Origin of the sequence: Cupriavidus metallidurans CH34 (genome assembly GCF_000196015.1) — a bacterium.
GTDB lineage: Bacteria > Pseudomonadota > Gammaproteobacteria > Burkholderiales > Burkholderiaceae > Cupriavidus > Cupriavidus metallidurans.
Genome location: NC_007971.2, coordinates 53,918 through 111,272, shown reverse-complemented (window position 1 = coordinate 111,272; position 57,355 = coordinate 53,918). Strand labels below are relative to the sequence as shown.

Here is a 57,355-nt window from a genome sequence, read left to right as displayed (position 1 = left end):
GACCAGCTTCGCAGGGGCGCGCCGAGATGGGAGGCGGCTGGCTATTGCTTGATCTTGGGTGGTGCGTTGGGTAACGCTGCAGATCGCCTCTTGCGGGGAGCTGTGGTGGATTTCCTCGATTTCCACTGGCGAGGGACACATTGGCCTGCATTCAACCTGGCCGACGTGGCGATCACGGTCGGTGCGGTCTGCTTGATCGTGGCTACGCGGCGTCGCGGCGGGCAAATCCGAGCAAATTCCACGGCGTAGCCACTACTATTCCTTGCAATGGAGGATCGCGCCAATCGAGCGCCGCACCGTCGAGAAGCCCGTGTTGTTCGAACTCAGGTTGCGTCGAACTCGCGCTGTGCCAGATTCGCCGACTTGCCAATGTAGATAAGCCCGTTGGTCGGCACCTCAAAAGGGGCGATCGCATCTTGGCAATTGAGAAAGAATGCATACACGCCTGGACAGCTCGGCGCACTCAGTTGTTCGGGAGTGGACGCCCTACTCAGGAGGATGTCAACGATCTGGTCGTGGAGCATGGTCGCAACCGCATAAGAGACAGTAGCCGAACACCCATGATGCCAGTGTATTTGGCTGATTTGCAACGACGTCTGGCGCGAGGCGCCGCCCTACAACCCAAAACTTGCATGATTTCGTTGGCAGGCGACGCGCGACATCGGGGGCGAAAACGGCACGGAATGGCGGCTTTCATGCGAGGGAGCCAGGGGGGCTTCTGGCCGGGAAGCGACCTTCGTCACAGCGCAAGTCCCGGTCATGCTCTCGGTGTACGATGTGCGGGGAGAACCGTCCGAGCGGGACGAGACATTGTGGAATCTCAAAGTCCATGGGGGCAGCTATGGGGTTTTCTTGCCGAAAGTTTCTCATTGCCCGTGACGATACTCTCTGGCAGCTGCCAACCACCAAATTCCAGCGGATGTTGCGGGAGCCGGCCAACCACTGCTTGTCCACTTTTGCCGGGCAACGCGCACGCATGGCCGATGTGGTCGTCGAACTGGTGGCCAGAGAGCCAGTGCGCGTCGTTCGAACGACGTTTTCCATTCTCACGTTCGATGCCGAAGGTTGCCTCGATCCAGGGGCATTCGAAAAGCAGCAATTTGCGCTCGCGGAGTCGGTCGTTGCCCCCGTCTTCGCCGCATCCGTGGATGAGAGCAAGCAACCCGTCGTTGACGCGTCCGCGCGATTCATTGCGCAAGGGGGCCAATGGGTTCCGACACGAGCTTTGGCGCGCGCGATCGATGAGGCGGCGTTGGGGCAACGACGGTGCCTACGCCTGTAGGTAGTTGCGCAAGCGCGGCGCTTTGGTAGGTGCGCATGCCGGCGTCGGCGCGCCGCCAGCGCAAGCCGGTGGGGCAGAGCGCCTCACAAATGACAGGGACGATAAGCGCCTACTGTGGCGAAGCGGGCGCGGTGAATGGTTGACCCTGTTGCTCGCCCACGGTGTGCGCATGGCGTCGGTCGTCTTCGGCGTGCAGGTAGATGCCAGTCGTCTCAATCGACGCATGCCGCAGGTTCTTCTGGATAAAGCGGATATCGGTGCCGGCGTCGGCCTGGTGCGAAGCCGCGGAATGGCGCAGCCAGTGCGTCGAGGCACGCGCCAGCGTCGCCGCGCCGACCGGATCGCTCGTCTCTAACACGGCGGCCGCCCGCCGGAACACTTCCTTCGCGATCAGATAGACCGCTGTCGGCGTGAGGTGCCGCTGCGCGTCGCCGGCAACGCTCAGGATGGCCGGGCTCAGCTCACCGGGCGCCGGCATCGGCAGCAGGCCGTGGAACGCACGATAGCGAGCAAACTCGGCCATCAGGGGTGCCCTTGATATTGCTGCAGTTTGCCGGGATAGCGACCCAGAGTATTCATGCGGGTTTCCGGGCAATGGCCAACACGATAGTCATGTAAATCAATGGGTTACTGACTCAAGATTTTGAATGTCATACGTGGCGCACGAGGCACGTATCAGGCAGCTCATTGCGTCTCCGTGTCCTTGCCGTTAATCTCGGCGGTCCGTCTACCGCTTGGGAGAAAAGCGCGATGGATCACTGGCAACTGGCGTATCTCGGCATGCGACAGATGCCGCGCGAGCTCAGCGAGTTCGAGCTAGCCACTTTCTTCACTTTCTCTCCCAAGGAGCGCGCCCTGATCGACGCACGGCGCAGCCAGCTGTACCGGCTGGCCTGCGCCGTCCACATCGGCTTTGTGCGTATGACGGGCCGCACCCTTGACGCCTCCAAGCAGGTTCCGAAATTTCTCTGGGCATATGTTGGCGCCCAACTCGGCATCACGCCACCGGATATGGGCACGCTGAGCGCCCTCTATGACCGGCGCACCGACACGCTGGTGGACCATCAGATGCTCGCCTATCAGGCGCTCGGTTTCAGCCCGATGGCTGAGCATCAGCGACGCTACGTGACGCGTTGGCTCAAAGAGCGCTTAGCGGGACAACCTAGTCGCAGTGACATGCTGCACGAGCTCAAGCGGTGGCTGTACGAGCATCGTGTTCTGATCCCGCATGACCGTGCGCTGAAACGCCTCATTAGCCAGGCCGTGGAGGTTTCCGAGGCGGCATTGACTGACGCGTTGGTGCTCGCATATGGCGAGGCATCGCTTGACGCTTGGGGGGCATTGCTACCTCGTCCGGAAGGCAATCAAGCAAGTCTGCAGCAATGGCTGTGGGCGGTTCCATTGCGCAGCTCCACGCATCAAATGGGGGAGCTGTTTGACAAGATCGAGCGGCTGTACAAGTTGGGCGTCCAACATCGCTGGCCGGCCGTCTGCAATGAGGCGGTGGTACGGCACTACGCGAGACGTTGCGCCAATCGACCGGCCTCGGTCAGCAAACGCATGGTGCAGCAATCCCGCCGCTTGGAGTCTGCTTGCTTCTTGCGCTATGCCTTGTGTGCTGCCACGGACCAGATGTCGTCCATGCTGCGCCACTGGATCCGCAAATCCGTCAACGACGCAGGACGGCTCATTGACGCTGGCCGGCCGGATCCAGAAATCAAGCTGCGAGAATTTGCGGCAGCCGTCAAAGGGCTCATCGCTGATGACACGCTCACACGAGAAACGCTCTGCCAACAATTGGATGCTTTGGCCGACGCCGCAACGAGCCAGCATCGCCTGCGAAGCCGTGCCAGCATGATTCGAGAGCAACTGCTGTTGCGGCATCGGCTTGCGAGAGCCATGCTGGGCAGGCTGGTCCAGCTGCCATTCGCCACGCAGTCCGCCCATCCAGTGATAGAGGCAATGGAGATCTTGCACAATCTCTATGCGCGGAAGGCTAATTGGCTACCAAATCGGGTTGCCGTGCGCTTCGGGCGAGCCTGGCAGCCAGTACTGGAGGGGCAGGACCGTAAGCGAGCGCTGGCCGCCTTCGAATGGGGAACGCTGTTTGCCCTGCGGGTGGCGCTACGCAATGGCTCGGTATTCCTGGATCACAGCTTCGCCTTCCGCAGCCAAGCAACCATGCTGATTTCCGGCCAGGATTGGCAGGCGCGGCGCAACCACTTCTATGGCCATCTCAAACTGCCGCAGGACGCAAGAGCATTTTTGGAACCTGTGGTCGAGCACCTCGACGCGGGGCTCGCCCGGCTGCGCGATGCCGCCGTGCGGGGCGAGCTAAGGATCGATAGCGCCATCCATGTTGATCCATTAAAGGCGAAGCGGCCCGAAGCTTCGGTTGAGGCCCTGCGGCGTGCGCTATTTGACCGGCACCCAGACGGACAACTGCCTGAAATTCTTCTGGAAATCGACAGCCACACTCATTTCAGTTGGCTTCTGCTGGGGCGAGAACCGTATTCTCGCAGTGAGCTGCTCATGGTCTACGCCGCTGTGCTCGCGCACGGGACCTCGATGTCTGCGACGGACCTCGCTCGCATGGTGCCGGAACTTTCACCAAGCGCGATTCGTCAGATGATGCGATCGTATCGCGGACGAGCGGAAACTGCGTAAAGCCGCTGATTCAGTGCTTGCTTTCATGCATCAGCATCCCATCGCCCGGCATTGGGGGCGCGCCGAGTTGGCGTCTTCCGACATGATGTCGCTGGAGACGACGCGCTCGGTCTGGCAAGCGCGGGCTGACCCACGTCGGCGTACCGCTTCGATTGGGATGTACACCCATGTCCGCGACCGGTGGGGCATTTTCTACGACCAGCCAATCCTCCTGAATGAGAGACAAGCCGGCGCCGCCATCGAGGGCGTGATTCGCCAGAATGGCGGGGAAGACGTAACGCAGCTCGCCGTTGATACCCACGGCTACACCGACTTCGCCATGAGTCTGTCACGGCTGCTCGGCTTCGATCTCTGCCCGCGACTCTCTCATCTGCGTGATCGCCGGCTGCATGTACCCAAAGGCCATGCAGTGCCGCCAGAACTGGCCGCAGTAGCGGACGCCGATGTCCGTCTGGTATTGATCGAACTTGCCTGGGATGAACTGGTCAGGATTGCGGCATCGGTCCAGACCGGCCAATGCACGGCGGTGCAGGCGCTTACACGTTTTGGCGCGGCGGCAAGGGGGCAACACGTGTATGAGGCGGGTGTGCACCTGGGACGGCTATTCCGTACGATTTTCCTCGTCGACTATTTCACCAACACCGCGTTCCGCCAGGAGATGCAGCATGCCTTGAATCGCGGCGAGGCGGTGCACACCGTCCAGCGGGCCATCCACTATGGAAAAATCCCCTTGGAACTAGCTCGGCACGATGCGTCGCTGGCAGCGGTCTCGTCTTCGTTGACGCTGTTGACCAATGCCGTGATGGCTTGGAACACGCTGCACATGCAGGAGGCTCTAGAGGCGATAGAGGCCATCGGAGGAGAATCCATGCGTGCCGAAGACCTGCGCCAGATCGCTCCGACTCGTCTGGAAGGTATCAACTTGCGCGGTACTTTCGATTTTCCGATTGCACGCTACGCGCACCGCCTACCACCGAATGCGACAAGCGTGCAGACAGTACCGTCGACCTGGCGTACAGCATGACCTCATTTACAGGTCTTTGAGCCGATGGAACTTCCCATACGGAACGGCTTTCTCCTAAGCTGATAAGTGGAGGCCGGCCTGTCAGGTTGTTTCGTCTGACGTGCCGGCCATTCCGGCAGCCTTTATAGCTAAACCGTTTGACCGCCAACAGCGAGTCTATTTCCGCAGGTCCACAACGGTGGCCTTGCCGTCGACAGAATCGAACGTCGCCGAGACCTGGTCTCCTTCCTTCAGCCCCTTTAGCATGGCCGGGTCCTTGACCGGGAAAGCCATGGTCATGGCAGACATGCCCAGGTTGGCGATGGGACCATGCTTGAGTGTGATTTTTCCAGTTGCCGCGTCAATCTTCCGCACTTCCGCGGGCACAGGCTGAGGCGCCTTCTTTGCACCCGCCGACGGCGTCATGTCCATGCCTTCCATCGTTGCGGCGGTGCCGGGTAGCGCAGCACCTATAGGGGGCGGTCTCTAGAATGAAGTGCAACACCCTGATGTTAGGGTGTTGGGATGGGACAAAGCTACAGTCAACTGGGTATCGAAGAGCGTAACTGTAGTCATCGCCTGCTAAACGAGGGGTGCAGCCTGCGTCAGGTCGCGAGAGTGGCGGGGCGAAGTCCGTCGACTATTTCACGCGAGGTTGCCCGGGCCGGAGGTCATCGTTCCTACGATGCTGCGAGCGCGCAGGGTATGGCGCTGAGAAGGCGTCGACGTGGGCCGCGCAAGCTGGCAGCAGGCACGGCGCTGCTGAAGCTGGTGAGAGCATGGCTGCGCGTGGGCTATTCACCGCAACAGATTGCAGGCAGACTCCGGCGCATGTATGCCCACCAGCCGGAGTTCCATGTGTCCCACGAGACGATCTACTGCGTGATCTACGCCACGCCGCGCGGTGAGCTGCGCCGCGAGCTAATCGGCAGCCTGCGTAAGGCCCACAAGGAGCGTCGTTCACGGGGCGCGGGGAACGATCGCCGAGGCAAGCTGCAGGATATGCGCTCGATCCACGAGCGGCCCGAGGAGGTGTTCGAGCGGCTGGTGCCTGGGCATTGGGAAGGCGACCTGATCAAGGGCGCGGGCAATCGCAGCGCAGTGGCGACGCTGGTGGAACGCAAGACGCGCTTCGTGGTGTTGGCGAAGATGGACGGTTGCGGGGCGGAGGCAGCGCTGGAGGCGTTGACCAAGAAGTTCCGTCGGGTGCCGCTGGCGCTTCGCAAGAGCCTGACCTACGACCAGGGCAAAGAGATGGCGCATCACGCAGAGCTGACCAGGCGAGTCAGTACCGAAGTGTTCTTTGCCGACCCGCACAGTCCGTGGCAGAGGCCAAGCAACGAGAACATGAACGGACTGGTTCGGGAGTATCTACCGAAAGGCGACGATCTATCGGTCTTCTCGCAGGGGTACTTGAACGGAGTCCCGAAGGCGCTGAATTATCGCCCTCGGGCGGTTCTCGACTTCGCCACTCCCGCCGAAGCCATGGCCGAAGAGATCAACAAATTACGAACTGGTGTTGCATCTCAGACTTGAAACCGCTGTCACGGCCAGCGCTGCCATCTTCTCGCGTTCCGTACTCACGGCACCCTCCTTAATAAGAGATTCAGGTAGCGAATGCCTGGCCGAATTGCCGGGCCCGCTTGACGTCATCGGTATGCAAGTAGATGGACGTGGTCGAAATTGAGGCGTGGCGCAGGTTGTCGCGCACAGCGCTCAGTTCGACAGTAAGCGCCCGGTGAACCCGTCTCGACGGGGCTACGCAGGAAGGACGGAAGCAGTCCAGCGATGTGGCAGGAGCTCCGCGATGTCGGCGGTCTTCTGAGTCGGCAGTCGCGTAAGCACGTCTTTCAGGTAGGCGTACGGATCATGCCCATTGAGCTTCGCCGACTGGATCAGACTCATGACTGCGGCTGCGCGCTGGCCAGCGCGCAGTGAGCCCGCGAACAGCCAGTTCGATCATCCAAGAGCGATAGGCCGTATTTGCCCTTCGATATGATTGTTATCGATGGGCACGGCTGGATCCTCAACGTAGCGCACGAGCGCCGCCCAGCGTTTGAGGCTGTAGTCGATGGCACGCGCGATGGCCGCGCCGTCGGGCACCCTCCGCCTTTGTTCACTAAGCCAGAGATGCAGCGCATCCAGGATTGGTCTGGCCCGCTGCTGTCGCGCTTCCAGGCGTAGTTCTGGCTCGGCGTCCCGCACCTCTCGCTCGATCTCGTAGAGCCCAGCAATGAAGCGCAGCGCCTGGCCAGCCAATTCGCTCTTGTGCTTGTCGTGCAACTCAAAGTACTTACGACGCGCGTGAGCCATGCACCCAATCTCGACGATGCCGCCGCCGAAGCTGGCCTTGTAGCCCGAGAAGTCGTCACATACCAGCTTGCCCAGCCAGCCCCGCCGGAATGCGCGGGCATGTTCGCCGCTGCGGCTGGGGGCAAACTGATAGATCACCGCACGTAATGACGAGAGTTGGCTCGGTGCGTAGGCCCACAGGTAGGCGCGATGCGTCTTGCCGTCGCCTGGCGAGAGCATCTGCACTGGTGTCTCGTCGGCATGCAGTACGCTCTGGGTCAATACCTCCGCCTGCAGTGCATCCACCAGCGGTTGCAGACGCACGCCGCAGATGCCGACCCACGCGCCCAGCGTCGATTGCGGGATCGCCAGGCCGGCGCTTGCGTAGATGCGTTCTTGCCGGTACAGAGGGAGATGGTCGCCGAACTTGGACACCAGCGTATGCGCCAGCAGGCCGGCGGTGGGGATGCCCTTGTCGATGACGTGCGGAGGAACGGGTGCCTGGGTGAGAGTCTCACATTGACCGCATACCCACTTGCCCCGGATATGACGTTCGACCGTGAACACGCCAGGGGTGTAGTCCAGCTTCTCGCTGACGTCTTCGCCAATGCGCTTGAGCGCGCAGCCGCATGTGCAAGTCTCGGACTCCGGCTCGTGACGGATCTCAGTGCGAGGCAATTGGGGTGGAAGTGCTTGGCGCTTCGGCTTGTCCTTGGGCTCCGACCTGGATGAAGGAGTCAGTGCTTCGAGCTCGGCTTCGATTGCCTCAAGGTCTGCATCGAGGGCTTCCTCCAGCAAGCTTGCCTGGGCAGATGTCCCAGCACCAGCGCATCCAGTTGCTCTCGGCACAGCGGCGTCGCGATGGCCGTCATACCGTCGGTCCAGACGAAGCGGCCCTTATTGCGGGATTCATGTTCCGAATCTTGCCAGTTCCCCGTCACTCCAACTATTGGCACAGCCCCCAATGGACGCTCGGCCCTTGTACCAAGCCACGACTAAAGCACGGTGATCGCCTCATCGCGGCCCAGGCGTTGCCAAGGCAGGGTACACCAGCACCTTGATACGCGTCGCGCGCTTGTTCGTGAAGAGATAAGCATGATGCGGTCGGGCGGCTCCGAATACCTTCACCACCCGAGCCAAGACCGTATCTGTTCCCGCTCGCATGTCCAGCGGCTCGGTAGCTAGCCAGATTGCCTCGATGCGGATCAACGCAACCACCCCTGAAGCCATTCGCCACACTCTGCTGCGGCCGATCCTGGCCAACGAATACTGATCGTCGCAGCACCGCGTCGCACTTCGATCTGTATATCCGGTATCGCAGGCGTCGGCGTGGGATCGCCGATCTGCAACGGGATGAACTCGGCTTGGGGTACTGTCATCAATGCACGGGCTTCGCCCGCGCTATCCAACGCTTGGTGTTCAGCGACCCAGCGTCGCAGCAGATTCGCGTTCACGCGATGGTGCAGCGCTACCGCCGCAATCGAAACACCCCGATGCAGGCAGTCCTGGACGGCTTTAGCCTTGAACTCGGCGCTGTGCCGACGTCGGCGTCGCGCTGGTGCGCTCTCTTCGATAGTGTTCACGTGTCCACCAAGAATTTAGATGGACACGATGCTCCTTGCTCTCCTGCTTCCCTTCAAGACGGGTTCACCGGGCGCTTACGTTCGACACCCTTCGCCAGTGCGTGCGTCGCGTGGCTGTGGCGCATCCACTGTCGTATCGCCCGTCGGAGCTTCTCTGCCAACGCTGGATGATCGCCTTCAATCGTGTTCGCTGCGAGCCTGAAGAATCGGTGCATGACTTCCCACAGGCGCAGGGGCGTGATACCGGTTTCGCCACCATCCAGGCTACCGACTATGGGCTTAGGTGGGTTCCAGCGAGCGAGGCTGACAGGGAGCCCGCGCTCCAGCAGGTGGCGTTCCAGCGCCGTCCGCGCCAAGGGCGTCAATGTAACCCTAGCGGGCTTGCCACCTTTGCCGACCAGGTGCAGCCAGTGATCGCCCGCGGCGTCGACGTCGAGATGACGCAACGCGGCATTGGCCAATTCGCTGATCCGCAGTCCCGTCGCGTATCCGAAATCCAGCAGGAAGCGAAGCCGCTGTGCGGCCGCGGCTTGCCAGCCGTACGACCACTCGAGGCCGTTGGCGATGGTGCGCACCAGCAGCCATCTCCATCGGTGAAGGCGTGGGTGATTTCCACGGCCATGGCACGCTGGTTACTGCGCACCTTGATGCCCGCCAAGGGGTTGGCCAGTACATAGCGCTGTTCCACCAACCAGCGGAACAGCGCGCTGAGCACGGTCAGCGCATGGGCGACCGAGCGCGCCGAGAGGTTGTCGACAAACGGGCGCCAGTCCGGCGACGTGTGTGGCCGCGGGGGTCCAACCCAGCACTCGCGCGGCGTGGGTCTGTGCAAAAATGTCCGATAGTCGTTGCATCCTTGGTCGTCAAGGATGAAAGGGCCTTCCCTCGCGCGACGATGGCCCACAGGATCAGCCGTTCGGCTTCCTTGCGATAGGCGCGCTGCGTGGCCGGGGATTTGTGCAGGGCCAGCCAGGCCTGGATGTCCTCGTAATCGTTGTCCATGCCCAGGATGTAGGTCGACAGCGGAGCGCGGAAGGCGCCGGCGGAGCCGTCGACCTCGTGTGGCAGCCGCAGGTGTTCCCACGGTGTCACGATGGCCCGTCGGTCAGCGACGATCAAGGCGCGGGCACGCTCGGTAAGCGCGTGCTTTAGATCACCATCGATATATGGGAGCGCAGCATGCGCGCAGCGGGTAATCGGGCCGACTGATTGTGCATTTCAATTTGAGGCCATTTGCTATGCGGTGCCCCACTGCGACAACAGGTTCCGCATGCTCGTCGCACTCGGCAGCAGCCGATCCCACCACGAGGGCGATGTTGGCGGGTCCCCATACGAGCAAGTCTGGCGCGCGAATTGCTGTTGTTGGAATGGCGTATTTCCAATACGCCGATCAAACTATTCCGAAGGAGATTTGTCATGCCACATGAGGACCTCAGAGCGTGTATTGATGCCTGTCACGCGTGCGCAGTCGCCTGCAATCATTGTGCAGCTTCCTGCCTGCGAGAACGGAACGTCGATGAAATGCGGAAGTGTATAGAGCTCGATATAGACTGTGCACAAATTTGTGCGTTTGCTGCTGCTGCTATGTCTCGCGCAAGCGAACACTCAAAGGAGATTTGCCAGCTATGCGCTCGAATTTGCGAAGAATGCGGTGCTGAATGCGCCAAGCACGCAGCGCAACATTGTCTGGACTGTGCGAAGGCCTGCGAGCGATGCTCGCAAGCGTGCAACAGTATGCAATAACTGACGCCGCAAGGCACCGAGCACCTTTTGTCGGCGCGCCGCGGCAATGTACGGGGATTCTCGCGTCGCGTCCAATGTAACTCACACCAAAACATGTAGAACTTTCATGCTCGAGGCTGGCGGGAGAGCGGCAGGTCGCAGTCCGCTCTTTTGGTCCACTTCTCCGTTCATGTGGCATTTGCAGCTAGCCCGGCGCCAGCTTCTGCGCTCCCTGCACAAACGGACAAAATACTAGTGATCTCGTGGGCGTATCTGAATCCATATCGACTCGTCATCGCTGGAATCCATTACGGGATAATGACGTGGCGGCAATGTCCTGTCAGGCACGCGTCGTGCTTGGAGAATGGGCCAACGACGATCCGCTGCCGGAACTGCAACCGGACTTCGTTGATGCAGTAAGCGCCCAGTCCCCCAGCGCAATTGGCCCGAAGGCCGAGCGCGGGCAGGCCGGGATTTTCCTTGCTGTGCACCTCCCAGCCACGTATCGAACTAGAATTTACGCCGTAACTATTCTGACGCTGCCGAAACAGAGGTGAACGCGCAATGAAAACCTTCGGACTTTCGATCCTTGTCTCGCTGCTCCTTGTGGCAGTAATTGGACTCGGAATCGCGTTCTCGGGCACTTATAGCGTGGCCGCGGATGAACCTGATTGGCGGATCACAGAAAACGTTTTGGCGATGGTGCGTTCCCGCGCCATGGAGCGGCAATCCGACGAACTGCAGCCGCCAAATCTGAACGATGCGCAGCGTATTTTCAAAGGAGCGGGTCAGTATGCTTCTATGTGTGTGGCTTGCCATCGTGCACCAGGCTTACCAGACAATCAGTTAGCGCGTGGACTTTATCCCTCGCCGCCGCGTCTGGATCAGAGCAGGGTCGATCCCAAGCACGCCTTTGTAGTGATCAAACACGGCTTGAAGATGACCGGCATGCCAGCATGGGGCGATGATCACGACGAACGTCTCGTGCCGCATGACCGCGAGCTTGTGACCAGGGGTCTTCCATCGCTGCGCAAAGGCCTCTTCATTAGCAATCCACTTTCCAGGCTCGACCGAGAAGCCAAGATCTAGCTCGGATCTGGCGCCGACAATGGTAGGTAATCGCTCGGTGTAGAATGCTAGGCCTCGGTCAATTTGTCCCACGTCGAACAGTTCTGTGTCAACGCGGGACGCCGCCTTGGCTTCCAAGCCAAGTGGTTTGATGGAGAGGGATCCAAACGCCCGAGACGCCATCAAGCCAGCCTGAAGGCCGGCCAGCGTCGCCAGCGAAGCGACGGCAACCGCGCAGAGCCTGCGGCCGCGCAGGGCGATCCCAAAGGCCAGAAAGCCACCGATCGCGAGAATGCCTACGGTGATGGAGCCCCAGGTCTGCAACGTTGCCGGATCGCTGACGTCGCGCTTCAGTAGCGCATTTGACAAGGTCGGATGCCACAGCAGGAAGCCGATCGTCACCGCGAGCACTGGCATGGCAAGAAAGCTTGCAGCCAACGTGGGGCGGACTCCGGACATAGCACGGTGCGCAAGCAGCACCGCCATCGGTGGAAAGGCTGGCAGGATATACAGCGGCAGCTTGGAGCGGGAGATCGAGAAGAAGGTAAGGACAACAACAACCCAGAGTGACAAAAACAATCTCGAATCGAAGTGCTGCGTCGCCCGAGCGCTGCGAGACCAGAAAGAGAAAGCACGAGGGATCAAGCCAATGAACGGCAGCACACCCGCCGCGGCAACGGCAAGGAAAAACCAGACTGGCTTGTCTCGCTCGTGTATCGCGGAAGAAAACCTTGCGAAGTGTTCGTGGATAAAGAAGTAGTTCAGAAATTCGGGGTTGCGCAAGGACACCACAATGAACCAAGGCGCTGTGATTGCCACCGCAAGCGGACTCCAGCGCCAGAATTTCCCGCTGAAGAACGCGGATCGCTGTCGCGTGATCGCCACGTACAGCGCCAGCGTTATTGCTGGCAATACGAGAGCGATCAGGCCTTTGGCAAGAAATGCCAGACCGACCAACAGCCAGATAATCGGGTATAAGCGATAGTCCCGACGCTGGTAAGCCACAGCGAAAACGAGAGCCGCACTGCCGAGCAGTGAGCCGACGCCGATGTCCGTCGTTGTCAGATTCGAGCCGAGAATCCATAAGGGTGCGCCGATAAGTACCGACGCTGAAGCCAGGCCAACGTGCTTGTCATAGAGCTTTTGCGCAGCCCACCATGCGACAAGTACGCCCAGCAGTCCCACAAGAGCACTCCAGATCCTTGCTGTCCATTCGGACGGCCCGAAAAGCGTATAGGCGCCGGCGGTCGCCCAATACTGAAGGGGTGGCTTGTCGAAGAACTTGACGCCATTTAACCGCGGCGTGACCCAGTCGCCCGAGACGAACATTTCCCGCGGAACCTCTGCGTAACGCCCCTCATCGGGTTCATACAGCGGGCGAATGGCTAGTGTCGACATCCAAAGGACCATTGCCAGTGTCATCGTCAAGACAGGCAAAATCCGTCGTTTTGAGAGCAGGCCCATGTAGTTACGGTTAAATTTCTGCCGATCAGACGTACGCGTCGCCTGTGCCACTTCCGAAAGCTACTCGCAGGATCGTGGTGCTGGGGCTTTGCAACGGACACGCGCTTCTTTTCGATCCCGAGTCTGCAGACCGTATTCACGGAAAGGGCTTGGGCCGCGAGGTGGCCGTTGCAATGTCTCGAACGCGATATTTTTGCATCCGGATGACAGATTTTAGGGTCCTGACCTGTCGAAAGGATTACGGGAAGATGACGTGCGGAGCCATCGACCGGGAAGTTGGGGATAGGGCGTTGTGTCGAGCGACTAAGGAGGAGGGAGCCTGACAGTCGGTTTTGCGGTTGCGCCGCGATCGCTGGACCTGAGGGAAGGCCTCTTAAGACCTTACAAACAGCGGCCGATGATCAAATGATGGCCATGGACGTCAGTCCAACCAATCAAGCGCGTGCTCGTCACACCCGGCCACCTTCAATTGGGCTTTAGTGAGCCGCATAGCACTAGAATCCATTCACGGCTCCAGCGCTCGCCCATCCAAATAACGTGATCTTCGCCGGAAGCATGTTGCCATGCGAAATCATCCACGATCTAAAGTGTGCGCCGGGCTCGACCGACCGGGCCGCGAAAATGAGCTCGGCCAGTCAAGAAGCCGCTTCCCGAATGCATTACGCACGTGCACGTAGACTGCTGGAGCTACGCCGCCTTACGCTCAGAGGGAGTTGCGGCTACTCCAGAGATTCGGGTGCCCGCCGAGGGCAGCAGTTGCGCGCCCATCCGAGTACTGAGAGCTGCTCCATGATTTCTCCATCGACCTCCACTCGGTACGAGCTGTCGGCGAGCCGCAGCCACGACGTCACTAATCCAAGCTGCATCAGGCTCTGCAAGGTCGCTTCCATCTCCACCGCTTGCAACTCAGCGGCATCTGGATCGCCGCTGGGCGCCTCCAAGACTATTGCACCATTCTGGGCCATCGCCTGTATCCTCTCGCTTTAGGAAGTCGTGCCAAGACGCGATCTTATTTTATGCGCAGTTCATTTACGCATAATTAATCGATTTACTTGCTTTCGGGGGGGCTATCCGGATGGAGCGAGCCTGGAGCGGCCCCCTGAATTGCCGGACACAGTTCCCCCTTACAATGAACTTACAGGCGGGGGCATACGACTGTGTTTCGATTGAGCGCGAGAGCTGTGAGCCGGGCAAGACGGTGTTGATGGTGGCGTGCCAGCAAGGCGGAAATCCGAATCACCTCCTTCATTGGCGCAAGCTGTACCAGGACGGCAGTCTATCGGCGGTTAGGGCTGGTGAAGAAGTCGTGCCGCCATCGAGCCTGAGCGACGCGCTCAAGCAAGTCCGTGAGCTACAGCGCATGCTGGGGCAAGAAGACCATGGAGAACGAGATTCTCCGTGAGGCAGTGGAGGTGATGACCTCGCGAAAATAATTTGCGCGCTCAACCTCATTGGCGGGGGACGACCTGTGAAGCTGGTCTGCGAAGTTCTCGGTGTAGCGCGATCAAAAATGTAGAAGAGAAGCTTGCTCGGCCTGCAGACTGGCAAGACGGGCGCAGTGCCAGGCAAACCGACGATTGGGGTTACCCCGTTTTTTCGGACAGATCTGCATTGGAATCTTAGTTCGATGGGTTGTCTCCTTGTGATGGGGCGGTGAAGGCTGAGTGTTGCGTCAGATCCTTGTCATGGGCGGTCATCCTTTCAAACTCCTGCGGGCTTCGATAGCGCAACGCGCTGTGCAAGCGATGTGGGTTGTACCAGCCTTCGATCCAAGTGAACAAGGCGCGCCGCGCGTCATCATGCGTGGCAAAGTGCGAACGCATCAGCAGCTCGCATTCGAGCGTTGCAAAGAAGCTTTCACACATGGCGTTGTCATAAGCATCGCCCGCCGATCCCATCGAGGGCTGCACCCCGGCGTACTAAGGGTGATGAGGCCCGCTGACAACTGCGGGGCGTCAAGTTTACTATGCAGAACATTGCGGCGACATTGCCGAATGGTTACGCACCAACGCATCGAACCCGACGCCCGTTCTCCGAAGCACTTGGGTTACCATGAGCTAACGCTGACGCTTCGTCAGGCAACTTCTTCTGCCGCAAAGCACTCGACGGCGGACTGCGCCGTCATCATCTCGTAATCCCCCCGACAGGTGAGCGCCCTAGAATCCCGCTGTTCGCTCTCTGCTGGCCAAGTCGCCATCCTTCGGACTCCCGCGTGAATCGCATCCTCGGCTCGTGGGGCGTCAAGCGGCGCCGCGTGAACTGCTCCATGATCCAACATCACGACGGCGACGAACCACATCCGGCATCTATGTCGTTGCGCCCTGAGAGCATTTGACCAAGCGCGGTAGCAGTGGCCACCGCACACCTGGACGGGCAGTCTCTTGAAGCGACAGATTTTCATGGCTTTGACCATCGCACTCACGGTGGTCCTCTGGATGTCCACGCTATCCGTGCGTCCCCTCTATGAACCCGACGAGGGTCGTTACGCCGAGGTTCCGCGCGAGATGTTCGTCTCCGGCGATTGGGTCACGCCGCGGTTGAACGGCATCAAGTTCTTCGACAAGCCGCCCCTGCAGTATTGGGCGACCGCCAGCGCCTATACGCTCTTCGGGCCGTCCGAGTGGACAGCAAGGATCTGGAGTGCGCTTGTGGGACTGCTGGGCGCACTCGCCGCATGGTGGGCGGCGCGATCGCTCTATGACACGCGCATAGGCCTCGCCTCAGCGCTGGTGCTCATCGGCGCTCCCCTCTGGATTCTCGGCTCGAATCTGACAACAACAGACATTGGTGTCGGCGCACTGCTCGGCAGTGCCGCTCTCGTTTTCGCCGTGGCCTACCAGAATCGGGAACCTCGCTTATACCCCCTGATCTGGTTGTTGGTCGGTCTGGCATTTCTTGCCAAAGGCCTGATTGCCCTGGTACTGCCAGGAATCACGCTGCTGCTATACGGGGCGGTCACTCGACAATTTTCCGCATTTTTTAGCGCGAGATTCTGGCGCTGGAGCCTGCTTGCGGTGGCCATCACCATGCCTTGGTTTGTCGTGGTGTCCCAGCGCAACCCCGAATTTCTGAATTACTTCTTCATCCACGAACACTTCGCGAGATTCTCGTCCTCGGTTCACGAGCGGGACAAGCCATTCTGGTTCTTCCTGGCCGTTGGTGCGGCAGGCGTCCTGCCGTTCATGGGCTTGATTCCCCGTGCTATCGCACTCCGCTCTCGCAGCGCACAGGCAACGCCTGGCTTCGACGCACGACTGTTTCTGTCGCTGTGGGTAGTCGTTGTCATTGCCTTCTTTTCGATTTCGCGCTCGAAGCTGCCGCTCTATATCCTGCCCGCCTTACCACCGGTGGCCGTCTTGCTCGCGTACAGATCCATGACTGCAGCCCGCCCCACACTGGCGGCAAGCTTTCTTGCCATGCCTGTGCTCGGCGTTGCCATCGCCGTGCTGCTATGGCATCCGACAATGTCGAATGCGGTACTGAAGCTCAATATCAGCAATCCGGCCTCATTGCATACCTGGGGCGCCATCACGATGGGCATTCTGGTCATCGGTGGCTTCCTGGCCTTTGGGATCGCCCTGCGCGGCCACAGGCTCTGCGCGGTTGCCGTCGCTTCGCTGGCGACGCTGGCCAGCCTTCAGGCTGGCTTGATGGCGTCTCGGGCGTTTGGGTCCCTCTCCATCAAACCACTTGGCTTGGAAGCCAAGGCGGCGTCCCGCGACAACACACAACTGTTCAACGTGGGCCAGATTGACCGAGGTCTGGCGTTTTACGCCGAACGAGAACCGATCATTGTCGGGGCCAGATCCGAGCTGGATCTCGGCTTCTCGGTCGAGCCCGACAAGTGGATTGCTAATGAAGAAGCTTTTGCGCAGCGATGGCTGACCCCTGGTCACAAGCTCGCGGTCATGCGGCACGAGACGTTTCATCGACTGAGACCGCTGCTCGGCGGCAACACAACTGTGATCGGACGACATGGCGTCAACGTTCTGGTGCAAAAACCATGAACATCCCATCACGATTTGTACGGTTTCTGGGCGCGGGGGCGACGGCAACCGCTACACACTACGCAACACTGATCACGCTGGTCGGTTTCGGGGTTGCAGCGCTACCGGCGTCTGCCGCCGGCAGTGTTGCAGGCCTTCTGACGCACTACTGCATCAGCAGCCGATGGGTGTTCACACCAGTCCGACCACAACGCGCCACTTTCGGACGGTTCATTCTCGTTTCCGCGCTGGCGTTCTTTCTTAACTCACTTCTGATGTGGGCTGGACTAGCATTGGGGCTTCACTACCTGGTTGCTCAAATCCTCTCGACAATTTTCGTCATGTTGGTCAACTACGTACTCCATGCAAATTGGACGTTCATGAATGGAGCGATGCGATGAATGCCGCCAGCCTGCTGCCAGAGAAGATCTCGGTCGTCGTACCGCTCTTCAATGAAGAAGCTGTCCTGCCACAGTTTCACTTTCGGCTTCTCCGCGTGATGGATGGATTGGCATCGGACTACGAGATTATCTACGTGGACGATGGCAGCCGCGATCGATCACTGGCGGTTGCACACAATCTCAAGGCGGCCGAAGCGCGCGTCGGCATTGTCGAGCTGAGTCGCAACTTCGGCAAGGAAGCCGCGCTAACGGCGGGCCTCGACGTGGCAAGCGGCGACGCCGTTGTGATCATCGACGCCGATCTGCAGGATCCGCCCGAACTGATTCCGTCGTTGATCGAGAAATGGCGCGAGGGGTTCGACGTGGTGTACGCCACGCGCACTTCCCGGGATGGCGAATCGTTCCTCAAGAAGTTCACCGCGCACTGGTTTTACCGCCTGATGGGCAAGCTCAGCGATACGGAGATTCCGGCCGACACCGGCGACTTCCGCGTCATGAGCCGTCGTGCCGTTGCCGCACTCGGACAACTCCGGGAGCAGCACCGCTTCATGAAGGGGCTGTATGCCTGGATAGGATTCCGGCAGACGGCCGTCTTGTATCGGCGTGACGCGCGGGCATCCGGGACGACCAAGTTCAACTACCGCAAGCTGTTGCGTTTTGCCGTGGATGGCATCACTGCCTTTTCCACCGTGCCGCTCAAGTTTGCAACCTCGATCGGCCTGCTTGTTGCCGTTCCCGCCTTTGGCATGGCCGCCTTCATCGTTGGCAAGACGCTGCTCTACGGCGACCCCGTACACGGCTACCCATCCATGATGACCGCCCTGCTTCTGCTGGGCGGCCTGCAACTGGTTTTCCTAGGCGTGCTCGGGGAATATGTTGGGCGTCTGTTCAATGAAGTCAAGCGGCGGCCGGTGTATCTGGTGGCAAGCTATACGGCGCCGATCGGCCCCGGCACCCCCACCGCTGAGCCGGGGCAGGTGGCCGCAGCGACACGGGGTGGCACCCCGCCTGCAGCAATCTTTCACGCACCCGGATGCCCGGAAGGCAAAGCTCCTGGCCTCCCCGAGGCTCCTCAGCGGGATGCCATCCTCACGGAAACCCTTGCGCCAAGCCGATAGACAGCCCGCCTTCCATGCGCTCTCACGACATGGCCAGCAACTATCGGGATCATGACGTTTTCGAAAGAAAGAGCCTCGTATTCAACTTATTCCGTTCTTCGCATCCACCGACCATTGACCCTGTAGTCACTACAGACTATTTACTACAGGCATTGGCTGACGCGTAGCAGCGCAAGTCGTCGCAGCACCCGACACCACGGGGCCGCAGCGACGATCCATCCACTTAGGAGGAATGATGGGTTTCTTGGAAAGGCTCATGGGCCGTCACAGCGGCGGTCATCACGGCGGCGGAAGTGAGCACGGTCGTCGAGGAGGTCATCATGATGGTGGCGGCAGCTACGGCTATGGGAATCCTTTGCCACCACAAAGCCCCGCCGGCGTCCACTGCCCCAACTGCGGCACGGTGAGCGCCCAGGGCGCGCGCTTCTGCCAGCAATGCGGCAGTTCACTGGCTCCGGCGCCGTGCAGTCGATGCGGCACCTTACTCCCACGCGACGCAAAGTTCTGTGGAAGTTGCGGCAATGCCGCCAAATGAGTCGGCGGCCATAGCTGCCGCCGCATCTGGCATCGCCATCATTGCGGCCGGGGCCCGTCATGGGGATTTGTCGCGATAGGCTAGCAGTCGAAGCGCATTGAACACGACGATCAGCGTCGACCCCTCATGCATGGCCACGGCGGGCCCGATACCGAGGCCGAGGATCGTGGCTGGCAGAAGGAACGCCACGACGCCGAGGCTGATATACACGTTCTGAAGGATGATGGCCCGCGTATGTCGGCTTAAACCGACCACAAAAGGTAGGTGTTGGAGGTCGTCGGCCATCAGCGCAACATCCGCCGTTTCCAGTGCCACATCTGAACCTGCCGCACCCATTGCGATGCCCACCGTGGCGTTGGCCATTGCCGGCGCGTCGTTGACGCCGTCGCCGACCATGGCCACTTTGGCTTCCGCGCGCAACGTCTGGATGGCTTTGACCTTGTCCTCAGGCATCAGATCGCCCCAGGCTTCATCGATACCTACGTCCTTGGCGACGGCTTCGGCTGCGCGCTGGTGATCGCCGGAGATCATGATCATGCGTGTGATACCCAGCCTGCGCAGTGCCTCGAGGGCAGCGCGCGCCGAGGCGCGCGGCGTGTCCATCAGCCCAATGGCGCCGAGGTCCCGATCTCCCTGCCTGACGATCATTGTCGTGCGGCCAGTGCTGCGCAGCGTCTGCACTGCGCTCGCCATCGATTCGCTAAGCGGTGCAATCCCGTCGGCGCCGAACATGTCAGGCTTGCCAATCCAGACGGTCTTACCGCACAACGTCGCCGTGACCCCGCGTCCGGTCAAGCTTTGGAGATGAGACGCTTCCGGGATGGAACTGCCTTCCAGGCGCTTGCGGCCATCGCGGGCAATGGCCGCAGCCAACGGGTGGTCGCTGAGCGACTCCACGGCGACCGCTACGCTCAACAATTCCGCTTCAGCTACTCCTTCGGCGACCATCACATCGGTAATACGGGGGCGCCCCTCCGTCAGCGTCCCCGTCTTATCGAATGCAATGGCTTTCAGTGAACCCAGGTTTTCGAGCGGCGCCCCGCCCTTGATCAGTACACCCCCTCTAGCGGCGCGCGCTACCCCCGACAGCACCGCGCTCGGTGTCGCGATGGCGAGCGCGCATGGGCTGGCGGCAACCAGCACCGCCATGGCGCGGTAGAAGGTCGCACTGAACGGCTCATTGATCACTAGCCCTGCAAACAGCAGCAATACCGCCAGCACAAGCACTGCAGGAACAAAGATCCGTTCGAACTTCTCAGTGAACCGCTGGCTCGGTGACTTTTGCGCTTCGGCCTCGTTGACCATCTTGACGACTTTCGCCAGGGCGCTGTCCGTGGAAAGGCGCGTCACTTCCACTTCAATGGCGCCGGCGCCATTGATGGTTCCGGCGAACACGCGGGACACGGCCCCTACGGCATCGGGCTTCCTCCTGGCTGCGGCGGCGTCATCCACGGGCTGCTTGTCGACCGGGATGCTTTCGCCAGTAACCGGCGCTTGATTGACTGCGGAAGCCCCCTTTACCAGAAAACCATCGGCGGGGAGGCGTTCGTTCGGCCGAACCACCACCACATCCCCCACCTGCAATTCCTCGACGGGGACCTCTCGTACCTCGCCTTCACGCCGCACACTTGCTGTAGCCGGTGCGAGCGCCGCCAACGCTTCGATCGCCCGCTTGGCGCGCCCCATGGCGTAGTGTTCGAGCCCGTGGCCGAGACTGAACAAAAAGAGAAGTAGCGCGCCTTCCGCCCAAGCGCCTAACGCCGCCGCCCCTGCGGCGGCTACCAGCATCAGTGTGTCGATTTCGAACTTCTTTAGCCGGAGGTTCTCTATCGCTTCCCGAACGGTATAGAAACCACCAAAAAAATACGCGCCGACAAAGAAGGCAACCGGAATCCATGCTGGCAGGCTGCCGAACAGCTTACCAACGGCAAATCCGAGACCAAGCAAGGCCCCACAGATCAGGGAGAAGATTAGCTCAGTATTCGGGCCAAACACGCTGCCGTGTGCGTGGGCCTCATGCCCCTCGCCTTCCCCATGTGCATGATCCTTGACGCCTTCGCGGTGTTCATGGTCTGCATGACCGCTCTTCCGGGCACCGATCTCAACCGGCGCGAGCCCGCGTTTTGACAGGGCCTGCTCGATCCCTGCCGCGGAGATCCGATCGTTGTCGAATTCGACGCGCGCTATGCCGGAGGCGCTGACTTCGGCCTCGATGACGCCGGGCAAGGCCCGCAGTTGGCTAGCTACGGTTCGCGCTCGTCGTTCGTGCCAGACGCCCTTCAATTGCCAAAGCACATGACCAAACCGCGACGAAATCACCGCACCCGTGCTTGTCACCAGCTCCCGGATGCGGGCAAGGGAAATCGCTGCGGGATCGTAGTGGACACATATCTGTGAATCGCTATCAACATTTGCAGTTTTTATATGCGCCGCCTCGACGCCCTCTTTCCCTCTCAGTTCGGACAGCAACCGTTCTACACAGGGATCAGAGGAATCGGGAAGGCCAGGAAGCAAGACAGGAATGTCCAGGCGCAGCTTTTCGGTCATTGTCGCGGGCTCCAGTCAGTCTGAATCGGCATTCACGCCGTTGCACACTATTAGCAACTAGTGTGCCCCGCATTGCAACAACAAAGCTCAACGAGTCAGCGCCCCAATGCCCCGCCGTAATGCGTTGGTAATGTGCCCGCAATCTGAGCGTACTATCTTGCGGATGACAGGATCCTCATGTCATCCGTCCAGGAACCATACAGATGATTAGCGCCGTCGCATGCTCTGCCTTGCTGGCCTACGCTTTGCCGGCTCCTGCGACCGGTGATCGACTCAGCGAGAAGCCGACCCAGTGGCACACCCTCGCCATTGGACATTCAGACACGGGATACGCCTCCCGCGACCAACGGGTTGCCTGGGCGGCCAACCCGCGACATCGCACAGCCAAACATCCGTCGAAGCAGGAATCCGCAGCGAGCACACCGGAGCCGTCTTCCAGAGACGCGTCCAGCGCTGTCGCCGCACCCAAGCCGCCCTGCCAGTAGTCGCGGTTTCCCCGCTAGGGCCGCATGTCCTGGTAGAGCTTGAGCATGTCCTTGTACTCGTCGGCAGTCTTTTGAATGGAGAACCGCATCCGCAGCGCGTTCTCTGCAAACGCCACACGCTCGACGTCCATCTCCACGGTGTTGCCGTCCATACTCGACTGCAGGGGGACGCGATACATCAGATCCTCTTCCAGCGCGGGCTTGCTTGCCTCGATGTGTCGCGGCGAAGTCATGGTCATGCCCGCAAAATTCTGGCCACTGCCCATCACCCTATCCAACTCGGCGCTGAAGTCGATATCGCGCGCCTTGTAGTTCGGCGTATCCGCATTTGCAATATTTGCAGACAGCAGCTCGAACCTCCGTGTGCGAAGTCGCAGCGCTTGCTCATGAACGCTGTCTTCGCTACGCGCCCATTTTGCGACGTATGGCGTGTCCATCCTTACTCTCCAACTAGATCGGAACCCGCAGCGTATTGCAAAGGCAGTCGATCTTGCTTCGAGAGAAGCGACCTCTTTTCGTGAGTTTCCCATTACCGGCCCGCAATGTTCGCGCGCACACAGGTTGACGCGTCCGCGCGAAAGCCATGTCAATCCACATAACCCCGGTACGTTCCACCTTGTCGTCATCACGCGACGAAGTGACCCCACGTAATTACTTCGCTGAGCTTGCCCCCGCAAAACGAATCCCTTGCTGAGGTTAAACTGAAGCAAGGAGAGATGTGATGACAAGCAAGACAAAGCGGGCGCAGTACACGCTGGAATTCAAGCTGGAAGCGGTACGGCTGGTGAAGAGCGGGCAGAGCATGGCAGTGGTTAGCGCGACCCTGGGCATCAGAGCGCAGACGCTGCATAACTGGGTCAAGGCGGAGCGGGAAGGCAAGCTGACTGGTGCGGGTATGAAGCCGGTCAGCCCGGAGCAGATGGAGCTGGCCCGGCTTCGGGCGGAGGTGGCGCGCTTGAAGATGGAGCGCGATATTTTAAAAAAAGCCGCAGCATACTTTGCGAAGGAGTCGGTGTGAGGTATGCGTTCATCGAGCGAAACCGACGTTACTGGCCGGTCTCGGTCCTGTGTGAGCTGTTAGGGGTCAGCCCCAGCGGCTATCACCAGCGCAAGCAACGCACAGTAAGCACCGACAGGCCAGATAGAGGCCGACTCAGTGACGATGCCTTGTTGGCCCACATCAAGGCGATTCACGCCGGGGTCAAGGGGGAGTACGGCTGGCCGCGCATGTGGAAGGAACTGCTGGCGCGTGGGGTGCGGGTGGGCAAGGAGCGTGTTCGCAAGCTGATGGCGCTGCACGGCATCCGTGCCCGCCACAAGCGCAAGTACATCGCGACAACCAACTCGAACCACGATTTGCCGGTGGCCCCCAATCTGCTGCAACGCGACTTTAGCCCAGCAGCACCCAATCAAGTCTGGACGAGCGACATAACCTATGTGGCGACCGCCGAAGGCTGGCTCTACCTGGTGGTCATCATCGACCTGTTCAGCCGGCAGGTGGTTGGCTGGTCGATGCAACCACACATGAAGGCCGAATTGGTCACGGACGCGCTGCGCATGGCCTGGTTCCGGCGCCGCCCGGAAGCCGGTGTGATTGTGCACACCGACCGGGGAAGCCAGTATTGCAGCCATCTGTTTCAAGACGCCCTGAAGGCGTATGGCATGCGCTCGTCAATGAGCCGCAGGGGCGATTGCTGGGACAACGCGCCGACTGAGAGTCTGTGGGGGTCGTTGAAGGTCGCTCGCCTGCACGGTCGCCAGTTCGCTACCCGCCGCGCCGCAATGGACGAGGTAATTGACTGGCTTGGCTTTTATAATGCCAGCCGACTCCACTCGACGCTGGGCTACGTCAGCCCCATGACGTTCGAGAAAAACTGGTCCGCAGCTCAGCAACACCGGGCTGCCTAATTCCCTCGGTTATGGGATTCGTGGAACAGGGGCAAGGTCACGCAATCTGACCGTCATCTGCAGATTTCTATACTCGCCCCCACCAAATTAATTTCGGGTCTTAATGAGGAGAATCCATGAAGATTAGTCGCATTGCCGTCGCATCCCTCGGTCTGTTCGCTACAACCGCATTCGCTCAATCGAGCGTCACGCTGTATGGTGTGGCCGACGCGGGTATCGAGTATCTGAGCAACGTCCCATCGGCTTCGCCCGGTGGCTCGAACCAGGTTCGCATGACCTCCGGCAACATGTCGACGTCGCGTTGGGGCCTGCGTGGCGTCGAAGACCTTGGCGGCGGTCTGAAAGCCATCTTCGAATTGGAAAGCGGCATTTCGTTCGACACCGGCGCACAGAACAACAGCACCCGTCTTTTTGATCGTAGTGCCTTCGTAGGATTGGGTAGCAAATATGGTCAACTGACGTTGGGTCGTCAAACGACACCAATGTATGACACCACGCTGCAACTCGACCCGATGGGCTTCGCGCCGCGCTACTCGCTCTTCAAGATGGATGACGTCTTGGCGGGTCGCGCTGACAATGCTATCAAGTACCGTGGCATCTTCAGTGGCCTGACGGTCACCGGCCTCTACAGCTTTAGCCGCACCGGCGGCGGCGAAGTGCCGGGGAACTACAAGGTCGATCGAAACATGGGCGTATCGCTCATGTATGAAACCGGCGCCCTCGCTGTCGGCGCGGTGTACGACGAGATCCAGGGCAGCACCGTCGCCACGGCCGACCGCAAGGACCGCCGCGCTCTAATTGGCGCGAGCTACGCTTTCGGACCGGCTAAGGCATTTATTGGTTATCGCTGGTACAACGGCAATGTCGGTGCGCTGCCGACGAACGGTTCTAACATTTACTGGGCCGGCCTGCGCTATGGCCTGACGCCCGCACTGACGCTGACCGGCGCCGCCTACTACACGGACAGCCGCAATTCTGGCGCAGACCCGTTCCTGTTCGTTGCCTCGGCAGATTACGCTTTCTCGAAGCGTACCGATGTGTATATGAACGTCGGTTATGCACTGAACCGCGGCAACTCGCAGCTGGGCATGAACGGCTACAACTCGACGACCGGCAGCCCGACCAACGTTGTCCCTGGCAAGGATCAGACCGGCGTCGTCGTAGGCGTACGCCACAAGTTCTGAGCGAGCTCAAAAGAATCGACACTTTCTTGTTAATTCAAGAGAGTTTGTGCCTCCCAACCGGGAGGCATTTTTTTATGACAGGATCGTAATACGCGGGTAATTCAGTGGAGCAGGTCCGGTAGCTAGACTGTGAACACGGTGAGCGATTAGAGACTCACAAACATTGACTCCGGAGAGATTCCATGAAGACGATTCACACTGCCCTGATTGCTGCTGCCCTCACGATTGCTGCCGCCGGCTCCGCCATCGCTGCTACCCCTGATGGCCAGATCCACCGTCCCCGCGACCCCTACACCGACGGCGGACGCGCCGCAGTCAACGACATTTACGCCGGCGGTGCACGCATCGACAAGCGCGACGTGTTCACCGACGGCGCACGCCTCGGCCAGCGTGACGTATTTACCGACGGCTCGCGTATTGGGCCGCGTGATGTGTTCACCGATGGCGCACGCGGAATTTGACGCAAGCCGTCCCTGAAACTCAGACCGACCTCTGTGGGGGAGCCAGGCACCCGTCAGTTGCTTGGCTCTTGGTGCTCTTTCGCTTTATCCCGATGGCGAAAGCTTCCGAAGCTTGCCCTCCCCGGAGGGCAAGCTTTTTTTCCCTCCATCGGCGTCAATCCGGTGCCGTTCATGATGCGGTGGCGCGTGCTACAACTTCCCATCGCCTCGTGTATTGCTAAGCGGCAGAACCGACGCCAATGACGATGAAAAAGGCCCCGCATTGTGCGGGGCCTGTAGTTCACCGGTTCAGCAACGTTCAGCCACCTGTGAAGAGGTCGCTTCTATCAATATAGACGCGCACGCCAGCGCTACCCGGCAGATCCGGCATCAACAAGCCAAGGTCCACACTCGTATCCCTGACCATCTGGGCGAAGGTCCATGCGACGATCTTCTCGCCGGCCCGAAACGCCACCGTCTCGCCAGAGTCCACGTTGACATACCGCATCCCTGGCTTCACGTCGATAATGCGACTGGCCTGAGATTGGCCGGCTGGATCGCCATACAAGGTCGCGTGACGCTTCGCCATCGCCTGCGCCGTCGCCGTCGACGCAGGCACGCCCGGTTTCAACCCGGTCATTTCCAAAGCATACGAAGCCGACATCCCACCCAACAGCAACGCCGCAAACAGCAAGGCGTGTTTCTTCGTTTTCATAGTCATCTCCTTTCTAGAGACTTCGTTGATCTATGAAAACGAGTGTATAAATTGTACGCATGCTGCAGCCTTGCCCGGCGATTACAAATAGGCAATCGGGCTCATTGCACCACTCTACCCAACGACTGGTCGGTCCTGACTCGGCCTACCCACCGAAACCCGCGCTGAGGCTTCAGCACCGTTGAGCGGGAAGCGCAATGTAAAGCGTGTCTTCCCATCCAAGCCGCTCACGGCTGACGCGTCGCCGCCATGGAGCTCCATGATCGACAGGACGATGGCCAGGCCCAGCCCCGTGGACTGTGACGAGTTGGATCTCGCCCTATCCCCACGGAAGAACCGATCAAAGATGAGGGAAAGTTCCCGCTCCGGGATTGGGTCTCCAACGTTCGTGATGTCGATGCAACAATGTGCCGCTTCGCGGCGCACCACCAGATCTATCATCGAATTCGGCCACGCATGACGGACCGCATTTGACAGAACATTGTTGATCGCACGCTGGAACAGAATGGCATCAGCGACCAGGGTGGCATCCCCGCTTACCCTGATTACGACGCTTCGCTCCTCTGCAAGCACCGAAAAGTAGGCGGACAACTTGCGAAGTTCTGCATTCAACTGGAGTTCCGTCAACTCGAGCGCCACATTGGCACTGTCAGCTCGCGCGAGGAACAACATCGCATCGATCATCCTCGCAAGTCGCTGGTATTCGACCAGGCTTTCCTCCACCAAGGCGACATACTCGGGCCCGGTGCGGTCTCGTGACAAGGCGACCTCGGCATGTCCAATGAGGTTGTTAAGCGGCGTGCGCAAATCATGGGCAAGATCGGCGGAGAACCGCGACAGCTTCTGATAACCATCCTCGAGGCGTTGCAGCATCGCATTGAACGCAGAGGCGATATCACGCACTTCGGTGGGCTTGGGTGGCATGTCCACCCGGTAGCTCAGCCGTTCCACACTGATCCGGTTGATCTGCTTGATAAGTACGTGCGCCGGCTCCAGCTCACGGCGCGTAATGGCCGCCCCCACCAGGGCCGTCAATATCACACCGACGGTGGTACCAAGCACGAGCGTCGTCCGGAATCGCGCAGTCACCTGCTTCCTGTCCTCGCCAGACTTCGCCACGAACACCGTCGCCCGCGTACCGTCTCGCCCCAACACCGCATCGGCGGACTGGAACATGAGCGATGACTTTCCCGTGACCGCCGCTTGGTCAGTGCCTTCCAGCAATGCATCGTTGCCCGTGCGAAACAAAAGCCGGCCATCCAGCGCCGTGACGCGAACGATGAGGTCCGAGTAACCTCGCACCAGATCATCGAAGCGATGCTGCGCCGCCGGGACGCCCTGCACCCCGTCCACCTCGCGCAAGAAATGCTCGACCTGTTCGAGTTTTCCCTTTACAACCTCATCGTCTCTGGCCTCGAGTTGCGCGGCGAGCGAGTAGTAAGCAAAGGCGCCCATGCTGGCCAGCGCGATAGACAGTACCAATGCAAAGAAGAGCCCAAGCCGCCTCGTCAGTGACAGCGGGGTTATCGAAGTCCCGGGCCTCATTCCGTCACCGGCCGCGCTCTGGGTCGAGGACATAGCCCATTCCCCGTACGGTATGGATCAGCTTTTGATCGAAGGGATCATCCACCTTGGATCTCAGGCGCCGGATCGCGACGTCAACGACATTGGTATCCGTGTCGAAGTTGACGCCCCAGACCTGGGACGCGATCGTGGTTCGCGACAGCACCTCCCCTCTCCGGCGCATGAGCAGGTGCAACAGCGAGAACTCCTGATTCGTCAATTCAATGCGGGTAGTTCCCCGGAATACCCGCCTTCCAAGCACGTCGATGTCCAGATCGGCAATGCGCAATCGCTCGGACTCCTTCGAGGTGCTTTGGCGCAAGCAACGCCGGATACGGGCAAGGAGCTCGGCAAAGGCGAAGGGCTTGACCAGGTAATCGTCTGCCCCCAACTCGAAGCCTCTGACACGATCCGCCACATCATCCAGCGCCGTCAGAAACAGTACGGGTGTCTCGGACTTGGATCGAATGGACTTGATGACCGTCCACCCGTCCATACCTGGCAGCATGACGTCCAGGATGATGACGTCGTAGTCGGTCTCTTCCGCCATGTGGAGCCCATCGCCACCATTGTTCGCGATGTCGACCACGAAACCCGACTCCGACAATCCCTTCTGCAAATACTCCGCAGTACGCGGTTCGTCTTCTACAACAAGTACCCGCACCTTAGTTTCCTCCTGCAGCAAGCGACTTCGATCCGACCAGTGCTGGCGATGCATTGAAATGCTGAGCTGCATCCGCTTGTTCGCATGGTGCCAGTTCGAACTGAATGGTCACGTGCGTGATATCGAATTTGTCAGCCAGCATCTGCTTCAATTCCGGTAGCACTTCCATTTCCGGGTTGACGGCCGTGTCATTCACGACATGAACCGTCAAGCTCGCCTTGCCGCTGGTAAGTGCCCAGATGTGGAGGTCATGGAAGCTTTTTACCCCGGGCGTCGCCAGAATTTGCTTCTCAACCTCTGCCAGATCCACGTCATCGGGTACGCCTTCGAGCAGCACATTCAGGCTCGACTTCAGCAGGATCCACGTGCGAGGCAGTACCCAGAGGCCGATCAGCACCGCAATGGCGGAGTCGACCCACGCCCAGCCCGTGAAGCGGATGATGATCGCACCGGCGATGACGCCAACCGACCCGAGCAGATCGCTCCAGACTTCCAGATAAGCACCCTTCACGTTCAGGCTGCTGCTTTGCCCGGAGGACAGCATGCGCATGCTGATGAGATTGATGATCAGGCCCAGCACAGCCACGACGAACATGCCGGTTGACTCAATCTGAGGTGGCGATTTCAGCCGCAGGTAGGCTTCGTACAGGATGTAGATAGCCACACCGAACAGCAGCAATGCGTTAAAGGCCGCGGCAAGAATCTCAAAACGGTAGTAGCCAAATGTCCGCTTCTTGTCCGCGGGTCGCTTGGCGATCGCAATAGCAGCCAGTGCGATGGCCAGTGCGACGGTGTCCGTGAGCATGTGCGCGGCGTCGGAGATCAACGCCAGGCTCTTCGTCATGACACCACCGACCACTTCGGCAATCAGGAACGTACCGGTCAGCGCAAGGGCGATCTTGAGCGATCGCTCGTTGCCACCGGGATGGTCGTGTGAGTGACCTGCGCCCATAGAAACTCCTATAAAAATTGGGCGGTACGATGACCGCCCAAGGATTTACGTCATGCAGGCTGGCGGCCTTGATCCGGTTGATGCGTCTGAGTGACTGGCTCGCGAGTATCTTCCGCGTCCTCATCCTTGCGGTGAGCAAGTCGATAGAGCACCGGCAACACCAGTAGGGTCAGCGCCGTGGACGACAAGATGCCACCGATTACCACCGTTGCGAGGGGACGTTGCACCTCAGCGCCCGTACCGGTGGCGATGGCCATCGGCACGAAACCCAGGGATGCCACCAGGGCCGTCATCAGCACCGGACGCAGTCGCGTCAGGGCGCCAACTCGGACCGCGCTGTCGAGGGAATGCCCTTCTTCGCGCAGCGATCGGATAAACGACAGCATCACCAGACCATTGAGCACCGCCACCCCGCACAGCGCGATGAAGCCCACCGCTGCAGTAATGGACATCGGAATGCCGCGTATCCACAGGGCAAGAATCCCGCCAGTCAGCGCAAAGGGAATGCCCGTGAAGACTAGCAAGCCATCCTTGATGTTGTTGAACATCGCAAACAACAGTACGAAGACCAGCAACAGCGCCACCGGCACTACCACCTGCAGGCGGGTGGTGGCGGACTGCAGTTGCTCAAAGGTGCCACCCCATGTCATCCAGTAGCCAGCCGGGATCTTGACCTGGCTTTGGATAGCCGCTTCCGCCTCGGGCACGAATGAACCAATATCACGTCCACGAACGTTGGCACTGATCACGATGCGGCGCTTGCCGTTCTCGCGCGAGATCTGGTTCGGGCCGGGCGCCATTTCCAGCGTCGCCACCTCGCTCAATGGGATAAACGTCGTTCTCGCGTCCACTCCTTTTGGCAACGGAATCGGCAATCGGCGCAGAGCCTCGACCTCGCCGCGCACAGCTTCGGGCAGGCGGACCACGATATCGAAACGACGATCGCCCTGGAAGAAGGTTCCGGAATCACGGCCTCCGACGCCCGTTGCCACCGCGTCTTGCACGTCGCTCATGTTAAGCCCGTATCGCGCCGCCTTCTCCCGATCGATCTTGACCGTCAGCATCGGCAAGCCGGTGGTCTGTTCTACCTTCACCTCCTGCGCGCCGGGGATGCCCTGCAGCACGGCCGATACCTTCTTCGCCGTCTCGCTGAGCACGTTGTTGTCATCGCCGAAGATCTTGACTGCGACGTCCGAGCGGACCCCGGAGATCAGCTCGTTGAACCGCAGCTGGATCGGTTGGGAGAACTCGTAGTTGTTCCCGGGGATCTTGCCGGCTTCCTCCTGGATGGCGGACAGCAGTTCGGCATGTGTTTTCTTCGGCTCTGGCCAATCCTTCTCAGGCTTGAGCATGATGTAGCCATCCGAAATATTCGGCGGCATCAGATCGGATGCAATCTCCGCCGTACCTGTCCGCGCAAACACGCGCTCGATTTCGGGGAATTTTGCCTTGAGGGTCGTCTCGATCGTCTTCTGCATCTCCACGGACTGCGACAGGCTCGTGCCAGGAATGCGCAGCGCCTGGATGGCAATGTCGCCTTCGTTCAGATTGGGGATGAACTCGCTGCCCAGGCGGGCCGCAATGGCCACGCACAGAACAATTGACACCGCGGCAAACGTCAATACAACGGCCGTGTTCGCGAGCGACTTTTCCAGCAGCGGCTCGTAGCGACGCTTCGCCCAGAGCATGAGACGATTTTCTTTCTCGGCCACCCGTTCGCCGATGAACAAGGCGACCGCAGCCGGAACGAACGTCACGGACAGAATCATCGCGCCCAGCAGCGCCAGGACGACCGTGAACGCCATCGGGTGGAACATCTTGCCTTCCACCCCCGTCAGCGCAAAGATCGGCAGGTAGACGATCATAATGATGAGCTGACCGAAGATCAGTGGGCGACGCGCCTCCTTCGCTGCGGCAAACACCTCATGGAACCGCTCGGAGCGCGTCAATGGCCGGCCATGGTGTTCCTGCGCATGCGCCAGTCGCCTCACACAGTTTTCGACAATCACCACCGCGCCATCGATGATGATGCCGAAGTCGAGCGCGCCCAAGCTCATCAGGTTCGCACTGATCTTGTAGTTCACCATCCCCGTGAAGGTGAACAACATCGCCAGCGGAATGATCGTCGCGGTAATCAGCGCCGCGCGGATGTTACCCAGGAAAAGGAACAGAATTACGATGACGAGCACCGCGCCTTCAAGAAGGTTCTTCTTGACGGTCGCAATGGCCTTGTCGACCAGACGTGTCCGGTCGTATACCGTTACGATCTTCACACCTTCCGGCATCGTACGGTTAATGGAAGCGACCTTTTCATCGACCGCTTTTGACACAGCCCGGCTGTTTTCGCCGATGAGCATGAATACCGTGCCCAGCACAACTTCCTTGCCATTCTCGGTTGCCGCACCGGTACGCAGTTCCTTGCCAATCTCCACATCCCCGATGTCGCGAATGCGGATCGGCTGCCCCTGCGCTGTACCGACAATAATGTTGCGGATGTCGTCTTCGGACGCAACCTGACCCGGCGCACGAACCAGATACTGCTCGCCCCTACGCTCGATGTAGCCCGCACCCACGTTGTCGTTGTTCTTGTTCAGCGCATTGACGACGTCGGTCAGCGTCAGCCCGTACGACGCTAGCCGTTCAAGACTCGGCGCGACCAGGTACTGCTTGTTGAAACCACCGATAGTATTGATCTCGGTGACACCGGGCACGTTACGCAGTTGCGGCCGTACCACCCAATCCTGGATTTCGCGCAAATCTGTCGGCGTATAGGCAGTCCCGTCAGCTTTGCGAGCACCCTCTTCGGCTTCAACGGTCCATAGATAGATCTCCCCGAGGCCGGTCGAAATAGGCCCCATCGCCGGCACAACGCCTTCAGGCAGATTGTCCTTGGCTTCCTGGATGCGCTGGTTGACGAGTTGGCGCGCGAAATAGACGTCCGTGCCATCCTTGAAGATGACCGTCACCTGCGACAAGCCATAGCGGGACAGGGAACGCGTCTGTTCGAGTCCCGGCAGGCCGGCCATCACGACCTCGATCGGATACGTAGCACGCTGTTCGGTTTCGAGCGGTGAATAGCCTGGTGCCGAGGTATTGACCTGAACCTGAACGTTGGTAATGTCAGGGACCGCGTCGATCGGTAGTCGGTTGTAGCTGAAAATCCCTAACCCGGCCATTCCAAACACGGCGAGCAGGACCAGCCATCGCTGCTGGATGGCGAAACTAATGATACGTTCAAACATTGCTGTTTCCCCCGTATCAATGGCCGTGTTCGGCGCTGGATTTGCCAAGTTCGGCCTTCAGAACAAAACTGTTGGCGGCGGCGTAACGTGCGCCCGGCTTCAGGCCCTCGACAATCTCGATGACCTTGCCGTTTGTCCGGCCGACCTTCACCGGCTGCGGCACGAATCCACCTTGAACCGCGACAAAGACTACGCTCTCGCCATTGACGTCCTGGACGGCCTCGGTCTTCACCGCAACGGGCACCTCGACATCAGCACCGAATACGTCGACCGTGACGAAGAGACCCGGTCGCCAAGCCATCTGTGGATTGGTCAATGTTACGCGGGCCTTCGCCGTCCGCGTCTGCTCGCCCAGCAGCGAACCCACGTATGAAACGGTGCCATCTGCCTTCACATCGGACGATGCCGAATTGATCGACGCCTTTTCGCCGATGCGCACCCGCTCGACATCCTTGGCAGACACCACGAACTCGGCCCAGACGGACGACAGATCCGACAGCGTGAACACGTTGGCGTTGTCCGCCACCGCTTCCCCAAGCGAGATATGCTTTTCAACGATCATGCCGTCGAACGGTGCGCGCAGCTCGTAGCGATTGAGTGCCGTCGAGCTGTTGCTGGCGCCAATGGCGGTCAGCTTCTGCTGCGCGTTCTGGACACTGATCTGCGCTTCCTGCAGCGCGTTGCGGGCGCTCAGATAATCTTGCTCCGCAGAGATCTTCTGTTCCCAGAGCTTCTTCTCGCGGTCATAAGTGACACGCGCCAGATCCAGACGTTTCTGTGCTGCGAGCAGTTCGCTGCGCTGGTCAGAAAGTCCGGTGCTCGCGATGACCGCGAGAACCTGTCCCTTCTTAACCTGTTGCCCAATATTGGCCGGAACGCTCTCTACGACGCCAGCCAGTCGCGGCACCACGTGGGCTGTCTTGTCTTCGTTGAAACGGATTTCGCCGGGGAACTGGACGCCAGCCTGGACCTTTGCCGAGCCCGCGGTTTGAACCACTACCCCTGTCTTGGCCAGCTGGTCCGCTGTCAACTCAATCTTGCCTTCCTCTTTCGAGAGCCGCACGGCGAGTGGCGAAGACGAACCGGGCAAGGTCACATTTGCGGTCACGTCAAAGACATGGGGCTCGGCAACTGGCTGTTGGCTTTCCAGCGCGTCGCCAGACACCACGAACTTGAGCGCTTGAGACTCGCCCGTAGCCCGCACGAGCTGGCCTGTCGCTGCCACGCCATTTGCCACCGCCTTCCCAGACTTGCTAACCCAGAGCCGAATACGGGCCTCGCCCTTGGATTCGGCCGTGCCAATTTCGACGTCATAGCCATCACGCGAAAAGAGCGCGCCACCATTGGGGCCCTTCTTGACCTCGTGATGCTCGCCGTCGCCGTGTGACTTGTCATCCTTGTGGTCGGCTTCCGCCGCCTGCTTGCCATGGTGCTCGGTGTCGCCATGCCCCTTGGATTCCGAGTGCCCACCCTGCTCTTCCGGCGCAGAGCGCCCGCTCAGCAGAACGCCACCAGTCGCGACGCCGCCCACCAGTACGATGGCCGCAATGGCAGCCTTTTGTTTGTTCGAAATAGCCATGTTTTATGAATCCCGTCTTAACGTCCCAGAATGCGATCGATCGTGGTCGCCGCCTGATAGGTTTGTCCAAGCACGCCGAGATAGCGGATGCGTGCCTGGAACAGCGTGCGCTGGGCATCCAGGACGTCCAGATAATTGAACTTGCCGGCCTCGAAGCCAATGGTCGCCGCGTTGAAGGCTTGCTCGGCGCCTGGCAAGACGGTCTGCTTCAGCGTTTGTGCCGAGGCGCGCGATACCGACAGCTGGTTCGATGCCATCAGGAGATTTCGGGTCAGGCTGATGCGATTGGCCAGATATTCATCCTGGGCCTTGTCCGCCTGGCGAATGGCCGAATACAAGTTGCCCTGATTCCGGTCAAAAATCGGCAACGGGATCGCCACACCGATCACCGCCATGTTGCGGTTGGCTTCTGTATCTCGCTTGGCACCCAGACTGACTGTCAGATCCGGATACTGGCGGCTGCGCTCAACGCCCACCAATGCCTGGCGGCGGTCAAGTTCAGCGCGGCTTGCGGCCACCAGCGGTGAGTTTTCCAGCTCCTTCTGAAGGAGTTCAGGCGCCGGCCTGGATGGCAGCGCGTCCAGATTGCCCTGTGCTTCGGCAAACTGCGGCGATGCATTGCCCCACAACGCCGTCAACGCCTGACGGGCGGACTGCAGGCTCGCCGTTGCTTCGGCCAATTCAAGTTCGGCGTTGGCCTGTTCGACACGTGCCTTAGTTTCGTCAACCGGGGAGATCTTGCCGGCCGCGACGCGGCGTGAAGCGGCTTGCGCGCCCCTCGCAGCGATATCCGCGGAGCCAGTTGCCAGCTTGACGCGTTCCTGTGCGATCAAGACGGAAAAAAAGCTCTCGATTACCTGCGCCCGAATGTCACCGCGAACGCCAGCCAGCGTTGCCTGCGCCAGTTCGCGCGTCCTTTCCGCGGCATTGATACGAGCCGAGCGCTTGCCGCCCAGTTCGATGGGGATATTCATCTGGGCGGTGGATGTACGGGTGGATTTCCGCGTGTCCTCGACCAGCGTCTTGAGTTCCGGGTTCGGAATAACCCGGGCCTGCATGATCCCACCTTCTGTGGAATCGAGTTCCTTGGCGGCGGCGGACAGGTTGAAATTGCTTCCTGCCGCCAGCGACAACGCGGCCTCGAGGGTCAACGGTCCCGCCGCTTCCCTTGGGAAGACGGGCACCATGGACGTGCCGGTGTCAGATTGCGCTACGGCAAAGTTTGGGCTGAGAAATGCTACCGCCAGCCCGAGCGGCAGAAATAGTCTTCGCATCGAATTGCACCAAGGTATGTGACCAGGAGAATTCGGCGAGAGACGAAAGGAGAAAAAGAGTCGTCGTCTCGCCGATCAAGCGAGACGCTGCCACTGAGGACGGTCGGGAGCCCTGGCATTCAGAGACGAGAACTCGGACGAATGTTGAGTATCGGTCACTTCTACCCGATTCGCTATCAACACGTCCTGCGTCTGTCCATAGACGAACGGGAGGGAGACCAGATGGCATACCCCGCAGTCTGTATCCACGAATGGCTTTTTCTCGGCATCCGTTTTACCTTCCGGCTGCTGATGACGATGCTCGTGGTGCCCAAGGTGCCAAGTGGCCGTGGCTTTCTCGTGCTGACAATAGCGTGCCGCTGCCGCCCAGGAAAACTGGAACGGCAAAATGAGCAGCACGAAGATCAGAACGAAACGTCGCATTCCTTGGGAGACTGTGCGGGGGGCTTGGGGTTGAAGTACTAACGGCTGGGCCGTCGCCGAAGTTTACATGAATCCTCGATCACCAGCATTAAGAGCAGATTACGATTATCGCTTTCGCCTGCTCGTTTTGGGGTGCCGCTTTCGCCCCTCATCAGTCTTACGCTTGGGGGCGGGCCCATGCTTCCACCGCAAATAGACAGCGAACCCCACATACAGGACGATCAGGCCGACCAGCATCACGAGCATGCTCTCGACAACAGAATCGGAGACGTGAGCGTAGTGCATGGCTGTACGTGTATGCGGAGTTGCCCGCATCAGGCAAGCGTCACGACCGCCCGGAGGACGCCGGCGTCATGGAACAGATCAAACGACTCCACGACCACCGACAGGCCGAGAAACCAGACCGAGTCCGCAATATTGCGTTGAAAGGAAGACACATGGACCGTCCATGTCGACTCCCCCCTATACAGCGACAGACGGGGAAAGAACGCTGGTGTACGGCGTGCGTATTCGGCGAATTCCGGGAAGGCGGAAGCCAGAAAGCGGTCTTCAGTCCGAATCACTGCCGGGTACATGAGCGCAAATGCGAGCGCCAGGACTGCGGTAACCGCCAGCGACTCGGTCATCGCCCCTAGTCCGAGAATGCCTAGCAAGTTGCAGACATAGAGCGGATGGCGACACAGTGAATAAGGGCCCGAGGTCACCAAGGTATTGTTCTTGCGCCCGGAAATGTACAACGCGCACCAGAGCCGCCCGACCGTGGCCAGGCTCACCCCCAACATCCCCAGCGTCAGCAGCAGCGGCGACACCCAGGTACCGTCCCACCGGGAATGGCCAAAGAGCAGGCTTGCCAGGACAAACGTTACGACAACCCGCCAAACGCCAATGCGGTGGCGTGTCAGGAAATTGTCCAGCGCCCTCGAGAGACCAGCGGGGTGGGACGGGGAGATAGAAGAATCGGTCATGCGGTTCGGGGGCTGGAGGAGAATGTCGCGCACTTCGAGTGGACACACTGGCGCGAAAACGAGCACTAATGGCCGGCATTCTAAGGTTGCCCTTCCGTTGTCAGGCTTTATTGCCGAAATGTAATACGTTGTTAATCTTGCCCCCCAGGCCAGCGAATCTGGTTGTGTCATAGCTCGGCAATCTGACAGTCATCTTCTGGGACATAGACTGTCTTGGCCATTTTCAGCACACACCCAGAGACGCCCCGCAATGAACGACATCATCCGCACATTGGGCTCGGAATTCTCCGATCTCGCTAATGCTGCCGAGGCGGTACGCGCCGTCGTTCGAATGACCGTCTCTATCGTTTTGGGGGGCTTGCTGGGGTACGAGCGGGAGAGCTCGGGAAAATCCGCAGGCGTGCGCACTCACATGCTCGTCGCACTGGGGGCATGCGTTTTTGTCGTGGTTCCCCTCCAGGCGGGCGTGCAGCTTGCCGACATGAGCCGCGTGCTTCAGGGTCTCACGTCAGGCATCGGATTCCTTTGTGCAGGGGCGATCCTAAAGCCGGACAATGAGACACATGTCAGGGGGCTCACAACTGCCGCGAGCATCTGGATTGCTGCCGCGATCGGCGTGGCCGCCGGCATGGGCCATGCGGTGACGGCCATCGTCGCGACTGCCTTCGCACTCATCGTGCTCAGAATCCTTCAAATGTCGAAGAAGTAAGACTCCCACTCCTCCCAAGCCACGTGCAGCGCGAATGCGCCGACTTCAGGTTTCGGCCAGCATTTCCCAAACGTATGTGCCCGCCTAACAGTACGCAAACTCCATTGCATGAGAATTTACCTGGATTACAGCCTCTTTGCGCACCTTCACGAGGGCACGAACCCGGCTCTGCACGCCAAAATGGGCGCGCTGTCCGATCGACATAAATTTCCTTACAGCCCGACGCACATGGAAGAGATTGCCTCGTGGCTCGCAAGACCTTCGGATACTCCCCCGCTCGATCGGTTAGCGGCCGCTTTCTGCAAAATAGACGATGTTTCTCGAATTAGCCGGAACGTGCAATTGTCTCCGACGACGTTAGGCCCGATGGTTACGAAAGAAGAACAGCCTCTCGAGTGCTTTCTTCGGGTCATGCGGCACTATCGCAAAGAGCCGGTTGTCGAGAAGAACGACTGGTATACGCGGGACTCCGTAAAGAAGGGGTCACTTCAGAAAACGGAAAATATTGCACGCTAAGGCATGGAAGAGGACCACTGCTGTCCCCAGGGGCATTGGCCAGCCGATGGCAAGCAGGTAGAAACCAAAGTCGGGGGACTCCCGTTCTCAGAGATCGGCTAGCAGCAGGTAGGCGCGGTCGAGTTGCCGATGAGCTTCCTGCCGGCGATCCATCGCTTCTAGGGCGAGCAGGAGGTCCTCGGCCAGCTCGAAATCGCTTTCCTGGCATGCCCTTTCGAACACCGCAAAGACCTCTTCATACAACGTGCGCCCCGGAACGCCCATTTGACTAACCTCCGGCGGAAAATCCGATGCTCTCTGCCGACTTGGTCCTGCCACGCCGCAGGGGCTTCTGTCCCCCATGGTTAATATGGACGTTCCCACGGCAGGGAAGGTCAAGCATTTTTCCGGCCGCGGGCCGACCTATGGTTCGCAAGCCGCCGCGCGAGACGGTTAGTGCTCGCCCCCTACAGTTCGTCCAGCGACTAGTTACCCGCACCCGGGCGCAGCCGCACCACCAGCATCGCCGCCCACTGGATATGCGGCCAGGCCAGCGAATAGACGAATGTCTGGATCAGGGGTCCCCTTGATTTCGCCGCAATTTACCGGGGTAGCCACCCGTAGCAGCCATGCGGGTTCCAGGGTGATGCCCACCCTAAAACCCTAGTCAAATCAGTCACTTGCTGACTGGTCCTTTTCCCCTTGGTTTTGGAACGTTGACCGCCCCCGCCGCGCGGCCAAGCGCGCCCTGTGGCTGGAAGCCATTGTTTCCGCAAGATAACTAGATTTATCTGTGATAGCTTGATCAAAAACTATAAAAAATAGCTGTCCTAACGTTAGGAGCGTGCGTAAGATGCCGGGTTGAATTTGCTCTTACACGCCGCCATGCCCCGCCTTGCCGCCACCCCCGACCAGATCCGCGCCACCGTGCTGGCCATGCTGACCGAGGCCGGCGACGCGGCGCCGCCCACCGCCGCACGCTTTCGCCGCGTGGTGTCGGTGCGCAAGCTGCGCGACCGCCTCGGCGGTGGGGACCCGGCGACCCTGTCGCGCACGCTCAATGCCATCGAGGCCGAAGTCGTGCGCGCGGGCCTGGCCGACCTCGCCCTGCCCGAGCTTCCCGCCGAGATCGCCGAAGCGATGCGCGCGCTCTGGCAGGCCGCCGTCGCGGTGCAGTTGGACGATGTGGTGCGCCTGCGGCGCGAGGCGCAGCAGACTGCGGAGGCCGCGCAGGCCGCCCGCGCCGAGGCCGAGCTGCGGGTCGAACTGCTGCGCGAGGAGCTCAGTGAGGTCCGCGCGCAGTTGGCCGCGCGCGATACGGCGCTGGCCGAAGCCAGCGCTGCCTTGGCGGCAGCGAGCGCACGCGCCGACGCGCAGGCGGCACGTCGTGGCGAACTCGAGACGGCGCTGGCGACCGTGCAGGAACGCGTCATGACGGACGAGCGCGCGCACGCCGAGGCGATCGCCACCGTCCAGGCGCGCTACGAAGCGCTGTCGAAGCAGCTCCTGCAGGAAACCGCGCACCAGCGCGACGCGGTGCGCGCCGAGCGCGCGCAGCTGGCCTCACAACTCAAATTCGCCGAACGGCGCATCGCGGCGCTCGAAGAGGAGCGCGGACGACTTGACGCGGAGCTGGCCAGCGAACGCGCTGCGCGCCAGACCGCCGCTGGCGAGGCCAGCGCGCTCAAGGCCGTCACCGCCAGCCAGCGCGCCCAGCTCGACGAACTGATGCGTGCGACGCTGGCCGTCGCACCGCCACCATCCAAGACGCGCGTGCCCAGGTCGACCGATAAGCCGGCCGGCAAGCGGACCGTTAAGTCATGAACCCGACCGACTGGATCGATACGGGCGCGGTGCCCCCGCGCCCGCTGCCCGCTACGGTCGACGCGGCGCTCGCCTACCTGTCCGAGGCGCTCGGGCACCCCGTCTACGCGCACTGGACGCTGGCGCGCGTCAAGCGCCGCTATGGATCGCTCTCGGACGCCAAGGCCGCGCAGCCGACGGTACTCAAGCTGCTGCTGGCCCATGACGGCGCCGTCGAATACTGGGAGCGTGGACGCCTGCGCACGGTGCCGGCAGACCAGGCGCCCGGCCCGGCGATGGTCCTCGCGCGGCTGCTGCACACGCACCGGCGCCGTTTCCGACTGGCCGCCTCCTCGGGGAACGCAGCAGCGGTGCCGGCTGCCTCCGAGGCAGCCGGGTTGGTAGCAGCGCCATGGCTGGCCGCATACAGTCATGCCGAACACACTTGGCTCGCGCGCGCCGGCCGCTTCGCGCAGCTGCACGCTGCCACCAACACGCTGGGCGTCGCCAACGACGCGCAGGCGCTGGCACTCTTCCTGCGCGACCGGACGGGGCGCTCGCCCCACACGCTGCGTGCCTATGGCGCCGAACTGCGCCGCCTGATGCGCTGGTGCGGCGTGCACGAGGTTGGGCCGCTGTCGGACCTCACGCGCCAGCAGTTGCTCGCCTACCGGCACACGTTGCAGCACGGCGAGCCCGGCACAGAGAACGCCTCGCCACAGCTTTCAGAAGCGACCTGCACGCGCGCACTGGCGGTGGTAGCAAGCCTCTACGGCTACTGGTACGACACCGGCTACCTGCAAGCCAACCCGGCCGCGGGCTTGTCTGCCGGCAGCCGCGCACGGGCCGGCTTCGCGCCGACGCGGCTCATTCCGCCGGCGCTGCTGGACGCGTGCGATGCCTGGCTCGATGCGTCCGCGGTCGACGCTTCGTTGCCGGCGCTGCGGCGGCGTGCGATCTGGGCGCTGTATCGTTATGCCGGCGCGCGCCTGGCGGAACTGGTCTGGTCGGACGAGGCCGCGCTGCCCCGCCTGGAGGCCGAGGTGCCCGGGCACTGGACACTCTATGTCTGCGGCAAGGGACGCAAGGTGCGGGCCATCCCGCTGCCGGTGCCGTGCGTGGCGGTGCTGCGCGCCTACCGCCACGCCCGCGGCCTGCCGCCCGAGCCGCCGGCGCACGAGGCGCTGCCCGTGATCCACGGCCACAAGGGCGAAGCGCTGCAGTCGGCAGGCCTGTACCGGGAGGTCAAGGCGATCTTTGCGGCCGTGGCCGACGGCCTGCAGGCACGCGATCCCGCGCAGGCACTCCTACTGCGTGCGGCATCCCCACATTGGCTGCGCCACGCCTACGCACGTACGCTGGTGGTCGACCACCAGGTGCCGCTGCCGGCCGCCCAGGCGCTGCTCGGCCACGCCTCGGTGCAGACCACGGCGGCCTATGCCAGGACCGACCTGACGCAGTTGCGGGCGTTTGTCGATGCCACATTCGCTGATGACGCGCCGTAGCGATCGGTCGGGCCGGCGGGGGACCGGTTGTGCAGGTGAGGCGGCGCCTGGTCGACCCAAGCCAGATGGCTCAGAACGACCGATTGTGTTGAAAAACTTGATCTGCTCCGTCAGCGCACCCGGCCTGCGAAAACTCGACCCTTCGGATCGGCCTGTATCGAACGATCGCTGATCGGTTGAGGGGTCGGGTACCCACGAAATCCCAGCGGGATCCGCTTCTGCCGAGTTTTTCAACACAATCGAGACCCTGGGCGGCCGCTCGATCCGCCACCACCTCTACGGCAGCTTTCAAGGTGCTGCGGTCGCCCTGCGCCCGCCTCGCAATGTGACGCGGTCGTCCATCTTGGTTTGAGGGTCGTCGCATTCGCTGGCCGGCTGCGCAGGACGAAGGTTGATACAAGTTAAGGGTTGGCACCCGCTGCGCCCATACACTACATTGATGCCATTAATGGCGCACACGCAAGGACCGATTGCAATGCATCGAGGGCGCTAGTCCTTGATGCTCATCGGAAGCGTGTGTTGTGTAGCCGCCAGCACTGCGGCAGCTTCAATCAAAAATTGCGTACATATGCGTAAAAGCACGAATCTCTGGCAGATCACAACGGCCTCAATCGCATTTGCGGCATTGGCGACCTTGCAGTGGGGGGCGCAGGCGCAACAGCCGCAGTCCATTGTCGCGCCGGCCTCTGCTGCTTCTGCGGCTGCAGCGCACGCTCCGGCGGCTGAATCCCTTCCGTCTGCGCATGCTCAGTTGCCGCAGGTGATTGACGACCTGCCGGCGAACTATGCCAGTGGCATGGACCAGGCCACCCGCGCACAAGTGGAGCGTGGGCGCTATGTGGCCCGCCTGGGTGATTGCGTGGCATGCCACACCAGCGATAAGACCAAGCCGATGGCAGGCGGGCTTCCGCTGAAGACACCGTTCGGTACGCTGTATTCGACCAACATCACGCCGGACGCCGCCACAGGCATTGGGCGCTATACCTTCGAGCAGTTTGACCGGGCGATGCGCAAGGGCGTGGCTGCGGATGGCCACAATCTCTATCCGGCCATGCCGTATCCGTCCTACGCCAAGACCACGCCGGAGGACATGCGGGCACTGTATGTCTATCTGATGAAGGGCGTGGCGCCGGTACAGCTGGCCAACAAGCCGCTGGGCATGTCGTTTCCCTTCAACCAGCGCTGGGGGCTCACCTTTTGGAAATGGGCGTTTCTGGAAGACAAGCCTTTCCAGCCGGATGCGTCGCAGTCTCCGGCGTGGAACCGGGGCGCCTACATCGTACAGGGCATGGGCCATTGCGGTGCCTGCCATACGCCGCGCGGCATTGGTTTCCAGGAAAAGACCATGACCGAAGCCGGAGCCAGCGGCAAGTACTTTCTGGCGGGTGAAACCGTGGAAGGCTGGCGTGCCCTCAGTCTGCGCAGCCTCTGGACGCCGCAGGACGTGGCTGAAATGCTCAAGACCGGTCGCAACCGCCATGGCATCGTCTCGGGCAACATGGTGGATGTGGTACAGCACAGTACGCAGTACATGAGGGACAGCGATTTGCTGGCCGTTGGTACCTACCTCGGGTCCTTGCCTTCCAGCGACAAAGACAAACCGATGCAGGTGGCGCAAGGGCCTGCTCCGGCGATTGTTGCTCCCGGCTCGAGCACAGCCAGCCTGGCCACGCAGAGTTCAGCGGGCTCTCCGGACCAGCCGGCAGATTTGTTCACGAGCCGCGGTGGACTGGGCTATCTGCAGTTCTGCGCCGATTGCCATCGAAGCAACGGCGACGGCGTGCCCAACGTGTTCCCGCCCCTGGCAGGCAACCCCGTGCTGAGCGACAGCAGTGCAGCCACGCTGCTGCACATCATGCTGACCGGCTCTGCCACGGCGCAGACGGTCAGCCATGCACGGGTACTGACCATGCCGTCGTTTGCACGGTTGGACGATGGAGAAATTGCCGACATTGTGAACTTCACCCGCAAGAGCTGGGGGAACGCCAAGGCGCAGCCCGTTGTGGCGGCCGACGTCAGCAAGACGCGCAAGGAGCTGGAGATCAAGAAGCTGGATGCCAGCAAGTTTGATACGCCTCGTCTGGCCGCCATGCTCAAGGAGCCCAATGCCAAGCAGTTAGTGTTGGGGGCGCGCCTGAACATCGATACGCATAACTTGCTGCCCAAGAATGTGGGTAACAAGCTCAACTGCGCAAGCTGCCACCTGAATGCAGGCACGGTGGCCGACGGCTCTCCATATGTAGGCATCTCCGCCTTCTTCCCCAGCTACGCGCCGCGTGCCGGGAGGGTGATTACGCTCGCCGAGCGTATCAACGGTTGTTTCCAGCGCTCCATGCACGGTAAGCCTTTGCCGGTGGATTCTGAAGAGATGAAAGCCATGGTGGCCTACTTTGACTGGATGAAACGCGAGACCAAGCCCGCGGACAAGGTGGCCGGACGTGGTGTGGGCAAGATCGACAAGACCATCGTGCCCAATGTAGAGAATGGCCGGAAGATCTACACCGCACAATGCGCACTGTGCCACGGCGCCAACGGCGAGGGCATCACCAACGCACACGGCGCTTACGTTTATCCGCCGCTTTGGGGTGACCAGTCCTTCAATATTGGTGCCGGCATGGCCCGGACCTATACTGCGGCGGCGTTTGTGAAGAACAACATGCCGATTGCGTTCCACAATAAATTTCCGCTCGGGCAAGGTGGGTTGACTGATCAGGAAGCTGTGGATGTGGCGGAGTACTTCACTCATATGCCGCGCCCGGACTTTGCGGCCAAGGTCAAAGACTGGCCAAAGGACAAAAAGCCATCGGACGCCCGTTACTAAGCTAAGGAGATCAGGGTGGGGCCGGAAAGGAGACCTCGATCGAACCCGGAGGCTGACGCAAAGCGCAATTCGCATCCGATGCTCCGCAGCCTGCGAGGCGTACGCCCCCGCCGGCAGGTTCCAGCGAGCGCGGACAACGCTGGGAATGCCACGCAGACTTCTGTGACGACGCCCGCGATGATGAGTTGCTTCCCGGAACAGTCTGGATCGGCCATTACGACACGCCTGCCTTTCGGAATCCAGTGACCGATTGCAGGCGGTCAATGCAACGGAATGATGAAATCGCTCAGCCGGCGTATCGAAGGAAATTTAGTGTCTTGCACGGGCGACGCTAAGCATACCGCGACGGTCGCGCCAATCATCCTGCCCTTGGGGACTTGACCGTGGTCACGACCACTTCCGTCATCCCAATCATAGCCATCTGCCCGTCAGTCTCTGGCCAGCACGTCGATAATTGGGCAGTCGGCCCCGACGCTTCCGGCATCGCACTGCTGAATCAACGCGTCCAGCACTTGCTGCATAGTGGCCAAATCCGCCATCTTTTGTTTGATCAGGGCCAGCTTGCGGGATGCCAGCTCTCGCGTCTTGCTACATGCGCATGCCGAATCTAACGCCAGCAGTGCGCTTACCTCGTCCAACGTGAAGCCAAGCGCCTGCGCCCGCTTGATGAAACGCACACGTCCGGCCAACTCGGCTGAGTAGCGCCGCTGGCCGCCCAAAGGCTTCGGTGGTTCATCCAACAGGCCGCGCCGCTGGTAGTAGCGGATCGTTTCGATGTTCACACCGGCAGCTTCCGCCAGCTTGCCGATGGTCAGTTCCGCGTCCATCAAACTCTCCTCTTGACTCCGTACTCAGGTACGGGATTTAGAGTCACACTCGGGCAAACAGGTTCAAGGAGATTGCGATGGCACAACTGACTGGCAAGGGCTCGCTAATCGCGGGCGTATTGGCCGCCCTTGGCGCGTCGGTCTGCTGCGTCGGCCCGCTTGTGCTTCTCGCGCTCGGTGTCAGCGGCACATGGATAGGCAATTTGACGGCGATGGAGCCGTATCGCCCATTGTTCATCGGCCTGACCGTGGTGTTTTTCGGGGCGGCCTTCCGCAAGCTCTACCTGATGCCGCAGGTCTGCGCAGCTGGAACGCCTTGCGCCGATCCGCGCACGCGCAGCCGGCAGCGCCTCACCTTCTGGATCGTTGCCGTGCTGGTGCTCGGTCTGCTGGCCGTGCCGTGGCTCGCACCACTGTTCTACTGAGGAACCATCATGCGAAAATTGTTGATTGTGGCCATCGCTGCTTTCCCTCTTGCAGCGCTCGCTGCCCCGCCCCAAGACCGTCACCCTCGACGTGCAGAACATGACCTGTTCGCTGTGTCCGGTCACGGTAAAAAAATCGCTGGAGAAGGTCTCAGGTGTTAGCGCGGTCAAGGTCGATTTCAACAAAAAGACCGCGACCATCACCGATGACCCGGACAAGGCCAAGGCGGAGGCGCTGACCAACGCTACGACGAACGCAGGCTATCCATCCGCTGTGCAGTCAAAGGAGTGAAGTCATGTCCCAAATCGACATTGATCCCGCCTTGGGCCTGTTGGCCGAGTTCGGCAAGCTGACCGGCAACACCACCCGCCACATCAAACAGATGCGGCAGGAAGCGATATTCAAGGACGGCGCGCTACCGGCTCGTGTCAAGGCGCTGTCGGCGATGCTGTGGGCCATTTCTGCACGCTGCGAGCCCTGCTTTAAATTCTATGTTCAGCAGGCGGTGAAGCTGGGCGCGACCGAGATGGAGATGGGCGAAGTGCTGGCGGTGGCCTCGACGATGGGCGGCTGCGTTGGCGAGATGTGGGCGCTCAAGGCATTCAAAGCCTACAAGGACTTCACCAGCGGTGAGGCCGTGCCGGAAACGGAGCCGAGCTGCTGCCAGTGACCATCGGCGCTGGCGCCACTCACGAAGCGGGGCGGAGACATCGTACGTTTTTGGGAAAAAGCTCTTCAAACGAAAGGAAAATGGATGATGGAATTCCAGAAGAACCAGAAGCTCAGGCACACCATTGCCGCCGTGTGTGCGGTTAGCCTGGGAAGCCTGACGGCTTCGGCGGCGTATGCGGCCGGAGAAGGGGTCATGCCGGGATAAAGCCGGAAATGACACATAAGCCTAGAAGTAATAAAGAACGTGGCTTTTATATGGCTCATCGCCAGATTTGCGGGTGGGGGTGAGAGTCTCAGAACGCCCCTTTGCTGCCATTCACATGGTCGGTGCCTGAAAGGCAGTGAGTGCCCGCTCTGCAGAAGTGCATCGACTCTGGTATTGCAACCGCAGTTCGATTGCCCCCACAGGAGCAAGATCCCACTGTAGTGAATTGGCTAGGTGATGGTTAGCGTCCGAACAAGTTCCGTTGTATCTGCAGCAAGTGTTGCTCTATGACTTGGCGCGCAGTAGCCTCGTCTCGGTCCTTCAGGGCATTCACCAGGGCCCGATGCTGGTCCTCATAGGTGGTGCGCCGTTCAGGGGTTAGCGAACGTTGCTTCAGCCGCCCCCATTCGCCTTGCTCGCGAACTTGCGTGGCCAGCTCCAGAATCTGCCGAATGAAGTTGTTGTGCGTCGCCACAGCAAGGGCTTCATGCAGAGCCCCGTCCCAGTGCTCAAACTCCTCTACCGTCTTCGCCGCTTCTGAGCGCTCGATACATTCGTCCATGCGGGCGAAGTCCTGCGGCGTCCCGTACTGGACTATTAGCGACGGCAGCATGGGTTCGATCAGGAGCCGTGCCTGCATCAACTCAGCAGGACTGATCGCCCCAATGCCCTTGCCAGCCGCAGGAGTTGTCTCTGGCACCGCGGCCACAAAGGTCCCGCTGCCGACCACTTGCGTGATGAGTCCACGGCTTTTCAGCTCTCCCAGGACCCGTCGAACGGCGCCACGCGAAGCATTGAATCTTTCGCTGAGTTCTCGCTCGGCCGGCAGCTTGATGCCCACGGCTAACGTCCCATTGCTGATCTCCTCAACCAGATAGCGGGCGAGCTCCTTCGCCCCATTGGTGCGGACCACTTGGCTCACTTCGATTTCGCTCACGGTTAACCCTTGGTTCCCAGGCTATCAGTCACTTTCAATGCACAAATTCTAGCATGAAGTACCAATTGGTCAGGAGTTTTTCGCAAAATATCTTGCTTTGGTTCTTTTTCGGTACTACATTGTGGTCCACGTTCAGACCAATTTGGCACTTTCAGAAGAGGATGACATGAAATTTGCAACGCTCCAAACCGCGCAAGGGAAGCTCGTTTCCCTGGTAAACACTGAGTCGCAGCAGTATTGGCCGCTCCAGGATCTGGTTTCTGGGTTCACCGGGGACATGGTCCAATTGGTTCATGTTTTCCCGGAAATTAAGGGCCGCTTGACGCCCACCGGCGAAGGCAAGCCCCTCTCGCAGGCGACGGTGCTCGCCCCGATCGACCAGCCGCGCCGCAATATCTTCTGCGTCGGCAAGAACTACCATGAGCACGCGAAAGAATTCTCGAAATCCGGCTTCGACAGCAGCGCCAAGGAGGGTGAGCACGCCCCGGAAGCGCCGGTTGTCTTTACAAAGCCCGCCTCGACGGTCATCGGCCCGGGCAAGAAAGTACCGAGCCACCCGAACGTGACGAAGCAACTAGACTACGAGGCAGAACTGGCAGTCGTCATCGGCAAGGCTGGCCGTGCGATCCGCAAGGAAGAGGCGTACAAGCATGTCATCGGCTACACCATCGTGAATGACTTCACCGCCCGCGACCTGCAGAAGACGCACCGACAGTGGTTCCTTGGCAAGTCATTGGACGGCTTCTGCCCAATGGGCCCGTATCTCGTCACGGCAGATGAACTCGACGTCGAAAATCTTGAAGTGAAGTGCTGGATCAACGACGAACTGCGCCAGGACTCCAACACCAGCCAGCTCATTTTCGACATTCCCACGCTTATTGAGACTCTCTCTGCCGGCATCGAACTGCAGCCCGGCGATGTCATCGCAACAGGCACCCCCGCAGGCGTCGGCATTGGCTTCAACCCGCCGAAGTTTGTAAAGGCCGGCGATGTCATGCGCATTGAGATCACGGGCCTGGGCACCCTGGTCAACGAGGTGGAGTAATGGCGACCGAAGTGATCAACGGCCTCGCCGTCGAGATTTACGGGGATGGCCAGCCTTTGCTGTGCATCCACGGTCTTGGCGGATCTTCGAACACCTGGACTCCGGTCCTTCCCGCGATGGAAGGCTTCAAGGTAATCCGAATCGACCTTCCGGGAAGCGCACGCTCCGCGCTGCCCGTCGAGTCACTCTCCATTGCAGGCTACGTCGCTGCGATCGCAACGACCCTGGATGCGCTCGCAGCGCAACAGGTTCACGTGGCTGCTCACAGCTTGGGAACCATCATTGCCCAGCACTTCGCAGTGACGTTCCCTGAGCGGGTTCGGAGTCTAGCTTTGTTCGGGCCCCTACTGGCTCCGCCTGAGCAAGGCAGGCCCGCCATTCATGCCAGGGCCCAGCTAGCTCGCGAGGGAATTAGCGGCATGCAGCAAATCGCCGATGCCATCGTCAACGGCGCGACCAGCCGCGAAACGAAGGAGCAGCAACCCGCTGTACTGGCGTTGGTCAGGGAAAGTGTGATGCGTCAGCCTCCCGAAGGCTACGCCCAAAGCTGCGAAGCCTTGGCGGCGGCCCAGCCGGCGCGAGTTGAACAGATCAGCGTCCCAACGCTATTGGTGACGGGGGACCAGGACGGTGTTGCGCCGCCCGCTGCAGTGCAGTCCATGGGCGAACGCATCGCTGGCGCCAACGTCTTTGTCCTGACCGGTTGCGGTCACTGGACAACCTTCGAAAAACCGATGGAGTGCAGCAACTTGCTGCGCGAGTTTTACCGCGATCTAAGCTAAACCAGTTTGGAGGAGACAACAATGACCAAATCAGTATTCCACAACGTCACCATTTTCGACGGCACCGGCTCGGACCCCTATGCTGGCTCCGTGCTGATTCAAAACGACCGCATTGCCTCCATCGTTCGAGGCGACCAGGAAATTGACGCGCCGGACGCGCGCGTTTTCGACGGTCGCGGCCGTTTCCTGATGCCCGGCATGACAGAGGCACACACGCATTTTTCCTGGAACGACCAGCCCTCGCTGTCGGCCATCCAGTTCATGCCCCCCGAGGAGCACATCCTCTGGTGTGTGCGCGTCGCAAAGCGGTACCTCGACATGGGATGGACCTCTGCCATTGGTGCTGCAGCGGCTAAACCTCGGCTTGATGTCGTCCTGCGCAACGCCGTCAACGCGGGGGAGTTCCCTGGTCCGCGCTATCTGGCAGGCAGCCAGGAAATCACCACCATCGGCGGTCTCGGCGACAACACCCTGCCGCACCTGCCGTTCGAAGCGCTGAGTTTTGGTAGCGTCTGCAGCGGCCCCGAAGAAATTCGCCGCTCCGCACGAACGTTCATCAAGTACGGCGTCGACCATCTCAAGATCAATCTGTCCGGCGAATACATTGCAGGCTTGCCTGCGGAACTGTCGCCTTTCTCGGAAGAGGAAGTCGCCATGCTGGCTGCCGAAGCGAAACGTTACGGCAAGCGGGTCGCAGCGCACGCGCGATCGAGCGAGTCAGTCAAACAATGTGTTCGTCACGGCCTGGAACTGGTCTACCATGCCAGCTTCGCCGACGAAGAGGCGCTCGACATGCTGGAGGCCAACAAGGACAAGCACTTTGTGGCGCCCGGTATTGGCTGGCTTGTCAGGACTTGCTTCAACGCCTCTGAATATGGCATCACGCCGGAGGTCGCTGCAAAAATGGGTTATAAGCGCGAGCTCGAGATTGCCTCGGAGACCCTCTCGAAGATGCACAAGCGCGGCATCCGTATCCTTCCTGGCGGCGACTACGGCTTTGCATGGTTGCCGCACGGCACCAATGCAAATGATCTGCAGTACTTTGTCGACTACATCGGAATGACGCCTAAGGAGGCGCTCTTGGCGGCCACCAAACTTGGCGGGCAGATCATGATGCGTCCGAATGAGCTCGGCCAACTCCGCGAGGGCTTTATCGCCGACGTTGTCCTGATCGATGGCAACCCACTGGAAGACCTGAGCATTCTCACCGACCCGAATCGTATCGCGCTGGTCATGAAGGGCGGTGTCATTCAAAAGGAATGCAGGGATGTCCGCCCGCCCAGTGCGGCCCTACATATCGCCAGCGAGGATCGTCCACTCGTCGATGAAGGTGTGCGTAAGGCAATGCACTGAGGGACCTGGAGAGGGCGCCAGTCACTCGCCAACTGACGACATGCGTCGGTTGTTGCGAAGATTCGCCTACTCCCCGAGTGAGTGGCGGGCACTGAAGCGCGAAACTGTGTAGCACAACCCCAAAGCCATAAACAATGCAGAAAGGATATCCCGCATAAGTTCTCTGTCAGTCAAAGGGGTATTGCTCGCTGCGTAAGGGCAAGCGAATTGGTAAGAACAGCCAACGGCATCGACCCAACAACGATTGGCGTGGCAGTCAGGAGGAGACGCAATGTGTGATTGTATTGGCCAAGCGCTTGAGCTTGGAATGAGCCGCCGTGGTTTTTTTAAGTCTGGATGGAAACTCGCAGGTGCGGCTGGACTGCCACTACTGGTCGGGCAGCCCTTAAATGCCGCGGAGGTGTCCAAGCGTGAAGCAGCGGTTTCCGCATCGAAAGTTGCAGCACAGCAGTTCGATACGCGGTTGGTCCTGCTTGGCACTGCCGGCGGGCCAGTTTGGTGGCCGAATTGTGACCGAGAAGGCATTTCATCGGCCCTGGTCGTAGGCGATGCCGTCTATGTCGTCGACTGTGGCGACGGCGTCGGCAAGCGATATAAGCAGGCTGGATTGGGACAAAATAACTTGGTGTCTGGCATGTCCGGTATGGAAAATCTGCGAGGCATCTTTCTGACGCACCTGCACTCCGACCATACGGTTGATTACTTCAACCTGTTCCTCTTTGGCTGGTATAACGGCCTGACCGGGGTGAAGCAGCCGGTGCACGTCTATGGACCGGGACCGCGCGGCCAACTGGAGCCGATCTTCACGCCTCCGGGGCAGCCTCCCCGGAAAGAGCCGGCACTGGTCAATCCTGAAAATCCCACGCCTGGTACGGTCGATATGACCAATTATCTTTACCAAGCGTTCGCGGTCGATATCAACGACAGGCTGCGAGATGCCGGCCGGCAGGACCTGCGTGACCTCATCAAGGTGCACGACATCAAACTGCCGCACATACCGGGCTTCAAGAGCCCGAATGAAACCCCCGAACCCGAAATGGCACCGTTCGTCGTCCATGAGGACGATCGCGTCCGCGTGTCCGCCACGCTCGTCAACCATTTCCCTATCTGGCCGGCTTACGCTTACCGCTTTGATACCGATGATGGGTCGGTGGTCTTTTCCGGTGACACATGCCCGAGCAAGAATTTGATTCGGCTTGCCAAGGACGCAGATGTCCTTGTCCATGAGGTGATAGATGTCGCATGGGTAGACGCTTTGTTTCCGCCGCCCGTCACAGCCAAGGAGGAGGCGTTCAAAAACCACCTGCTCAGCTCCCACACATCAATCGACGACGTTGGTAAAGTCGCGGAGGCGGCAGGTGCCAAAACGCTCGTATTGTCGCATATCGCGCCGGGCCATGCGCCGAAAGAGAACCTATTGCGCGCTCAACGCAACTTCTCCGGCCAATTGATTGTCGGCGATGACCTCATGCAAATCGGCGTAGGGCGGAAGCGCTCCCAACGAAGGAAAGCCTAACCCACTGCAAGATCGGCGGTCCCATCAGGACGGGATCGATTTCCGCCAAAGTCCGTCCATGTGGGATGGCAGCCCTGCCATCCCTCTGAAAACGCCGCCCCATCCGGGTGGCAGTCCAGAATGAGAGTTCCCCTATGAAACGGACGCTTATTGCAGCCGCAACCGCTGCTGCCTGCTCGTACACCTATGCGCAATCATCCGTCACTCTCTACGGTGTGGCAGATGCCGGCGTAGAGTATCTGAACCATGTTCCCAATGCAGTCGGCCAAGCCAATAAGCTGGTACGTATGACCTCGGGGAACATCGCTGGCAGCCGCTGGGGCCTCCGTGGGGTGGAGGATCTCGGGAACGGACTGAAAGGCGTATTCGTACTGGAGGGCGGCATGGCGCTAGATTCGGGCACGGCCGTGCAAGGCGGACGGCTCTTCGGCCGAAAAGCATATGTAGGTATAGACAGCAGCCGATTTGGACAGCTTACGCTCGGTCGCCATCACAACCTGCTCTTCGATCTGATCATCTCATTCGACCCGATGCTGTTCGCTCCAAAGTATTCGTCGTTCAATCACGACGCCTGGCTGGCGGGGCGAACCGATAACTCCGCGAAATACGCCGGTACGTTCGGCGGGTTGACGGTTGCGGCACTCTACAGCTTCGGTGTCGATTCAAGCGTGGCCAATGGTTCCGAGGTTCCAGGAAACAGCCGAATTGGACGGGAAATGAGCGCCGGCTTCACGTATCAGGCCGGAAAATTCCGCGTCGGCGGTGCCTACGACCAACTTAACGGCAGTTCTGCCGCTACGGCTGGTAAGACGGAGCGCCGTTATGTGGGAGCGGCGGCGCTCGATATAAATCCCATCAGCGTGTATGTGGGTTATCGCCGGTTAGTAAGTCAACTCGTGACATCGATGCCACGAACGGACCTTCTTTGGGCAGGTGTGAACTGGAATCTGGCGCCAACCTTTGCATTGACAGGTGCAGCCTATAAGACCAATGACCGAACCTCGGCAAAAGACCCTGTCTCCTTTGTGCTCTCAGCCGACTATCGCTTTTCCAAACGCACTGACGCCTACATCACGGCCTCCTATACAAAGAACAATGGCGGCTCAGCACTTGGCGCTAACGGCTACGACGGCTCAGTATTGCCCGGGAATAACCAGTTCGGTACAGTAATCGGGATGCGCCATAGTTTTTGACCCGAAGTACTCTCTCGCAAGTCCGCGCTGTGCCATGAGCATGTGCAATCGCATGGACGGAACGAGTAGCAGGCAAGCATATCAGGGCTGAGACTTGGTCGAGTCACGTTCATGTTCACTTTGGCCGATGATGCGACGTGCATCATCGGTACGCGAGCGGCCGGTAACTATGCGAAGCCGACACCCGAATGTCAGACCCATGCCCAAGGCGAACGACGCGTCATGGCCGAACTCGGCCATCGGATCATCGGCCTTCCCCGGAAATCGGCGATGAACCTTTTATATGCGGGCATCGGCCGCTCGAGCGCTTGCGCTGGCGTAGCTACTGATGATTATGCCCAACGCGCCCAAGAGGTTGCAGTCTTTTCGGCTAGTCAGCGCGCCTGACCGGCTGTCGGCCGCTCGCTGGCGACGAGATAGGTGCGCAACTCGGCCACGATCCCTTGCTGCGCCTCGTATCTGGCCTGTGACTGCGCCAAGGCCAGCTCTAGATCGCGCACCTGTGTCGACAGGCTGCTAGCTTGGGCCAACGCAGCCCCCAGCTGCTCCTGCAGCGCCTGGGCGTGGCTATCCTTGTCAGCAATCTGCGCCGCAAGCACGCCGTTACGCTGCTCGATCGGCTGCAGCGCCTCGAGCTTTTGTGCCTGGCGCCGACCGAATTCTTGCGCCTCCCGAAGGGCCTGTCGCGTGTGGGACAGTTCGGTCACCAGGCGCGCGCCATCCTGGTTCAGATGGGTCACCTCCTCCTGCTTGACGATGATGGTCTGCTGCGCTTGGCGTAATTCGGCCTGCAGTTGCTGGAGTTGCTGCTCGTGCCGGCGCTGGTCCTGGTCGCGCTGGTCCTTGACTGCCTGGCGGTAGTGATCGAGGGCGTCGCGCGCGTGCTGGTGTTTTTCCTCGAGGGAGCGCCGGTGGGCTTCGTTCTCGGCCAGGCGCTCCTTGAGGTCAGCGACTTGCTGCTCGGCCGTGTGGCGCGCGATCGTCTCTTGCTGCAGTGTCTCGCGTGTGCGACCGTGCGCGTCTCGCTCCTGCTGCAGGGCCGTCTCGATGCGCTGCGCCTGCCCGCCCAACTGCTCGGCGTCGCGGTGCGCGGCGGACAGACTATCCGCGTGCCGGCGTTCCTGTGCCGCCTGCTCGGCGCGCGCGGCATCGATCTGCGCGCTGGCTTCTTCCTGCAATTGGGCGGCCAGCCGTTCCACCAGGTCCTGCAAGGGGTCGCCTCAGAAAACGGAAAATAAAGCACGCTAAGCCGGTTGCAGCGGTCGTAGCGGCCTGAACTTGCCCGCGCCGATCTTGGCGCTGCTGCGCCAGAGGTAATCGCCGGTGAGGTTGATGTGCTCCCAACCGAGCGGCGACAGGTACTGCAACAGCGCGTCATCAACGGCATGGCCGTTGCCACGCAGCGCGTGCGCAGCCCGTTCCAGATAGACCGTGTTCCACAACACGACGGCAGCCGTTACCAGATTGAGGCCGCTAGCCCGGTAGCGCTGCTGCTCGAAACTGCGGTCGCGGATTTCACCCAGGCGGTTGAAAAACACTGCCCTGGCCAGCGCATTGCGCGCCTCGCCCTTGTTCAGGCCGGCATGCACGCGGCGGCGCAGTTCCACGCTTTGCAGCCAGTCCAGGATGAACAGCGTGCGCTCGATGCGGCCCAGCTCGCGGAGCGCCACGGCCAGGCCGTTCTGGCGTGGGTAGCTGCCGAGCTTTCGGAGCATCAGGGAGGCCGTCACCGTGCCCTGCTTGATCGAGGTGGCCAGCCGCAGGATTTCGTCCCAATGGGCGCGGACGTGCTTGATGTTGAGCGTGCCGCCGATCATGGGTTTCAGCGCGTCATAGGCGGCGTCGCCCTTCGGGATGTAGAGCTTGGTGTCGCCCAGGTCGCGGATGCGCGGCGCGAAGCGGAAGCCCAGGAGGTGCATCGCTGTTGTTGATGTCGATTACCGGGATCTCACGATCGCGGACGATCTTCTTGGAAACCACACGCTCGCCGCCGCTCGTAACGACTTCGAGTGTGAGCATGCACCGTTCCTTGTCGACCTTGGGGTTGAACTCCACGCCCGGGGCAAAACCTCCCCTCATGGCTTGGTCCCCATCGATCCAGAGGCGTGGGTTGCCGCGCCTCTCGCCGAGAGTCCGAATCTCCATTGTTTCCAATTGCTTGCTCATGTGTCATCTCCTGAGGTTGAAAGGAGCCACTTGCGATGGCCGTACGCCAGGTGATGACCACCAGGTGGCTGTAACCTGGTGAGCGGTGGGAGGTCGGGCAGGACGCGGAGGCGGGTCGGGTATCCACGGCCAGCGCACGCTATGCGCAATGCGCAATGCGCAGTGCGCATAGGGCAGAAGGCGGCAGCTGGTGACGGGGCTATGGGGTGGATGGAAAAGGAAACGCCCCGGCTGTCTTGCTAGCCAGGGCGTCGGTGGTGCAGTTCATTGATATGGCAGGTCATCGGGCTTTGAGCAGCTGTTGGATCTCCGCAGTGACGGGGCGAAACTGCCCTCGGTGCCCGTTGGTCGGTTGCGCCCTATGTGTGGGAACGGTGCTGGGGAGCTGCACCCTGGGGGCATTCCAGAGGTTGATGGGGGGAATCCTGAGGTCAGGCCAGGTGATCACGAAAGCCTCCTTTGCGTTGGTCTGTGATCGGGTATGGCTCACAGCGTCAGCTAATGGCCGCGCAGAAAAACAAAACCCCCGTGAATAACACGGGGGCGTAGAGGCTTGACGGATCAGGGTGTGACCGATGGTCGTTCGCATACGAGCTGGGTTGCCTGCCCACCGGAGGCAAACAAGGTGAACGCGGCAGGAGCCCGGCCATAGAACCGATCCATGTCGGCGAGCTCGGCCTTCAGCGATTCCTCGCTGGGGCATTTCACCAGAATCCGGTCGCCTTCGGCGTAGCACATGGTCCAACGCTTTTCGAGGTTGACCCAACACCCGAAGTAAGGGGCATCCTGGTCGGTGTCGTACTGTTGCCAGCCGGCGCCGCAGAGCTTGCTGTCATACACGTATCGATCCCGGCTAACAAACCCGAGCGCCAGATCCGCATCCAGATCGCGATGGACGGTATTCCCGCGTGCATTGACTTCCTCGCGGTACATCCCTGCCGCAAGCTGATTCCGCCGGCGACGGTAGTCGAGGACGTGTTCGGCTCGCTCCTGCTTGGTTTTACTCGTCGCGCGACGGGCATACAGCCAACTGCCCAGCGCTTCATGCATCTGACGGCGAAGTTCGTGCTTGGTGGGAAGGGCTTCATTCATCTGTATCTCCTTGAGGTGGGGAGCGTTTGCGTGATGCTTGGCTATGCAGATCACCCACCTGCAATCGAGATACAAGGTCGTGTACCGCATCTCCGAGGTAACAGATAACGGAGTCAGTCACGATGAAAAAGCTAGCCTTCGCGGCATTCCTTGCGATGCCGGGGTCATTTGTCATGATCGCCCTCCTCTGCATTCATCCTCGGATGCGTGCGGAGATGGCGGAAGTTTCGGGAATGAATGTCCTCCTTGGCACCTTGAATCGAAACGCGGCGCTTCTGCTGCTGGTAGTCGTGCTCTATCGCCACTCGATGGCCGATCGGCACGTCCGCCGATGATGTGAAAAGGCCATTCGGGTTCTCCCGATGGCCTTTTTTCTTTGGGGCTTGCGATTGCCGCCGGCCAGGACCCACGCCATGGCGCAATCTGAGACACCCTATGCAATATTGCGCGCTTGTGCCACGCTTCCGCTTTGGCCCACAAGACACACGTTCCTGGGATGTCGGAGAACCACTATCAGACGCTGGGAGTCAGCCCTGACGCTGATGCGGCAACTATCCGCACCGCGTACCGGCGCCTTGCCCAGAAGTGGCATCCGGATCGACTGTCCAAGGCCCCGGAAGCCGAGCGGAAATTGGCCGAAGAGCGGCTCAAGGACATCAATCGCGCCTACGCCGTTCTGTCCGATGACGCGCGCAAGCAGGCCTACGATGCGCGCACAGGGTTCGGCGGCTTCGCGGCAGACGACG

General features: G+C 60.4%; 48 protein-coding genes and 11 pseudogenes (2 of these 59 cut by a window edge). 30 read left to right on the top strand and 29 right to left on the bottom strand.

The window, feature by feature from the left end:
- Positions 1-249, top strand: the final stretch of a protein-coding gene (lspA, locus tag RMET_RS30250; protein WP_011229366.1) for a signal peptidase II. 828 nt of this gene lie to the left of the window's left edge; 249 of the gene's 1,077 nt are visible here — the last part of the coding sequence; the start codon falls outside the window, past its left edge; its stop codon occupies positions 247-249.
- Positions 250-323: 74 nt separating this feature from the next.
- Here lspA and RMET_RS33850 read toward each other — a convergent pair whose 3' ends face one another.
- Positions 324-524: a GIY-YIG nuclease family protein gene (locus RMET_RS33850; RefSeq protein ID WP_017514740.1), complete on the bottom strand. Its 201-nt coding sequence runs from the start codon at positions 522-524 to the stop codon at positions 324-326.
- 305 nt (positions 525-829) lie between these two features.
- Between RMET_RS33850 and RMET_RS33845 the strand changes: the two genes are divergently transcribed.
- The gene (locus tag RMET_RS33845) at positions 830-1,282 is read left to right on the top strand and encodes a hypothetical protein (RefSeq protein ID WP_017514739.1); all 453 of its coding nucleotides are present in this window, start codon (positions 830-832) and stop codon (positions 1,280-1,282) included.
- 109 nt (positions 1,283-1,391) lie between these two features.
- On the opposite strand, the pseudogene RMET_RS30235 reads toward RMET_RS33845, so the two are convergent.
- Positions 1,392-1,808: pseudogene (locus RMET_RS30235) on the bottom strand (tyrosine-type recombinase/integrase); the annotation flags it as partial.
- Between the two features lie 224 nt (positions 1,809-2,032).
- On the opposite strand from RMET_RS30235, the pseudogene RMET_RS30230 reads away from it, so the two are divergent.
- A pseudogene (locus RMET_RS30230) lies at positions 2,033-4,973 on the top strand (Tn3 family transposase).
- 156 nt (positions 4,974-5,129) lie between these two features.
- Here RMET_RS30230 and RMET_RS30225 read toward each other — a convergent pair.
- Positions 5,130-5,393: a copper-binding protein gene (locus RMET_RS30225; protein ID WP_011229361.1), complete on the bottom strand. Its 264-nt coding sequence runs from the start codon at positions 5,391-5,393 to the stop codon at positions 5,130-5,132.
- Between the two features lie 84 nt (positions 5,394-5,477).
- Between RMET_RS30225 and RMET_RS30220 the strand changes: the two genes are divergently transcribed.
- Positions 5,478-6,488, top strand: a complete 1,011-nt coding sequence (locus RMET_RS30220; RefSeq protein ID WP_011229360.1) for an IS30-like element ISRme10 family transposase — start codon at positions 5,478-5,480, stop codon at positions 6,486-6,488.
- Between the two features lie 70 nt (positions 6,489-6,558).
- Here the strand turns inward: RMET_RS30220 and RMET_RS34055 are convergent.
- The 5 genes and pseudogenes from RMET_RS34055 to RMET_RS30205 all read right to left on the bottom strand — a co-directional run.
- A pseudogene (locus tag RMET_RS34055) lies at positions 6,559-6,675 on the bottom strand (site-specific integrase); the annotation flags it as partial.
- Positions 6,676-6,710: 35 nt separating this feature from the next.
- Positions 6,711-8,054: pseudogene (tnpC, locus tag RMET_RS33260) on the bottom strand (IS66 family transposase); the annotation flags it as partial.
- Positions 8,055-8,258: 204 nt separating this feature from the next.
- A complete protein-coding gene (gene tnpB / locus RMET_RS30210; RefSeq protein WP_080672772.1) occupies positions 8,259-8,474 on the bottom strand; it encodes an IS66 family insertion sequence element accessory protein TnpB in 216 nt (71 codons plus the stop codon).
- Entirely contained in the window at positions 8,450-8,827 is a 378-nt protein-coding gene (tnpA, locus tag RMET_RS33255) for an IS66-like element accessory protein TnpA (RefSeq protein WP_011229357.1), read from the bottom strand. Before tnpA ends, tnpB begins: the two co-directional genes overlap by 25 nt.
- 80 nt (positions 8,828-8,907) lie before the next feature.
- Positions 8,908-9,967 (bottom strand): annotated as a pseudogene (locus RMET_RS30205) (tyrosine-type recombinase/integrase); the annotation flags it as partial.
- A gap of 1,146 nt (positions 9,968-11,113) precedes the next feature.
- Between RMET_RS30205 and RMET_RS34585 the strand changes: the two are divergent.
- Positions 11,114-11,467, top strand: a pseudogene (locus RMET_RS34585) (hypothetical protein); the annotation flags it as partial.
- Here RMET_RS34585 and RMET_RS30195 read toward each other — a convergent pair.
- Together RMET_RS30195 and RMET_RS30190 are read right to left on the bottom strand one after the other, a co-directional pair.
- Positions 11,396-13,039, bottom strand: a complete 1,644-nt coding sequence (locus RMET_RS30195; protein WP_223277462.1) for a glycosyltransferase family 39 protein — start codon at positions 13,037-13,039, stop codon at positions 11,396-11,398. The pseudogene RMET_RS34585 and the gene RMET_RS30195 sit on opposite strands and share 72 nt — an antisense overlap.
- Positions 13,040-13,800: 761 nt before the next feature.
- Positions 13,801-14,046 carry a hypothetical protein gene (locus tag RMET_RS30190; protein WP_008650714.1) on the bottom strand — a complete coding sequence of 82 codons (246 nt, stop codon included), beginning with the start codon at positions 14,044-14,046 and terminating at the stop codon, positions 13,801-13,803.
- Between the two features lie 164 nt (positions 14,047-14,210).
- Between RMET_RS30190 and RMET_RS30185 the strand changes: the two are divergent.
- Positions 14,211-14,659 (top strand): annotated as a pseudogene (locus tag RMET_RS30185) (transposase); the annotation flags it as partial.
- A gap of 41 nt (positions 14,660-14,700) precedes the next feature.
- On the opposite strand, the pseudogene RMET_RS30180 reads toward RMET_RS30185, so the two are convergent.
- Positions 14,701-14,997, bottom strand: a pseudogene (locus tag RMET_RS30180) (integrase core domain-containing protein); the annotation flags it as partial.
- Between the two features lie 483 nt (positions 14,998-15,480).
- Between RMET_RS30180 and RMET_RS30170 the strand changes: the two are divergent.
- From RMET_RS30170 to RMET_RS33240, 4 genes are all read left to right on the top strand, one after another.
- A complete protein-coding gene (locus tag RMET_RS30170; RefSeq protein WP_008650720.1) occupies positions 15,481-17,088 on the top strand; it encodes a glycosyltransferase family 39 protein in 1,608 nt (535 codons plus the stop codon).
- A complete protein-coding gene (locus tag RMET_RS30165) occupies positions 17,085-17,468 on the top strand; it encodes a GtrA family protein (protein WP_008650722.1) in 384 nt (127 codons plus the stop codon). Before RMET_RS30170 ends, RMET_RS30165 begins: the two co-directional genes overlap by 4 nt.
- Positions 17,465-18,586: a glycosyltransferase family 2 protein gene (locus tag RMET_RS30160; protein WP_008650723.1), complete on the top strand. Its 1,122-nt coding sequence runs from the start codon at positions 17,465-17,467 to the stop codon at positions 18,584-18,586. Before RMET_RS30165 ends, RMET_RS30160 begins: the two co-directional genes overlap by 4 nt.
- Positions 18,587-18,818: 232 nt before the next feature.
- Complete coding sequence (locus tag RMET_RS33240; protein WP_008650724.1) at positions 18,819-19,121, top strand: zinc ribbon domain-containing protein; 303 nt, start codon at positions 18,819-18,821, stop codon at positions 19,119-19,121.
- A gap of 57 nt (positions 19,122-19,178) precedes the next feature.
- Here RMET_RS33240 and RMET_RS30150 read toward each other — a convergent pair whose 3' ends face one another.
- Both RMET_RS30150 and flgB read right to left on the bottom strand, forming a co-directional pair.
- On the bottom strand, positions 19,179-21,668 hold the full coding sequence (locus RMET_RS30150) for a heavy metal translocating P-type ATPase (RefSeq protein ID WP_011514822.1): 2,490 nt from the start codon (positions 21,666-21,668) through the stop codon (positions 19,179-19,181).
- Between the two features lie 499 nt (positions 21,669-22,167).
- Positions 22,168-22,590, bottom strand: coding sequence for a flagellar basal body rod protein FlgB (gene flgB, locus RMET_RS30145; RefSeq protein ID WP_008650726.1), 423 nt, complete (start codon positions 22,588-22,590; stop codon positions 22,168-22,170).
- Between the two features lie 284 nt (positions 22,591-22,874).
- Between flgB and RMET_RS30135 the strand changes: the two genes are divergently transcribed.
- From RMET_RS30135 to RMET_RS30125, 3 genes are all read left to right on the top strand, one after another.
- Positions 22,875-24,061, top strand: a protein-coding gene (locus tag RMET_RS30135) for an IS3-like element ISRme13 family transposase (RefSeq protein WP_085960481.1) whose coding sequence is annotated in 2 segments (ribosomal slippage) — positions 22,875-23,130 and positions 23,130-24,061 — 1,188 coding nt in all. Because the reading frame shifts where the segments join, the coding sequence is not laid out codon by codon here.
- A gap of 116 nt (positions 24,062-24,177) precedes the next feature.
- Complete coding sequence (locus RMET_RS30130; protein WP_011229350.1) at positions 24,178-25,245, top strand: porin; 1,068 nt, start codon at positions 24,178-24,180, stop codon at positions 25,243-25,245.
- Positions 25,246-25,427: 182 nt separating this feature from the next.
- Positions 25,428-25,706: a hypothetical protein gene (locus RMET_RS30125; RefSeq protein WP_008646716.1), complete on the top strand. Its 279-nt coding sequence runs from the start codon at positions 25,428-25,430 to the stop codon at positions 25,704-25,706.
- A gap of 298 nt (positions 25,707-26,004) precedes the next feature.
- Here the strand turns inward: RMET_RS30125 and czcE are convergent, their stop codons facing one another.
- From czcE to czcN, 9 genes are all read right to left on the bottom strand, one after another.
- Entirely contained in the window at positions 26,005-26,406 is a 402-nt protein-coding gene (czcE, locus tag RMET_RS30120) for a copper-binding periplasmic protein CzcE (RefSeq protein ID WP_011514820.1), read from the bottom strand.
- Between the two features lie 108 nt (positions 26,407-26,514).
- Complete coding sequence (gene czcS / locus RMET_RS30115; RefSeq protein ID WP_011229349.1) at positions 26,515-27,945, bottom strand: sensor histidine kinase CzcS; 1,431 nt, start codon at positions 27,943-27,945, stop codon at positions 26,515-26,517.
- Positions 27,946-27,949: 4 nt separating this feature from the next.
- Positions 27,950-28,627 (bottom strand): heavy metal homeostasis two-component system response regulator CzcR, encoded by a 678-nt coding sequence (gene czcR / locus RMET_RS30110; RefSeq protein WP_011229348.1) that lies wholly within the window; start codon positions 28,625-28,627, stop codon positions 27,950-27,952.
- A gap of 1 nt (position 28,628) precedes the next feature.
- Positions 28,629-29,579, bottom strand: a complete 951-nt coding sequence (locus RMET_RS30105) for a cation diffusion facilitator family transporter (protein WP_004635344.1) — start codon at positions 29,577-29,579, stop codon at positions 28,629-28,631.
- Positions 29,580-29,629: 50 nt separating this feature from the next.
- Positions 29,630-32,821 (bottom strand): heavy metal efflux RND transporter CzcA, encoded by a 3,192-nt coding sequence (czcA, locus tag RMET_RS30100; RefSeq protein ID WP_011229347.1) that lies wholly within the window; start codon positions 32,819-32,821, stop codon positions 29,630-29,632.
- Between the two features lie 16 nt (positions 32,822-32,837).
- Positions 32,838-34,400: a heavy metal efflux RND transporter CzcB gene (czcB, locus tag RMET_RS30095; RefSeq protein WP_004635340.1), complete on the bottom strand. Its 1,563-nt coding sequence runs from the start codon at positions 34,398-34,400 to the stop codon at positions 32,838-32,840.
- 17 nt (positions 34,401-34,417) lie between these two features.
- Positions 34,418-35,674, bottom strand: coding sequence for a heavy metal efflux RND transporter CzcC (gene czcC, locus RMET_RS30090; protein ID WP_011514819.1), 1,257 nt, complete (start codon positions 35,672-35,674; stop codon positions 34,418-34,420).
- Positions 35,675-35,749: 75 nt separating this feature from the next.
- The gene (gene czcI / locus RMET_RS33840; RefSeq protein WP_011229345.1) at positions 35,750-36,097 is read right to left on the bottom strand and encodes a CDF family cobalt-zinc-cadmium transporter CzcI; all 348 of its coding nucleotides are present in this window, start codon (positions 36,095-36,097) and stop codon (positions 35,750-35,752) included.
- Between the two features lie 314 nt (positions 36,098-36,411).
- Positions 36,412-37,062 (bottom strand): heavy metal efflux RND transporter CzcN, encoded by a 651-nt coding sequence (gene czcN / locus RMET_RS30075; protein ID WP_011229344.1) that lies wholly within the window; start codon positions 37,060-37,062, stop codon positions 36,412-36,414.
- Positions 37,063-37,312: 250 nt separating this feature from the next.
- On the opposite strand from czcN, the gene RMET_RS30070 reads away from it, so the two are divergent.
- Both RMET_RS30070 and RMET_RS30065 read left to right on the top strand, forming a co-directional pair.
- A complete protein-coding gene (locus RMET_RS30070) occupies positions 37,313-37,771 on the top strand; it encodes an MgtC/SapB family protein (protein WP_011229343.1) in 459 nt (152 codons plus the stop codon).
- Between the two features lie 108 nt (positions 37,772-37,879).
- Positions 37,880-38,287, top strand: coding sequence for a hypothetical protein (locus tag RMET_RS30065; protein ID WP_011229342.1), 408 nt, complete (start codon positions 37,880-37,882; stop codon positions 38,285-38,287).
- 87 nt (positions 38,288-38,374) lie between these two features.
- Here RMET_RS30065 and RMET_RS34050 read toward each other — a convergent pair whose 3' ends face one another.
- Entirely contained in the window at positions 38,375-38,551 is a 177-nt protein-coding gene (locus tag RMET_RS34050; protein ID WP_004635326.1) for a hypothetical protein, read from the bottom strand.
- A gap of 600 nt (positions 38,552-39,151) precedes the next feature.
- Between RMET_RS34050 and RMET_RS30060 the strand changes: the two genes are divergently transcribed.
- The 3 genes from RMET_RS30060 to RMET_RS30050 all read left to right on the top strand — a co-directional run bounded on the left by RMET_RS30060 (position 39,152) and on the right by RMET_RS30050 (position 44,395).
- Positions 39,152-40,090, top strand: coding sequence for a DNA-binding protein (locus tag RMET_RS30060; protein WP_011514817.1), 939 nt, complete (start codon positions 39,152-39,154; stop codon positions 40,088-40,090).
- Positions 40,087-41,574 carry a tyrosine-type recombinase/integrase gene (locus tag RMET_RS30055; protein ID WP_011229340.1) on the top strand — a complete coding sequence of 496 codons (1,488 nt, stop codon included), beginning with the start codon at positions 40,087-40,089 and terminating at the stop codon, positions 41,572-41,574. Before RMET_RS30060 ends, RMET_RS30055 begins: the two co-directional genes overlap by 4 nt.
- Positions 41,575-42,142: 568 nt before the next feature.
- Complete coding sequence (locus RMET_RS30050) at positions 42,143-44,395, top strand: c-type cytochrome (RefSeq protein WP_155877860.1); 2,253 nt, start codon at positions 42,143-42,145, stop codon at positions 44,393-44,395.
- Between the two features lie 122 nt (positions 44,396-44,517).
- On the opposite strand, the pseudogene RMET_RS33835 reads toward RMET_RS30050, so the two are convergent.
- Both RMET_RS33835 and merR read right to left on the bottom strand, forming a co-directional pair.
- Positions 44,518-44,586, bottom strand: a pseudogene (locus RMET_RS33835) (hydrolase); the annotation flags it as partial.
- Positions 44,587-44,823: 237 nt separating this feature from the next.
- Entirely contained in the window at positions 44,824-45,222 is a 399-nt protein-coding gene (merR, locus tag RMET_RS30045) for an Hg(II)-responsive transcriptional regulator (RefSeq protein ID WP_011229338.1), read from the bottom strand.
- Between the two features lie 77 nt (positions 45,223-45,299).
- Here merR and RMET_RS30040 point away from each other — a divergent pair, with 77 nt between their 5' ends.
- From RMET_RS30040 to RMET_RS34425, 4 genes and pseudogenes are all read left to right on the top strand, one after another.
- Positions 45,300-45,647, top strand: coding sequence for a mercuric transporter MerT family protein (locus tag RMET_RS30040; RefSeq protein WP_011229337.1), 348 nt, complete (start codon positions 45,300-45,302; stop codon positions 45,645-45,647).
- Between the two features lie 9 nt (positions 45,648-45,656).
- Positions 45,657-45,939 (top strand): annotated as a pseudogene (gene merP / locus RMET_RS30035) (mercury resistance system periplasmic binding protein MerP).
- 4 nt (positions 45,940-45,943) lie between these two features.
- Entirely contained in the window at positions 45,944-46,318 is a 375-nt protein-coding gene (locus RMET_RS30030; RefSeq protein ID WP_011229335.1) for a carboxymuconolactone decarboxylase family protein, read from the top strand.
- 84 nt (positions 46,319-46,402) lie between these two features.
- The gene (locus tag RMET_RS34425) at positions 46,403-46,525 is read left to right on the top strand and encodes a hypothetical protein (protein ID WP_265575491.1); all 123 of its coding nucleotides are present in this window, start codon (positions 46,403-46,405) and stop codon (positions 46,523-46,525) included.
- A 241-nt stretch (positions 46,526-46,766) separates the two neighbouring features.
- Here RMET_RS34425 and RMET_RS30025 read toward each other — a convergent pair whose 3' ends face one another.
- Complete coding sequence (locus RMET_RS30025) at positions 46,767-47,462, bottom strand: FadR/GntR family transcriptional regulator (RefSeq protein WP_011229334.1); 696 nt, start codon at positions 47,460-47,462, stop codon at positions 46,767-46,769.
- Positions 47,463-47,628: 166 nt separating this feature from the next.
- Here RMET_RS30025 and RMET_RS30020 point away from each other — a divergent pair, with 166 nt between their 5' ends.
- From RMET_RS30020 to RMET_RS29995, 6 genes are all read left to right on the top strand, one after another.
- Positions 47,629-48,507: a fumarylacetoacetate hydrolase family protein gene (locus tag RMET_RS30020; protein WP_011514815.1), complete on the top strand. Its 879-nt coding sequence runs from the start codon at positions 47,629-47,631 to the stop codon at positions 48,505-48,507.
- Positions 48,507-49,289: an alpha/beta fold hydrolase gene (locus RMET_RS30015; protein WP_011514814.1), complete on the top strand. Its 783-nt coding sequence runs from the start codon at positions 48,507-48,509 to the stop codon at positions 49,287-49,289. Before RMET_RS30020 ends, RMET_RS30015 begins: the two co-directional genes overlap by 1 nt.
- A 21-nt stretch (positions 49,290-49,310) precedes the next feature.
- A complete protein-coding gene (locus tag RMET_RS30010; RefSeq protein WP_011229331.1) occupies positions 49,311-50,642 on the top strand; it encodes a metal-dependent hydrolase family protein in 1,332 nt (443 codons plus the stop codon).
- Between the two features lie 271 nt (positions 50,643-50,913).
- On the top strand, positions 50,914-52,158 hold the full coding sequence (locus tag RMET_RS30005) for an MBL fold metallo-hydrolase (protein ID WP_011514813.1): 1,245 nt from the start codon (positions 50,914-50,916) through the stop codon (positions 52,156-52,158).
- A gap of 134 nt (positions 52,159-52,292) precedes the next feature.
- Positions 52,293-53,351: a porin gene (locus RMET_RS30000; RefSeq protein WP_011514812.1), complete on the top strand. Its 1,059-nt coding sequence runs from the start codon at positions 52,293-52,295 to the stop codon at positions 53,349-53,351.
- Positions 53,352-53,462: 111 nt separating this feature from the next.
- On the top strand, positions 53,463-53,738 hold the full coding sequence (locus RMET_RS29995) for a hypothetical protein (protein ID WP_041240742.1): 276 nt from the start codon (positions 53,463-53,465) through the stop codon (positions 53,736-53,738).
- Here RMET_RS29995 and RMET_RS29990 read toward each other — a convergent pair.
- The 3 genes and pseudogenes from RMET_RS29990 to RMET_RS31920 form a co-directional block, all read right to left on the bottom strand.
- Positions 53,726-54,562, bottom strand: coding sequence for a coiled-coil domain-containing protein (locus RMET_RS29990; protein WP_011229329.1), 837 nt, complete (start codon positions 54,560-54,562; stop codon positions 53,726-53,728). The two genes, RMET_RS29995 and RMET_RS29990, sit on opposite strands and share 13 nt — an antisense overlap.
- 33 nt (positions 54,563-54,595) lie before the next feature.
- Positions 54,596-55,270: pseudogene (locus RMET_RS29985) on the bottom strand (Tn3 family transposase); the annotation flags it as partial.
- 808 nt (positions 55,271-56,078) lie between these two features.
- Entirely contained in the window at positions 56,079-56,609 is a 531-nt protein-coding gene (locus RMET_RS31920) for a hypothetical protein (RefSeq protein WP_011229327.1), read from the bottom strand.
- A gap of 122 nt (positions 56,610-56,731) precedes the next feature.
- Here RMET_RS31920 and RMET_RS29975 point away from each other — a divergent pair, with 122 nt between their 5' ends.
- Together RMET_RS29975 and RMET_RS29970 are read left to right on the top strand one after the other, a co-directional pair.
- Positions 56,732-56,944, top strand: coding sequence for a hypothetical protein (locus RMET_RS29975; protein WP_035884213.1), 213 nt, complete (start codon positions 56,732-56,734; stop codon positions 56,942-56,944).
- 161 nt (positions 56,945-57,105) lie between these two features.
- A protein-coding gene (locus RMET_RS29970; protein WP_011514811.1) for a GSU2403 family nucleotidyltransferase fold protein crosses the window boundary here: on the top strand, positions 57,106-57,355 show its beginning. The gene runs 1,688 nt beyond the window's last position; the window shows 250 of its 1,938 coding nt (coding positions 1-250); the start codon lies at positions 57,106-57,108; its stop codon lies beyond the right edge, outside the window.

Excerpts from the sequence above, each read along its gene's own strand:
- RMET_RS33850 (WP_017514740.1), bottom strand. The coding sequence starts at position 524 with ATGCTCCACGACCAGATCGTTGACATCCTCCTGAGTAGGGCGTCCACT.
- RMET_RS33845 (WP_017514739.1), top strand. The coding sequence starts at position 830 with ATGGGGGCAGCTATGGGGTTTTCTTGCCGAAAGTTTCTCATTGCCCGT.
- RMET_RS30225 (WP_011229361.1), bottom strand. The coding sequence starts at position 5,393 with ATGGAAGGCATGGACATGACGCCGTCGGCGGGTGCAAAGAAGGCGCCT.
- RMET_RS30220 (WP_011229360.1), top strand. The coding sequence starts at position 5,478 with ATGGGACAAAGCTACAGTCAACTGGGTATCGAAGAGCGTAACTGTAGT.
- tnpB (WP_080672772.1), bottom strand. The coding sequence starts at position 8,474 with ATGGCTTCAGGGGTGGTTGCGTTGATCCGCATCGAGGCAATCTGGCTA.
- RMET_RS30195 (WP_223277462.1), bottom strand. The coding sequence starts at position 13,039 with ATGACACTGGCAATGGTCCTTTGGATGTCGACACTAGCCATTCGCCCG.
- RMET_RS30190 (WP_008650714.1), bottom strand. The coding sequence starts at position 14,046 with ATGGCCCAGAATGGTGCAATAGTCTTGGAGGCGCCCAGCGGCGATCCA.
- RMET_RS30170 (WP_008650720.1), top strand. The coding sequence starts at position 15,481 with ATGGCTTTGACCATCGCACTCACGGTGGTCCTCTGGATGTCCACGCTA.
- RMET_RS30165 (WP_008650722.1), top strand. The coding sequence starts at position 17,085 with ATGAACATCCCATCACGATTTGTACGGTTTCTGGGCGCGGGGGCGACG.
- RMET_RS30160 (WP_008650723.1), top strand. The coding sequence starts at position 17,465 with ATGAATGCCGCCAGCCTGCTGCCAGAGAAGATCTCGGTCGTCGTACCG.
- RMET_RS33240 (WP_008650724.1), top strand. The coding sequence starts at position 18,819 with ATGATGGGTTTCTTGGAAAGGCTCATGGGCCGTCACAGCGGCGGTCAT.
- RMET_RS30150 (WP_011514822.1), bottom strand. The coding sequence starts at position 21,668 with ATGACCGAAAAGCTGCGCCTGGACATTCCTGTCTTGCTTCCTGGCCTT.
- flgB (WP_008650726.1), bottom strand. The coding sequence starts at position 22,590 with ATGGACACGCCATACGTCGCAAAATGGGCGCGTAGCGAAGACAGCGTT.
- RMET_RS30130 (WP_011229350.1), top strand. The coding sequence starts at position 24,178 with ATGAAGATTAGTCGCATTGCCGTCGCATCCCTCGGTCTGTTCGCTACA.
- RMET_RS30125 (WP_008646716.1), top strand. The coding sequence starts at position 25,428 with ATGAAGACGATTCACACTGCCCTGATTGCTGCTGCCCTCACGATTGCT.
- czcE (WP_011514820.1), bottom strand. The coding sequence starts at position 26,406 with ATGACTATGAAAACGAAGAAACACGCCTTGCTGTTTGCGGCGTTGCTG.
- czcS (WP_011229349.1), bottom strand. The coding sequence starts at position 27,945 with ATGAGGCCCGGGACTTCGATAACCCCGCTGTCACTGACGAGGCGGCTT.
- RMET_RS30105 (WP_004635344.1), bottom strand. The coding sequence starts at position 29,579 with ATGGGCGCAGGTCACTCACACGACCATCCCGGTGGCAACGAGCGATCG.
- czcA (WP_011229347.1), bottom strand. The coding sequence starts at position 32,821 with ATGTTTGAACGTATCATTAGTTTCGCCATCCAGCAGCGATGGCTGGTC.
- czcB (WP_004635340.1), bottom strand. The coding sequence starts at position 34,400 with ATGGCTATTTCGAACAAACAAAAGGCTGCCATTGCGGCCATCGTACTG.
- czcC (WP_011514819.1), bottom strand. The coding sequence starts at position 35,674 with ATGCGAAGACTATTTCTGCCGCTCGGGCTGGCGGTAGCATTTCTCAGC.
- czcI (WP_011229345.1), bottom strand. The coding sequence starts at position 36,097 with ATGCGACGTTTCGTTCTGATCTTCGTGCTGCTCATTTTGCCGTTCCAG.
- czcN (WP_011229344.1), bottom strand. The coding sequence starts at position 37,062 with ATGACCGATTCTTCTATCTCCCCGTCCCACCCCGCTGGTCTCTCGAGG.
- RMET_RS30070 (WP_011229343.1), top strand. The coding sequence starts at position 37,313 with ATGAACGACATCATCCGCACATTGGGCTCGGAATTCTCCGATCTCGCT.
- RMET_RS30065 (WP_011229342.1), top strand. The coding sequence starts at position 37,880 with ATGAGAATTTACCTGGATTACAGCCTCTTTGCGCACCTTCACGAGGGC.
- RMET_RS34050 (WP_004635326.1), bottom strand. The coding sequence starts at position 38,551 with ATGGGCGTTCCGGGGCGCACGTTGTATGAAGAGGTCTTTGCGGTGTTC.
- RMET_RS30060 (WP_011514817.1), top strand. The coding sequence starts at position 39,152 with ATGCCCCGCCTTGCCGCCACCCCCGACCAGATCCGCGCCACCGTGCTG.
- RMET_RS30055 (WP_011229340.1), top strand. The coding sequence starts at position 40,087 with ATGAACCCGACCGACTGGATCGATACGGGCGCGGTGCCCCCGCGCCCG.
- RMET_RS30050 (WP_155877860.1), top strand. The coding sequence starts at position 42,143 with ATGCGTAAAAGCACGAATCTCTGGCAGATCACAACGGCCTCAATCGCA.
- merR (WP_011229338.1), bottom strand. The coding sequence starts at position 45,222 with ATGGACGCGGAACTGACCATCGGCAAGCTGGCGGAAGCTGCCGGTGTG.
- RMET_RS30040 (WP_011229337.1), top strand. The coding sequence starts at position 45,300 with ATGGCACAACTGACTGGCAAGGGCTCGCTAATCGCGGGCGTATTGGCC.
- RMET_RS30030 (WP_011229335.1), top strand. The coding sequence starts at position 45,944 with ATGTCCCAAATCGACATTGATCCCGCCTTGGGCCTGTTGGCCGAGTTC.
- RMET_RS34425 (WP_265575491.1), top strand. The coding sequence starts at position 46,403 with ATGATGGAATTCCAGAAGAACCAGAAGCTCAGGCACACCATTGCCGCC.
- RMET_RS30020 (WP_011514815.1), top strand. The coding sequence starts at position 47,629 with ATGAAATTTGCAACGCTCCAAACCGCGCAAGGGAAGCTCGTTTCCCTG.
- RMET_RS30015 (WP_011514814.1), top strand. The coding sequence starts at position 48,507 with ATGGCGACCGAAGTGATCAACGGCCTCGCCGTCGAGATTTACGGGGAT.
- RMET_RS30010 (WP_011229331.1), top strand. The coding sequence starts at position 49,311 with ATGACCAAATCAGTATTCCACAACGTCACCATTTTCGACGGCACCGGC.
- RMET_RS30005 (WP_011514813.1), top strand. The coding sequence starts at position 50,914 with ATGTGTGATTGTATTGGCCAAGCGCTTGAGCTTGGAATGAGCCGCCGT.
- RMET_RS30000 (WP_011514812.1), top strand. The coding sequence starts at position 52,293 with ATGAAACGGACGCTTATTGCAGCCGCAACCGCTGCTGCCTGCTCGTAC.
- RMET_RS29995 (WP_041240742.1), top strand. The coding sequence starts at position 53,463 with ATGTTCACTTTGGCCGATGATGCGACGTGCATCATCGGTACGCGAGCG.
- RMET_RS31920 (WP_011229327.1), bottom strand. The coding sequence starts at position 56,609 with ATGAATGAAGCCCTTCCCACCAAGCACGAACTTCGCCGTCAGATGCAT.
- RMET_RS29975 (WP_035884213.1), top strand. The coding sequence starts at position 56,732 with ATGAAAAAGCTAGCCTTCGCGGCATTCCTTGCGATGCCGGGGTCATTT.